This is a genomic window from Priestia sp. FSL W8-0524 (assembly GCF_038005965.1).
GTDB lineage: Bacteria > Bacillota > Bacilli > Bacillales > Bacillaceae_H > Priestia > Priestia zanthoxyli.
On sequence record NZ_JBBOUG010000003.1, the window covers coordinates 1 to 57,671 of the forward strand.

Genomic DNA, 57,671 nt, shown 5'->3' on the forward strand with positions numbered 1-57,671 from the left:
CAGAAGAACCTAGGTTAGTGGCCCCAACTTTTAATTCATCCATAATATAAGAAATTAAATTGTGTAAACTGTACTCTTCCTTATACGGATTGTTTTTATTGATGAATTTTAATACCTCTTTTAATTCCTTTAGCCGTCCCTGATCCAACTCTTCTTCTAAATGTCGAGTCATGTACTCATCTACAAAATCAGAATTCCTAATGCTCGCTTCAATTAAGAAAGATGCTGCTAATGCAGGAGAACAATCTAAAGCATAGGCTAAACGTTTTAGAACATCATATGTTTCTCCGTGTCCATCTTTTAAGCGAGTAGAAACACGTTCTTTTTCTATGTTTTTATATAACTGTCTAATTGGCTCTTTGGACATATCCCCCATATACACTGTACTTCCATAGCTAAATCCTCTTCTGAAATAATTTGATAAGTAGTCCATAACTTTTGAAGAAGCAAGACCTGAGATACAAATTGATTCAACTACATTTTTTACAGGGGTATTTGTAATATAGGATAATCGATAAATACATTCTTTAAGATCAATTGGAAGTGATGGCTTTACATCTCGTTTTTTGTCACTTCGAATTCTCCTCTTCTTCTCTTCTACTCTCACACAATCACTCCTAAAATCTAAATTTATCTCTAGGACAATGACTTTCTGTACATACCTAAAACATATATATGGCAGGGGAGGGAAGAGCATGTATAATTTTTTTAGATATTGGAAAAAACTTATAATAGTAGAACATGAGAGGAGTCTTTTGTATGAAAATGACGAAAGAAGAGGCGCAAGAAATCGCTAAAAAAATAAAGGAAAACTCTAATAAGTACGGATTACCTGTAAAGAAAAAGAAAAATGCTAGTTCAACCTAAAAAAGAATATATAAAATAAAGCCTTCTACCTAATAAAAAGAGAGAAGGCTTATATTTTTCTACTATACTTATGGAATAATATTTACTAAATTATGTAATGAAGGTAAAAGGAATTCATAATAAAGCTTCAAAAAGATATGTTTTACTCTAACAACTAAAGCCACTAGTACATCTAGTGGCTTAGGCTTTTAAAAATCACTAAATTCTTCAAGATCATCATCATCTAAAGATCCAGACACTTGTTCTAAATCTGCAATTTTTCCTTCTTTGATAGCGTGGTTTTCTGAAGACTTCTCTTTAATATCGTCTGATGCATTGGCAAAACCATTAGCTTGAGCTAATTTCTTTAACTCCCGCAGCTCGAAATTGATATGTTCGAGCAGTTCTTCTGTTCTATTCTCCTGTTCTACTTGATCGGTAGATGTACGATGGAGTTCACGAACAATTAAAGATGAAATATAGTCCCCTAATTTTCGAGACTTTGCATATTTTGCAAGCACGTCATAGACTTCATCACTTAACTGGTTGGTTTTTATCGTAAAGGCGTTCTGACGCTCTGACATGGTTATCACCTACGTTGTTAGGATTTAACGGCTTTCTTCTCGGCTTGTTTCTTTTGAAGATATCCAAGGCTTCGAATTTCTAGGCCAAATAAATTTAAGTGACGACTATCTTCTGGCACCTTATGATATTTCTCTGTACGTTCTTCACCGATTTTTTCATTCATGCTATTCATAATGGCTACTTCTAGTGTCGGAGCAACACCACCACTATATACATATTTACGAATTTTATTTGCTGGCGGTGGGGCTACATCGTTTAACTTCGCTAGTAAAATCTCTACATAGTCTTTTAAAGAAGATCTAATTTGAGCTGTTAAGTCGATGGATTCACCTGTGTTTTCATTTTTCAACTCGAATTTTTGTTTACTGTAATTATCTAAAATAAACTGATCAAAAGCACGTAAATCGGTAAACAGCTCTGGGAATTTCTCTTTTCGTAACTTATCGATATGAGCTAAATAGGGAATACCCTCGATGCTTTGGAATGATTCACGGCTGTTCGCAGCTTTTAATCCCTCTGGTAAAATAACGACATCAATTGATCCTCCACCGATATCAACCATTACGGTTTCGCATTCCACATATTCATTAGCATCTTCACGGTCTTGAAGCGTTAGGTCTTTCTTTAACGCAAAGCGTGCACTTTCTCCTTCTTTTAAGCATGCACTTTCTTCCACAGAAACTTTTATTTCTTTTTCAAACCCTGGTGTATGAATATGGAAAGCATGGTCCCCTAAGAAACGAGTTGCCATTGCTTTTTGTGCTTCACCAAATGTGCTTTCTTTTTTTAGTAACCAGATTGGTAACATCGTAGAGAAATAACCAATCTCAATGCTATTATCCTTTTGATCTTTCGCATGCAATGCATGATAGTATGCAATGGCAGCCAAAAATGTCACATAAGGAATATGGCTTGTAATTTTATTATGTAAACGATTAATGTGATTGTTCGCAAGTTGTTGGCTTGCGGCGATATCACCGACTAAGAAATAACGTTCTTTCTCTTCGTCACCGATTGTTGTAGACAGTAAGATACGCTTCTTAAATTCTTCTGGTGCCGTCACAGCATCTGTAAAGAATGAATCAGCAGCTTCTTTTTGGAGTTCTACAACGTTGGTTGGGAAGTCAAATAGGTACCCATCCATAATGTTCATATCCACGGAGTTTCCACAGTCTTTATTAAAACGTGAAATTTTCATCTCTATACACCTCATTTTTAAGTTAAACTTCTGTTGAACTTAGTATACAAGAAGAAGGGCAGAATTTCAACCCTTTAGTTCAACTTAGTTACCTTCAAAAACTTACATATATCAACAATTATTTTTATCTAGTTAAACTTATTTTGGTATTAGAAGAATAGGTGATTAGGGATTCTCTTTTAATCATAAATTACGCTTTTTTATTAAGGACAATTTATTACAAGTAATTTTGCGTAATGTACCTTATAGATAGTGAAATTAAATATTAATAGCCATAACTAGAACTAGAGGTGGCGCTAATTCCTAAAATGTTCAAATGTTTATTTGATTATTTTTAGAAATTAGACCTAAATTCATATTGGACAAACATATGCTGGGTAACAGAGGATAGTATACGGTTGATGCAAAGGGGGAAATGCATGACATATCTTAAAGTATTGAAAGTATTTTATGTGCTTTTGGCTGTAGTAGGAGCCATTCTAGCTATCGTTTCTTACTTTCAACATTCACTTTATTTAAAGTCATTTGGCCTTGTTTTGTTAGGGTCATCGCTCGTTTTTAATAGTTACACTACCCATTTAGAGTGGAAAGGAAGGGGACCCTTTCTTTACATGGCCATAGGTCTAATAGTGATCGCCATAGCTATAGGTGGTTTCACTAATGCATGGTAACTATTTTTGTTAATGAAGAAAAATCTATATAGTTAATATTATAGATTGGACATTTTAGCTTCTAGCATCTAAGAACAACCAAACTATCCTCATTTCTAATAAAGTTGTCTTTCTAGGATCAATTTTAGTTACCATAAAATGGATTATAGGAACGAAAAGAAGCTCAAGAACTAGTTTATTAGTCCTTGAGCTCCTTTTCTCCAGTGTTCTGGAATCGCTAAAGCAGAGGGCAACTTTGTGTGTAAATCGCCTTTTGCTGCATTTACCTGAGCTTGAGTAAGAAAAAGACTTCCTGTAAGATCAGCACCACTTAAGTCAGCATCCCTGAAGTCTGCTCCAATAAGATCCGTTAATCTAAGGTCAGCCTCTCTAAGATCAGCAGCTATAAATAATGCTCCCTTTAAATTAGCTCCTCTAAGATTAGCTCTTCTTAACTTAGCCCCAATATAATCACTACTACGCTTAAATTTCTTTCCTAACTTTTTACTAGATGTTTTGGGACGGACCAATTCACTTGTATGTAAAAGTAATTCTCTAACTTTCATTCGATGTTCGTGCACATCAACTTTTAAGATATTTTCTGGTGTTTGGTTAATCAAACGTTCCGTTTCTTCAAAGGAAACCTTTAAATCATTGTGAATGGGATTCGTAGCTTGGAATTCAAGTGCCTCGCTTAAATACCAAAGCATTTCATGCAATTGCTGAACAATTGGAAACACATTAAACATTTCTTTAGCCCTTGTTTTGTTATCTCTCAAATCATTTCCTTCATAAATCATTTGAGAAACCCTTTGGCCAGCACCAAAACATTCATATCCCACACAACCTTTGAATCCCGTAGTGATAAGGTTTTCGTGAATGGAACATGAATAGTTTGATTGTAAATGACGGCAAGGAGTTCCACCATCTTTGTCAAAGGCAAAGTCAGCAGATTTTGCGTAAGGTAAAGCTACGCAGCACACACCAAAACAATTTGAGCAGTCCGAACGTAAATTTTCTCGATCTTTATTATCTATCACTAGTTTATTAGGCAATACAATACATTCCCCTCCTGTAAATTTTCATAATTTTATAATAATAGGAATTAGAAGGGAAATAAAGGTTGTTACTGATTTAAATTTATTATTGCATAGGATATACAAAGCTAGTTTACATAACCATTATTCTAGGAAACAAAAAAGGTCTATATTACTTTTATTAAAAGCATAGACATTTAAAAATATCTATAATAATATAATGAACATGCAAAATGAAAGCGTTTTTAAATACTGATTAAAGATATACGAAAAAGATTTTATTAGCTTCAACTAGCAGGTGAATCTACAGTGGAGAAGATTGGAGAACGAATAATAATTACATTTTTTCAGCAGGAGTAAAGACTTTTCTTTTCATAACAGAAGTTACCTTTTTCCTTATTAGAGCAAATAATTTAATTAAGTATAGATTAGTATTAGATTATATGAATGTGTTCCATATTTATATAGACTATATAATTCTGTAATTTTATGTTTAATTAGTACAGTAATTAAAGCTGAAAATAAAGAAGGAAAATGGGTAGGTACGATTATTGAAAGGGAAGGAGAAGAAATTGAGAAACAACTTGGGAAAACTCTATCTATGATAACAACAAAAGAGATAATATGATTTTTAAAACATTGGGCTCAAAAAAATGGGAGAAATGAGATTCCTAGGAGGATAGGTTTTATTGGGTTTTTTCTGTTTATTAGTATGGGTAATTTTGTGATACGCTATGCAATCTTTATTATAAGCGAAATTTTATAAAATTCATCGTCTCAAGCAACATTTAGAGGAGAGATTAAAGTGCTCTTTAATAAAGAATTAAACCTAGTAATATATGAAGTTAAAAAGAATAGAAGAAACAGGTGGAACTGATGAACACAAGGCAAAAAGAAATTTTATATTTGTTGTTATCTGAACCTGATAAGTACTCATTAGTACAAGATTTTGCGGATAGATTAAATTGCTCTGAAAAAACGATTCGTAATGATTTGAAAATAATTGAAGATTATCTTGATGATTATTCAGATGCTCATCTAACTCGAAAACCGGGATTAGGTGTTTACTTAGATATAGAGGAACATGAAAAAGTGCGTTTATGTAATGAGCTCCATACAGTAAAGGAAGAGCCGAAGTATCAATCTGATGAAGAAAGAATTCTGCAAATTGCTTATGATTTATTAATGAATGTACAGCCAGTTACAGCAAAAGAATTTGCTGATCAATATTTTTTAAATCGATCTACAATAAAGAAAGACTTAAATAAAATTGAAAAATGGTTAAGGCGCTTTAGTTTAGCACTAGTTTCAAAACAAAGAATAGGTTTAATAATCGAAGGAACAGAAAAAAATAAAAGAAAAGCATTGACTAGAATATTAGATTTGATTAATAATCCTAGCATTACAAATCAATTTATTAAAAAGCAGTTTTTGTATCATGAGGTAGAATTTATAGCAAGTGAATTAAAAGTATTACAAAAGCGTCATTCTTTATATTTCACAGATGATACGCTCGAAAGTCTACTATTACATACACTGATGATGATTCGAAGGACAAAATTAAAGCAATCTATTTCTATTTCTAAAAGAGAAATAACTGTTCTCCAGAAGAAAAAAGAATACAAATGGACATATGAATTTCTTGAGAGATTGGAAAAATTTTTCGTTATACATTTCTCAGAAGAGGAAATAGTGTATTTAACATTGCATATATTAGGTGGCAAGGTTCGTTATCCAAAAAATGATGCATCATGGGATTTAGATATAATTAATGAAGAAAATTCAGTGCTTTTTAAAATTCTATCTCATTTAATTTATCGAGTATCAGAGCTAAATGCGTTAGACTTTAATAAAGATCAAATTTTGAAAAACGGCTTAAAAATACATTTATATACAACTTTAAATCGTATTAATTATGATCTTTCTGTCTCAAACCCAATGCTAAATGACATTAAAAAGATGTATCCCCACATGTTTGATATAGTAATTGATGTTCTAGGAGAAATTAATCAATTATTTGATCTTTTTATTCCAGAAGAAGAAGCAGCATACCTTACATTACATTTTCAAGCATCTATTGAACGTTTGGATAGTAATAGGCAAAAGCAAAAGAATGCAATCATAGTGTGTCATATGGGAATCGGAATGTCACAGTTATTACGGACAAAGATTGAACGGAAATTCCATCAAATTTATGTTATGGACTGTATTTCTAAAGATGATTTAGACGATTATTTAACAAAACATCAGGACGTAGAACTTGTTATTTCTACCACATCCATCTCGGGGGTGAAAATCCCTCACCTTATTGTATCGCCATTATTGGAATATACAGAAGAAAAAAAGCTAGAAGATTTCATCAAACAATTTGATGAACCAGTTCGTCAAGAAAAAACAGCGTTTTCTATGCTAGATTATACAACGCCTTTTTTAGTTTCGTTACATGACGATGTAGAACATCGTTATATGATAATTGAGAAGTTAGCCAAAGTCTTATATGAAAAAGGTTATGTGGAAAAAGAATATGCTGTTCATGCCATTATGAGAGAAAAAATGTCAGCAACAACCATTGGATCAGGTATTGCTATTCCTCATGCAAACTCTAAATTTATTAAACAGTCAGCAATTGCTATTGCTACATTAAAAGAGCCCCTTGATTGGGGAACTGAAAAGGTGACCCTTGTATTTATGTTGGCTGTGAAAAATGAGGAACAGAAAATGACAAAGCAACTATTTCAAGAATTATCTTTTATAAGTGAACAGCCATCCTTTATTCAAAAACTTACTACAGAAACAAATGTAATGAAGTTCTTATCTTATCTACATTATTAAAAGTAAGGCATAAATGCCTTGCTTTTTTTATTTGATAAAGTAAAAGATTAATTTTTCCGGAAGTTACGGTAAAAAACTAAACTTTTGGCCTTATGACATTGTTATATATTATTTGTAGGCGCTTACAAAAACTAAGGAGGACTAATAATGAAACTGTTAGCGATTACATCATGTCCAAATGGAATTGCTCATACTTATATGGCAGCAGAGAATTTACAAAAAGCAGCATATAGATTAGGGATTCAAATAAAAATTGAGACCCAAGGTGGAATAGGGGTAGAAAATGAACTTACTGAAGAGGATATTCGTGAAGCAGACGGTATTATTATCGCTGCAGATCGAGCAGTAAATAAAGATAGATTTATAGGAAAAAGACTTTTAGTTGTTGGGGTTCAAGATGGAATCCGTAAACCCGAGGAATTAATTCAGAAAGTAAGAAATGGTGATGTGCCTGTCTATCATTCAAAATCAAAAACTGTAGCAGAGAATAACCAGCAAAAGAAGCAAAATCCGATATATCGGCATTTAATGAATGGTGTATCTTTTATGGTTCCATTTATTGTGGTTGGGGGATTATTGATTGCGATTGCAGTGACACTTGGAGGAGAAAAAACACCCCAGGGTTTAGTTATTCCAGACTCGTCTTTTTGGAAAACAATCGAACAAATTGGTGGCGCTTCATTTACATTCATGGTTCCAATTTTAGCCGGATATATTGCATATAGTATAGCCGATAAACCTGGACTGGTTCCTGGTATGATTGGCGGATATATTGCAGCTACAGGAAGTTTTTATGGAAGTGAAAGTGGTGCAGGTTTCCTTGGTGGAATTATCGCTGGTTTCTTAGCTGGTTATGTAGCGCTAGGAATTAAAAAAATGAAGATTCCAAAAGTAATTCAACCGATTATGCCAATCATCATTATTCCCGTATTTGGTTCACTCATTGTGGGTCTGGCATTTGTGTTCATTATTGGTGCGCCTGTAGCACAAGTTTTTGATTCATTAACAGCTTGGTTAGCAGGTATGAAAGGGTCTAGTTCAATTCTTCTAGCATTGATCTTAGGTGCTATGGTTTCTTTTGACATGGGTGGTCCCGTTAATAAGGTTGCATTCTTATTTGGTTCCGCAATGATCGGTGAAGGAAATTATGAGATTATGGGTCCAATCGCTGCGGCAATCTGTATTCCACCAATCGGAATGGGACTTGCTACGTTCTTAAGAAAGGGAAAATTCCAAGTTTCAGAAAGAGAAATGGGTAAAGCAGCCTTTACAATGGGTCTATTTGGTATTACAGAAGGTGCAATCCCATTTGCAGCACAAGATCCAATTCGTGTTATTCCAAGTGTTATGGCTGGTTCTATGACAGGTGCTGTTATTGCAATGATTGGTCATGTAGGCGATAGAGTAGCACATGGTGGCCCAATTGTTGCTGTATTAGGAGCAGTAGATAATGTATTTATGTTCTTTGTTGCTGTAATTGGCGGTTCTATGATAACTGCCATTTTAGTAAATGTATTAAAAAAAGATATTTCAAAATTGGATATATCAAAAGTGGCAGAAATGAAGGAAGTCTCAGCAACAATAGAAGAGCCACACGTACAACAAGAAACTCAAAGAGAAAGCAAGCAAGTAGAGAATGTAGAAATTAAAAAACTCACGGACATTACAAGCTTAGAACTTATTGAAACTAATTTAACAGGAGAAACACGTGATGACATTATTGATGAAATGATAAAAAAGTTGTTTCATGTAGGAACTCTGCATTCTGAAGCAGAATTTAAGCAAGCTATTATGAATCGTGAGCAAAAGAGTACAACGGGTATTGGCATGAATATTGCTATTCCCCATGGGAAATCGAATTCTGTTAAGAAACCAAGTGTAGTATTTGGAATTAAACAATCTGGTGTGGATTGGAAAAGTCTTGATGGAACAGAAGCAAAATTAATATTTATGATTGCTGTACCCAAGGAAAGTGAAGGGAATGAACACTTGAAAATTCTTCAAATGCTTTCTCGAAAACTTATGGATGACAGGTATAGAGAGCAGTTATTAGCCGTTCAAACAAAAGAAGAAGCATACAAGCTATTAAACGAGATTGTATAGAATGGAGGATTACTAATCATGACTGAACCACTATTTTTTGCACCTATATTCAAAGAAAGAATTTGGGGAGGAAAGGAATTAGAGGATAAATTCGCATACAAAGTCCCTTATGATAGAACTGGTGAATGCTGGGCGATTTCAGCACATTTAAATGGGCCATCTATTGCTGAAAATGGTCCTTTCTCCGGGAAAAATTTAAATGAAATTTGGAGAGAAAATCCCGAAGTTTTTGATCACTATGGAGGAGATACCTTTCCACTTTTAACAAAAATTTTAGATGCTAATCAAGATCTTTCTGTACAGGTACATCCTGATAACCTCTATGCAAATCTATATGAAAACGGAGAGTTAGGTAAAACAGAGTGTTGGTATATCATCGATTGTAAGGAAGGTGCTGAGATGATATACGGTCACAATGCTAAAACAAAAGAAGAATTCATTAGAATGATTGAAAACGGGGATTGGGATAAGTTACTTCGTCGAGTAAAGGTGAAACCAGGTGATTTTTTCTATGTGCCCAGTGGCACTATTCATGCTCTATGCGAAGGAACAGTTGTACTTGAAACACAACAAAGTTCTGATACTACATACCGCGTTTATGATTATGAACGAAGAGATGAAAATGGAAGAAAACGCGAATTACATCTTGAAAAGGCAATAGATGTTACGACAGTTCCTCACATAGATGTAGATAATAAATTCCTAATATCAAAATATAAAGATATACTCATTACTACTTTTATAGAAAATCAATTTTTCTCTGTTCATAAATGGGAAATAGATGGAACAGCATCTCTAACAATGGACAAACCCTTTATGTTGTGTAGTGTAATAAATGGAAACGGAACTCTTAGAAGCGTAGAAGGAGACTATTCTTTTAATAAAGGTAGCCATTTTATTCTTCCTGCAAAGACAAAAAATTTTGAGATAAGTGGAATCTGTGAATTAATTATTTCGCATTTATAAACTAATAAGCTTGTTTATATTGCAAATTTAATAAAGTTACTAGCAATAACCGATTAATAGATTTAGAGGAAAAATTAATATTTAACTTATTCATAATCTAGCAACAGTAAAATTAGACAACCCTCTAGAGCTTTTCCTCTAGAGGGTTGTTATAATTTATATAATTTAACAGATTCTTTTAATTTTTTTCCGGTTTAAAAGCAGGAATTGTCATTTCTTCACAAATTAAAGACATACCGTTAACATGTTAACGGAAAAATTCGTAGTTTTTTATGCATGAGTTTAAAATACACAGTTTTATGGTAGATGATACGAAAATGAAAGATATTGTTCTACTATGTGGAGAGAGACATTGGTGGGTTGCATTCGACTATCGGAATACAAAAGATAACCCTCCTATAATTTATATGGATCTAGAATGGGGATCAGACACACTTATTTTTGAATTAGCTCCTGATTTCGAGACCTTCGTAAATGGCTTATTTATTTATGAAGATGAAGAATGACTACATTTATATATACAATAAAAAGGAACTGACATTCAATTGTCAGTTCCTTTTTATTATTACGTTCAACTTTAGTCCTTGGGACATCTTTAGATCTCTCGTCCATTTCATGAAAAATATAAGCGACTAGGCCAACCCCCAACATATAAAAAAAGAGTACATATTCTATGACCATCTAAAGATTACCTACTGCGGTATAGTTTCTTTTTTATTTCTAGGGGTAGACAGGCAACCTTGCTACTGGAGTTACATAGTATCTAAAGAATCAATACTTTACTGATTGATCATTAAATATTTCATTAGTTATATCGATTTAAACTGGATAATATATAATCATACTTAATCGAGTTAATGTGTTCCCTAGATTATGATAGGAATGAGGTCTGTCAGCCTTGAACCTAATAGCATTTCCACTCTTTACAGTATATTCATTGTTATTTACCCTTATAGTGACTTCTCCTTCAAAAACAGTTATGAATTCTTCAGTTCCTTCTCTATGTGAATCAGCGACCTGGGACCCACCTGCTTCTATCTCCGCAGAATAAACTTCAAAGCGTCTATCGTCTTCGAAGGGGAAATAAGGATAGAGTTGATATTTTCCGTTATCTTCAGATAATACTTGAATGTCATTTTTTGAAATGACTTTAGTATCTGGCTGAGGATTATTTATTAATGAAGTAAAAGAAATTTTTAATCCATTAGCTATTTTCCAAATAGTTGTAATTGTAGGACTTGATTCGCCTCTTTCGATTTGCCCTATCATTGTCTTGCTTACTCCAGTTAATTCTGCCACTCTTTCGAGACTTAATTTCTTGCTCTCTCTAAAACTTTTCAAGTTTTTGGCTATAACAAGATTTATTTCCTCCATAAATACACTCCTATAATTATATACTTTTTAACGTCTATATTGTACAATAAAAGGCACGACGTTATATTGTCCGTTTTGAACATTATAATACACATTGTAGAGGAGGTTCAATATGCCACTTTTGTCATTTTTGCTGTATATTTTTGTGACCAGTTTCACCCCTGGTCCTAATAATATTATGGCAATGTTATTTGCTAATGAATATGGTTTGAAAAAGACCATAAAATTTTGTTTAGGAGTAGGTACAGGTTTCCTTATAGTAATGTTGTTATGTAGTTATTTTAATATTTTACTCGAAAATTTCATTCCAAAAATTGAGTTTTTTATGGAGATTCTAGGTGCAATCTATATGATATATCTAGCTATAAAAATCTTTTTGAGTAAAAATGATAATGAAAATAACAATGAAGACAGGAATAACAGCTTCTTTATGGGAATGATTTTACAATTTATAAATCCAAAAGGTATTTTATATGGAATAACGGCTATAGCTACCTTTATACTTCCATATCATGATTCAAACTTCAGCATAATCCTGTATTCGATATTTCTAGCTTTGGTAGGATTTATAGGTACTTTCTGTTGGAGTTTATTTGGTTCAGTTTTCCAAAAAATCCTCTCAAAGTATAGAATCCAGTTTAATTTAATAATGGCTTTATTATTAGTGTACAGTGCAGTCTCCATTTTTATAAGGTAAGTTTCTTATTTAATTAGGAATATATCGTAGAACCGGAATAATTTTAACGTTGTAAACATTTGTGTCAAAGGAGAAGAAATATTTTTATTTTGCAAATAGTAATGTTTAATTGGTCGTTATAACGTATAATTTAGACCTCATATTGAATTTCAAAATGTAACTTGGCCGTTAATATGTAATTCAAGAAGGGGCGATTTTATGTATTTATTGATGTTCTTTTTTTACCTTTTTTAATCTTATAAAATCGAGTTGTTTTTTGTGAAACTTCAATACCTACCTAATTTACAAGGGGGCGGATCAAATGAAGAATATCCATTCTTCTTCTGAATTAAAATCACACAGTATTTATTGGGTTATTGTAGGAGTTACTTTTCTAACTTTATTAGTTGCTGCCGGCGTACGTTCAACTCCAGGAGTTTTAATTGTGCCTTTTGAACAATCATTTGGATGGTCCCGTGCTGAAGTTACATTTCCTATAGCAATTAATTTAGCATTATATGGGCTTTGTGGACCCTTTGCAGCAGCTTTTATGGAACGATATGGTGTAAAGCAGATAATATTAGTTGCTTTATCGTTGTTATTTGTAGGTACTAGTCTATCAGCGTGGATGCAAGAGATATGGCAAATGACATTGTTATGGGGATTAGTTGTAGGAGTGGGATCAGGGTTAACTTCTTCTGTATTGGGGGCTATAGTTGCAAATCGTTGGTTTAAAAAGAAACGGGGCTTAATTGTTGGTGTATTTACTGCCAGTGGAGCAACAGGACAACTTGTTTTTTTACCTATATTTGCAAAAATAATCTCGTCTTATGGTTGGCACATGGTGGTTTGGTCTACGTCATTAGCATCGTTGAGTGTGATAGTATTGGTAGGTTTATTTATGCGCAATAGACCTAGTGATGTAGGAGTTCTTCCCTATGGGGCTAAAGATAAATCTAGTGAAGTAGAAAATAATTCTAATATTAATCCTTTCCTTTCTGCGCTAAATGGATTGAAAATAGGAGTTCGTTCTAAAGATTTTTGGTTACTTGCAGGAAGTTTCTTTGTTTGTGGGTTATCTACAAACGGTCTTATTGGAACTCACCTTATCCCTGCTTGTATGGAGCATGGAATACCAGAAGTAACTGCAGCAAGTATGTTAGCTTTCATGGGGATTTTCGACATTTTAGGTACAACACTTTCAGGATGGCTTTCAGATCGCTGGAATACCCGTTGGCTATTATTTTGGTACTATAGCTTACGCGGAATTTCTCTTGTTTTTCTGCCTTTTGCTCTAGATTCTAATTTTTTGGGCATAAGCATTTTTGTAGTCTTTTATGGGCTCGATTGGGTGGCAACAGTACCTCCCACTGTTCGATTATGTAGCGATGTATTTGGAAAGCAGAGTGGAGTTATATTTGGGTGGATATGGGCTTCTCATCAACTTGGAGCTGCTACTGCTGCCTTTGGTGGTGGAATCTTGCATACATGGTTTGGAAACTATACTTTTATATTTATTTTTGCAGGTATCCTTTGTGCAACAGCATCTGGATGTGTACTTCAAATAAATCGAGAGAAGAAACCAATGACTCAATCTATGTAATTTATGCTAATAAAATATCAAGAAGACTTTTTTATTTGAAATTAAAAATGGGTTTTAAAATAAGAAAAAAGAAGCTTTTTTACGTTTAACTGAAGAACTTAAATCTGTATCTTGATAAAATATACTATATAAATAGAAAAAACACGTCAAAAAGAAGCCTTTGCAGTTCCTGCAAAGGCTTTAATACTATGCTTAAACATGAAGCTCAGTTAGGGAATTTCTACATGGCATTCTGAATTAGACTAGTCAAAAAATTTAATTAATTGTCCTTCATACATCAATTTTGTCCAATGAAGAAATAGAGCTAATTTCCGAAAAAATTTTTCCTAAATTGGCAATGCTCCCGTTAACGTATAAACAGCGAGGTATATAAATAGAATTGGCCAAGCATATTTTATATATGTTTTTTGAAAGTCTATAAAGTTGGTTTCAGTAGAAGCAACTAACATATATAGAGCTGGAATAACCGGTGAAATTAAACGAAATGCCTGTCCCACCATAGAAGCTACCGCAGCTTCACCAGCAGAAATCCCATATTGACCCATAACATCTGATATAACGCCGGCAATTCCAAAGTAGAAGGCATCTTGAGGTAAAAATGTAATTGCAGGTGCTGCAATTAACGCGTAAATTGGTGCCATATTTGATCCTAATGATTCTGGAATAATAGCTGTAATAGATGTTGCTAAAGCAGTTGACATCCCACTACCTGTTAAAACACCAGAAAAAACGCCAGCAGCCAAGGTTGCCAAAGCTGGTGCTAAAGCATCTGCTGCTAAAGCATCGAGTCGTTCGTTGATAAGACTCGATGACTTATAGTTTACCGTAAGTGCAATTGCTGCACCTATACTAAACAAAACACCACCATGTGCAACATCCATCACGAGCATAACTAAAATAACAAGCGTTAAAATCAAATTAAAAGCATATAATTTGGGTCTCTTTAATTCAGGATCTTTTAGACGAATAGCGTTTAACATACTTTCCATTTGCTCTGGCGAAATGTCTTTAGCAGTTTTAGGATCAAAATTTAAGCGCTTTCTTTTACTTGTCTACCATAAGAGAAGCGCACCATCTTTCACAGAGTTTTTTATATAGAAACTCTTTTTAAATCAGGTTTAAGAAAGCTATCAAATAATCTTTAAAACGCTTTCAATTATTTGTTCGTATTTTGGAAAATAAGAGATCCTAATTAAGTTCTGTATAGTTCCCTGTTGGATTAAATCTTATTTTGTTAAAATAATTCCAATTAACGTAGGTTGCATCACGACTTCTACAAAGTCTTTTTAGCCCCGTCTATCCTGATTTTAATGAATGTGTTCTATTAAAAGTTTATAACTTTTTTGTTAGTTAATGAGCGTCGACGCTCAAGTTCAACATCCATTTCTGCACGCTTAGCATCGAGGTTATAAAACCACATCGTTATTCCGATAAGTAAACAAATAGCCAGGGGTACCCATATAAAAACCAGTTCAATATAGGTTAAAGTTGTTGAACTTTGTATAGCATTTGGGACATAACCACCCATTTTTAGAATAACTCCTACGAACGCACTCCCCAATCCGAGGCTTACTTTTACAAAAAATCCTTGGAAAGCAGCAATCATACCCGCAATACTTCTATGATTCTTGTATTCTGAATAATCAATAATATCTGGTTGGATTGCAAATGTGGTACCAAAGATGCCATAAATTCCGAGCCCAGTTATCGCCAGTCCTGCTATGAGTAAAATAGGAGAAGACTTCCCGAAATATATTAATAAATCCCCAACAATATAAATGGACGTACTGAAGAGCAGTACATTTTTCTTCGTCATCTTTTTTTGAAGCCAAGGTAAAATAATTAACATCGGTAGTCCTGAAAGAATTCCGAATAGACCAACAAAAGTTAACCAATCCTTGTGGCCAAGATTATAAGTAAAATAGTATATTACGGTTGTATTTCTTATAACAAAAAGAGCGAAATAGAGAAAGTTTAAAATGAAAAAAATAAATGCTTGGTCTGTCAGCCCTTTAAAATCTTGTTTAAAAGAGGATTTTCCAGGTTGAGTTGACGGTGGAATAACCTCTTTCGTACTCATAAAGGTGATTACAAATATTAATACCGAGGCAATGCCATAAATGCTCATTGTAATTAAAAAACCTTTTTGTGTATCTCCATGTCCAAAGAAATCTACTAGAGGTGTTGTAACAGACATTACTAAAGCAGTTCCAATCAACGCACAAATCATTCTAGTAGATACTAAGCAATTACGTTCATGGTTATCTGAAGTTAACCTTGGTACAATTGTATTCAACGGTATATTTACTACCGTATAAGCAATGTTTAATAAGCAATACGTGACATAAGCCCAAATGATTTTTCCCATCATATTGAAATCAGGAACAATAAAGGTCAGTACAGTAAATATAGCAAAAGGAATAGCTCCTATCAGGAAATAGGGTCTTCCTTGACCCCATTTCGTATGTGTCCTATCAACCAATAACCCCATACCAGTATCTGCAAAAGCATCAATTATTTTTGTTACCAACATTAAAGTACCGGCAACTGCTGCTGTTATTCCAAAAACATCGGTATAAAAGAACAAAAGGTAAGATGCCATTGTGCTAAATACCAAATTACACCCTAAATCGCCAACACCATATCCAATTCTCTTTTTCCATTTATCCATGTGTATTACCCCACAATTTTAAATTGTTTTTTGTAGTATACAATCTGCATTATTTTCGAGCGAAATACTTGTTAGCGTTTTCATATCATCTTTTAAGTTGTTGTATATAGATTTGTAAACCTTGTAATAGTCATTATACTTCTCATGACTCTGCTTATTTGGCATGATTTTTTCATCTAATACTTGCCATTGTTTCACATCTTCATAAGATAACAGCCCTGTTCCTATTCCAGCTAGCATGACATCTCCCATATTTGCTTCTACATCATGTATTGGACAAACAATCGGATAGCCCGTGACATCAGCAAAGATTTGTCTCCACAATTTTGATTTTGTTACTCCCCCGGCAAGCAGGATAGACTTACCCAGATTTTCCCCAGTCGCTTCCATTGCATCTCGCAAAGAAAATGCGACCGCTTCCAAAAATGCTCGGTAAATATGAGCTTTTGTATGGGCTAATGAAAGTCCAACAATCGTTCCTTTTGCATCCGAATCCCACACAGGACTTCTTTCTCCCATAAAGTAAGGAAGTACAATTAGACCTTCACTACCAACAGGAATGGTTTCTGCTTGTTCATTTAACACATCATAGGCATTCTTTCCACCGGATTTTTCCACTTCAATTTCAAATTGGCACATTGTTTGACGAAACCATTTTACAATCGCCCCTGCTGTAGCACCACCAGCAAAATAATAAGAAAGCTTTTTTGCATCGTATAGATATGGCCAAACAATCAGATCTTTTCCTTTCACCGGTTTTTCTGAAACCAACGCTGCACACATTGAAGTTCCAATCGCTGCTGCATAAACACCTGGTTCAAATACGCCAAGTCCAATGTTTGCAGCACCGCAATCAATACCACTTGCTATCACTGGCATTCCTTCGGAAAGCCCTAATTCAACTGCGGCTTCTTTCGTTAATCTACCGACAATGTCTGTTGATTCTACAATCTTCTCTGGCATCATTGACAGAGGAATACCCATCTCTTCCATCATTTCTTTAGACCAGCTTCTATTGTTCATATCAAAAATACCGCCGATATTTCCTGCAGAAGAATAATCAATCGCAATTTCTCCTGTTAGTTTATAAATAACGTAATCATTTGGGGGCAAAAATAGCTTTGTCTTTTTCCAGTTTTCTGGTTCATGGTTTTTCATCCATAAGATTTTGGTATAACCATAATAGGGGTCAGCGCCATTGTGAGTAATTTCTAAAAGTCTTTTTTCTCCAATGTTATCTAAAACCCATTTTGTTTCTTCTTCTGCTCTACGATCCATCCAAATCATACAAGGTCTCACCGGTTCCATATTTTCATCTAATGGAATACCAGAACCACCATACAAACCACTGATAGCAATTCCTTGTATTTTCCCCGCAGCAATTCCTGATTTCTGCACTGTATTTTTAATAGAAGTTTTGGCGGCATGAAGCCATACCTCAGGCCATTGCTCAGCCCATAATGGTTTTGGGGTCAATACATCATATTCCTGTAAATCTTGAGCAATTAGATTACCTTCCGTGTCCATTAAAACTGTCTTGGTACCGGATGTTCCGATATCTGTACCGAGTAAATAATGCATATATAGTCCTCCAATCTTGAAAACTAAAATCTGTTAATCTATTAAATACAAGTAAAGGCGCCATCTACTACAAAGTCTGCTCCTGTGGTGAAGCTACTAGTATCTCCAGCAAGATAGACACATATAGATTGAAGTTCTTCTGGTCTTCCCATTCTTTTAAGAGGTGCCATTTGATTCCATTGCTCGATTAAGGGCTGCAAACTTGGAGAATTTAATGTAAGCTCCGTACCCATATAGCCTGGACTAATACAATTCACACGTACATTTCGTGTAGCCCATTCTACTGCCAGAGATTTTGTCAACTGAATTACTCCTGCTTTAGAGGCGTTATAGGAACACTGCGGCTGAGGCACGTTTACAATATGGCCTGACATAGAAGCCGTATTAATGATAGAACCGCCACCTTGCTTTAACATTACTTTTCCAGCTGCTTGAGCTGTTAAAAACACACCAGTTAAATTAATATCAATGACCTTTTTCCATTGATCAAAAGTCATTTCTTCTGCAGGTACATTCATACAGATTCCAGCATTACAGAAGGCAACGTCTATACGACCAAAAACGTTAAGTATTTTTTCAATCATGCTATCTACATCTTCCGGTTTTGTGACATCGGCTTCAATAGCAATCGTTTCAACCTCATGATGTTCTTTTAACTCAGCTGCGGTTTTTTGAGCTGCTTCAAAATCTAGATCCACAATCGCTACATCGGCTCCTGCTTCAGCGAAAGCGATTGCAGCACTCTTTCCAATACCCCTTGCTCCACCTGTGACAAAAATTTTCTTTTCATCCAATCTCATTTTTTCAATGATTCCCATATTCAATTTCCTCTCTTTCAAGAAAGTAGTTTTATAAAATATATTTATAAAATTAATTTATATAATATAACCTTTTTATGTATGAGTCAATATAAAGAAATAGAAAAAGGTGAACTTACCCTTCATTCACCTTGCGAATGTTGTTATTAGTTCAGGTGGTGTGATATATTTTATTTAAATTTAAATAAACTAGTTTTATAAAATATTTACACATAATGAGGTTGTTTGCATGGATAATAATATTACATTTAAAGATATAAAAAAAAGTAACTACTCGTCGATCTACCACCTTATTTATCAAAACGAGAGACTTTCAAAACAAGAGATTGCAAATCAACTTAGTTTGAGTCTGCCAACTGTAACCCAGAATTTAGTTCGTTTAGAAGAGAAAAAATTAATTGAAAAGAGTGGTCAATTTGAATCCTCTGTAGGTAGACGTGCAACTGCCTATGCTATATGCCCACAGGCTCATATTAGTATCGGTGTTGAAATTCTAAAAAAGACAGTTTTCATTTTAGCAATTGATTTGCTTGGTATTGCATTTGCAAAGAGAGAACTATCAATTGAATATTTAAATACAGATCGTTACTTCAAAGAAGTAAGCAATGCTGTAGATGATTTTGTCTCATCTCTTAATGTAAAAAAGGAACAAGTCCTTGGCATTGGTTTTGCAGTACAAGCTTTAACATCAACTGATGGGAAGAGTATTACATATGGAAAAATATTAAACTGTACAGGTTTAGATATTGAGGTATTTTCACAGCACCTAGATTATCCTTGTGTATTTTTCCATGATGCAAAGTGTGCAGCTACTACAGAGTTGTGGATTAGAAATGATATCGGAGACATTATTTATTTGTCAATCGGTACCCATCTTGGGGGGGCTCTTATTATAAATAATCAAATTTATATGGGAAGAGAAGGGCATAGTGGTACGGTAGAACATATGACGGTCGACCCTCATGGAGACCCGTGTTACTGTGGGAAAAAAGGATGTATGGAAACATTTTGTTCTATTAGTGCCCTGTTAGAAGAAGATGAATCATTAGAAGTTTTCTTTAAAGAATTACGATCTGGTAACACTTCCTATCAAGAGAGGTGGACCTCATTTTTAGATGACTTAGCATTTTCAATCAATAATATTAATCTTGTTATTAACAGAGAATTTATTTTAGGTGGACATATATCTCCTTACTTAAAAGAAAAAGACATTGAATTTCTTCATAAAAAAGTTTATGATAAAACCCCATTTCCAAATAATGATTCATTTATCCATATTAGCCGTTCACCTGAAAATGGCGTTCCTATAGGTGCTGCTATACCATTCGTTCAAAATTTTTTAAATACAATTTAATTATGTAGATAAATTATAAGTTAATATTATATTTTTCTTTACTTCTTATAATTTTAGTGACTCAACTCTACATGAATACTAAAGCTTATAATAAAATGCTCTTAACCCAAAAAAAAGAATCCTTTGCTGTTAGAGGCAAGGGATTTTCGTATTCAACGGAATAATGTAGAAAAACTGTGTATTTGTCTACTTAACATAATCACTTAGAGTTTTTTTCTATAGCGATGAGAGTCAGTAATGCTATAGAGATAATAAGAAGAGATTATACATACCTAGGATGAGCTTCACAAAAAATAGTGAAAAAACTATTTTAAATTGGAAATAATACTATTAAATTGCAATCGCTCTCAACTTATTATAGATTAGAGATATCGAAACGTTTCGCCTGGAGGTTTTTACATGGCTACGATGAAGGACATATCTAAAAAAGCTAATGTTTCACTTTCTACTGTGTCGGCTGTAATTAATCAATCAGCATACGTCAGTCCGGGACTTACCAATAGAGTGATGCAGGCAATTGAAGAATTAAATTATAAACCAAATGCAGTAGCGCGAAGCTTGAAAAAAAAGAGAACCAACACGGTTGGTGTTATAGTTTCAAATCTTTCAAATCCCTTTTATCCCCCATTGATCGAAGGTATCGAAGATGTATCGTTTAATAATAATTTCAATGTAATTCTGTGTAATGTATCAAATGGAAATAAAAAGATTTTGACTTATTTAGAACTAATGCTGGAAAAGCAGGTTGACGGTCTCTTATTAGCCAATATTGCTAATTCAGAGGATTTAAATGAAGTTGAAAAAACAGGATTAAAATATGTCTTAATCAACAGAAAACCTCCATTTTATGATAAAAATTTTGTTGGAGTTAATAATCCACTCTCTTCTGAACTAGCAGTTAATCATTTAGTAAGACAAGGTTACAAAAGAATTGCTTTTTTCGGAGGTGATCTGGATATCAATACTGCCAGAGAAAGAAAAGCAGGATTTATAAGCTGCATGACTCAAACTGGATTAGATATTGATCCAATGCTTATCTATGATGGAGAATATTCTTTAGAATCAGGATATACCAATGTGAAAAAGATGATTGAGCAAGTGGAAGTATTACCAGAGGCCATTTGTACTGCAAGTGACATAATAGCTTTCGGAGTGATAAAGGGGCTAAGAGATTCTGGTATTTGTGTTCCGGAGGACATTTCGGTTATTGGAAACGATAACAATTCCTTTTCTGAAAATTTTCTTGTTCCTTTATCTAGTATTGACCATTCTACATATGACATGGGTAAACTATCCATGGAGTTTCTATTAGAAATGATCAAAGAAAAAGATGAAACTCGGGCTAGACAAATCATACTTACCCCATCTTTAGTAGTTCGCGAAAGCTGTGGATATAAAAGAAATAAGATTGATAATCTTTATTAAATCAATCTTAGGGCAACAATTTAAGAAAGTTAAAGGGATTAAATTAATTTAATGCCCCAGATACTATGAAGTAAAAAACACAATCTTGATTTAAAAGCTAAAAATCGGTTTCCAAAAACTTATTCACATATTTGATGACGCGCCTCTATAACGTTTGTTATAGAGGCACGTCTTTAATGCGTCTTAATATTTAACAGCTTGCTTATTAGTTTTTTCATTGTAAAAAAGTGTCGTAGAACCGAACCACAGAATATCAATCAATACCAACGTACGTATTCATCTTTTTATGATTATTAAATCGCTTGATGGTCCTGGTTCTTTTAATATTTTGTAGGTGTGATGACAAAGAAGTTCATACTAATTTTCTTGTTTTTATAGACTCTAAGATCCTAAATTTTTTCTAGGAAAACTTTGTATATTTTATAAGCAATAGTACGTAATATACGTAACTAAACTAGTAAACAAATAGAGAGTATCATCGCACACACCTGCTTATTATTTCAATAGTAGAGGATAAATAACTAATAATATTCTGAAAATTCTTTAGAAACCCCTTGATTTTGTAAGCGTTAACAAATTATAATAAGTACCAGCGAAACGTTTCGCTGTTTTATGCATCGAATTTTAATTATAACTTTTTGATTCTTATTAAAATAGCTATTTAATAAAGAAAACTTCGTATTTTTTAATGATTTATATAGTTTTCGCATTATGTTTTCATCGAAACGTTTCGCTAAAATACCAGTAATGTTAATCAAACGGAGGGATTATTTTGGAAAAATTAATTATTACCGTTGCTCCAACTGGGGCTCAGACAACTCGCAAACATACTCCTTATGTACCTTTTACTCCAAAGGAAATTGCCGATTCTGTTTATGAAGCGTGGCAAGCAGGGGCGTCTATAGCCCATATTCACGTAAGAGATGAAGACGGAAATAATTCTCTTGATTTAGGTACCTATGTAGAAGTCGTTAATCGCATAAAGGATAAATGCGATATTATTATTAACTTAACGACAGCTGGTGGAGTGGCTATGAACGATGAAGATCGTCTTCGAGTATGTGAATTAGGATCTGAGTTGGCAACTTTTGATGCTGGTTCAATGAATTTTGGTAGTGATGTATTTCTTAATTCACCTAATTTTCTGGAGCGCTTGGCAAAAAAAATGAAGGAGTATGAGATAAAGCCTGAGATTGAAATATTCGATGTCGGTATGATTGATAATACCTTGCGAATTGCTAAAAAGGGCTTCATCGACTCCCCATTTCATTTTCAGTTTGTTTTAGGTATAAGGGGAGGGATGCCAGCTACACCCAAGAATTTATTATTTTTAGCTGAAAGTATTCCTGCCGGTTCAACTTGGTCGGCAATTGGAGCAAGTAAAGATCAATTATCTATCAACACAATGAGTATTATAATGGGGGGACATGTTCGCGTAGGAATGGAGGACAGTGTCTATTATCGACAGGGTGAATTGGCGAAAACCAACGCTCAATTTGTAGAAAGAATTGTAGGTTTATCTCAAACTTTAGGAAGAGATGTCGCTACTCCGAACCAAGCTAGAGAAATTTTAGGTTTGGATAATTCAAAGCGCTTGAAGGGATTAAGTAGCATTGGTAAATAATCTAGGAAATCTTGGCTGCTCTTTGCTTTTCCAAGCATCAATCCGGTCAGATTCTTTTAATTCTCCTTAAAATGAGTAAAAGGAGAGAATGAGCACCTCTGAATAAAGTAATATTGTAGATTGAATAATTTCGACCCATCGTGTGGGATCGAAGAAGACACAAAAAAGGCATTAAAAGAGAGTATTATAATTATTCTGAAACTTAAAATTTTAATAGCCTTTTTATTTATTTATCAATTTTAGTAGAAGAAAATGCACTTAATAAACTTGAGTTCATTCAATAAATTAATCATTCTCCAGGGAGGAATACATATGAGAATTGCAATAATGGGTTCAGGTTCCTTAGGAACTATAATAGGAGCCTTAATTACTGCAGGAGGACAAAAAGTAGATTTAATCGATATCAATAAGGAACATGTATCCGCGCTCAATCATTCCGGTGCAAAGATTACTGGCTTTATGGATCTTTGCGTTCCTGTAAAGGCCATGTTACCCCATGAAATTACTGGTCAATATGATTTAGTTTTTTTATTAACTAAACAGGTTTACAATCAGGCTTCTTTAGAACAATTGCTTCCGCATCTTCACTCTACTAGTATCGTCTGTACGTTGCAAAATGGTATACCTGAGGACTTCGTTGCTTCTTATATTGGACATGAAAGAACCATTGGTGGTGTTGTAGGATTTGGTGCTACCTGGCTTGGTCCAGGTGTATCCGAACTTGCAACAGAAACTCGAATTTTAAAAAAATATGCGTTTGATATTGGTGAATTAGATGGATCAATAACTCCTCGACTCAAGGAAGTAAAAAGAATTTTAGATTTAGTTGGTCATTGTGATATCTCTTCTAACATCATGGGAATAAAATGGGCAAAATTATTAATGAATGCAACATTTAGTGGCATGTCAGCTGCATTAGGCTGTTGTTTTGGGAAGGTTTTAGCCAGTGATCCAGCAATGGTTAGCTTAGCCTACATTGCAGACGAAACTATAAAGGTTGCCCATGCTTATGGAATTAAATTAGAGAGGATTCAAGGAAAAGATATGGAGGTTCTTGAACTTCAAGATGAAAATGATATATCTAATAAAATGGATTTTTATCAAGAGGTTTGGGGACCACATAGTAATACAAAAGCGAGCATGTTACAAGACTTGGAAAAGAAAAGAAAAACTGAAATTGACTTTATCAACGGTTTTATTTGTAGAAAGGGGAGGGCGGCAGGAATAAAAACTCCTTATAATGATTTAGTTGTCAAATTAGTGAAGGAAGCTGAAAAAAAAGGTAGTTCTCCAAGATTTACAGATAATATAAAGCACTTTAATCCCAATTTATTAAGTATGCGTAAAATGAGCTTCAGAGAATAGCGTGCTATATAGTCTGAAGTAAAGCCTCCACGGATTTACAGAATAGGGAAGAGGAGCAACCAATAAATAGATTGTGTATTCTATGGGACTTTAAATAATAGATGTTAGATCACTTATAGGCTTCTGAAAATTTCGTAAACGGTCCTTTTTTCATGCGTTTTATATTGTAAAAACTAACTATTTATTAAAAATAAGGAGGATTGTATGGATCTTATTGTTATTCTTTTATCTTTAGGACTGCTTATGTTTATTGCTTATCGAGGGTTTTCAGTAATTCTTTTTGCGCCGCTTTGTGCGTTGTTTGCAGTCTTGTTGACTGAGCCATCATACGTACTCCCTTTCTTTTCTAATATTTTCATGGAAAAGATGGTTGGTTTTGTTAAGTTATATTTTCCGGTGTTCCTTTTAGGAGCTATATTTGGAAAAATAGTTGAAATGTCTGGAGTGGCAAAATCTATTGCTCAAACTATAATCAGTTGGGTGGGACCTAAACGAGCAATTTTAGCTACTGTACTACTAAGTGCAATACTGACTTATAGTGGTGTAAGTTTGTTTGTTGTTGCCTTTGCTGTTTACCCGTTTGCTTCCAACATATTTCGTGAATCAAATATTCCCAAACGCCTGCTCCCCGCAACTATTATTTTAGGGGGCGCAACATTTACGATGGATGCCTTACCTGGAACGCCACAAATACAAAATGTAATTCCTACTACCTTTTTTAAGACAGATATTTACGCTGCTCCAATGCTAGGGATAATTGGTGGGGTTATTGTTTTTTCTGTTGGAATGATTTATTTAGAATCACGTTCTCGAAAGGCTCGCAAAGCTGGAGAAGGATATTCAGGTTTTGAAGGTAATGAAGTAGAAATGGCAGCCACTATCCAGGCTGAAGAGGAGAATTATTCAATAAACCTCAAGACTTCAAACAGCCGTTCTCGTGAACTTCTTGCATTTGTCCCACTAATTCTTGTTGGGGTCACTAATAAATTTTTCACTACGATTATTCCTAAGTGGTATCCAAACGGATTTGATTTCTCTTCCATCGGCCTAGATTCTTTTGGGAAGGTCGAACTTTCCCAGGTTACTGGAATTTGGTCAGTAGAACTTGCCTTATTATTTGGAATAATTTCTACGATATTATATAACTGGAGAGAAGTACAATCCAAATTTAAAGAAGGGATAAGTATTAGCATTGGTGGAGCTTTACTAGCAACCATGAATACAGCCTCCGAATATGGATTTGGCGGTATTATTGCTGCACTTCCTGGCTTTAGCGTTGTTCGAGATGGTGTTTCGCATATATTCACGAATCCACTTGTCAACGGAGCCGTAACAACTAATGTTTTGGCGGGAATTACCGGATCAGCTTCCGGAGGAATGGGGATTGCACTAAGCGTGATGGGTGAAAAGTATATGGAGGCGGCAGCCCAATATAACATTCCTCCAGAAGTCATGCACCGAGTAATTGCAATGGCTTCCGGAGGTATGGATTCACTCCCCCATAACGGAGCAGTCATTACGATCCTTACCGTTTGTGGATTGACACATGTTCAATCGTATCGTGATATTTTTGCTATCACTATTTTGAAAACATTAACTGTTCTCATAGTCATTGGAATTTATAGTTTAACTGGAATCGTTTAATATTTCATTTATTAATACTTTAAAATAGGATAAATAGGAATTTTATTTTGTGTTAAGAGGGTTAAGGGTACTTAAGTGCGGAAAACAGCTAGATTTTTGAAGGGCTGAAATTTGCATCGAATGAGCAGTTATAAGTTATACGCAAAACAAAAGTTAATTTCGTCAGAGAACGTTTCACTGCATGTCAAAATCGTCGATTAATTAGGTTTTTATTTATAAATGATTGTGACAATACCTGAGCTGCATTCCCAAATTCTTCTCATGCTCATGTGAGTGGAACATCTATTTGGGGTAACTTAACAGGATAGGAAAATGAAGGTGTGTTCGGTGCATTAACTAGTTGGGAAACATCCGGTAATCCATTCGAGACTGAACAATTAGATTTGTTCATCTTTGAAGAAGCAGAACCAGTTGAGTTTCCACCTATAAAACAAGAGGGAGCCACAAGATCACTTTTTTTAGTAGGAGCATAGGTTAACCCTCTTGTTTCTGTTGTATAATGTTAATAATTGCAATTACTAAACGACTAAATAAAGCTTTTATATTAAGGCTAATAAGGCTGTAATACCATTTCCATCCTTTTTGCCACTTAATTAGTTTCGTATATTTTTCTGCCCATAACTCAACTAAAAATAGTGAACTGATGGTAAGTACAATCTTATATACAATTTTAAAGGGTTTGTCATTTTTTGTTAAATGATAAAGCCCATATTTGTCGTCAGGTAGAGTAAATGATAAAACATTTATTATTTATGAAATACTTCTCTATTTACTCAATACAAAATGGATTATAAGATTTTAGTAGTGATTGTTCTTAATCAATATACTTTCGATTTCATTAGTATCTTTTGAAATTATTACCTTATCATCAAAATCACTTAACATTTCTAATATTTCCGGCTTACTTTTATTTTCAAAATATGAATTCCACTCAAACATCTTTTTAAATATAAAAAAAGAGGTTTTATAGTTCGCCTTTTCAATACCAACCTTTTGTAAAAAGAATCTTTTTACTATCCGAATATTCCGTTTTGAATAACTTGTATCTAGAAAAATAATCAAATCTGCATTCTTAAAACTTTGAAAAACCCACTTATGATGAACCCCTTCTACAATCCAAGACTCGGAACTGATTATAGTGTTTAAATATTGATCTCTTTCCTCTTCACTTCTCCTAATATCTCCTGTTTTAGCTCTTTTCCAAACAACATTGTCTAGCTCATAAGATGGGATATTTAGTTGTGAAGACAATTTTTTTGCTAATGTTGTCTTTCCACTTCCGACGGAACCTATAATATGTATTTTATGAGGAGATTTAATTTTCAAAGATATCACCACTTAACAAATAGTTATAAAATAGCACTTCTTCATACAGCCGTTATATCCTTTTTCAACACCTAAATTATAGTAGATAATATTGTTTATTAGTTAACATAAAACGTATTACCAGAAGCAAAAAAGCACAAACCTGTAAAAGGTTTGCGCTTTCTTGTTTGTATTTTTAAAATATTTCAAAAATATTTTAAAAAACCTTTATAGTGCTTGATTTTTGACAGTAAGAAATCTCAATATAAATTTCTTATCAGACTAATTTTACAATCGTTCTTCCTCTTACATGCCCTTTTAAAATGTTAGGAAGAACAGTAGGAAGCTGATTTAAATTAATTTCTTGTGAGATAAAATCTTCAAAATTAGATGGCTTAAAATCTGTTGCTATGCGTTTCCATGTTCTTAAACGTTTTTCCATTGGACAGTATACAGAGTCAATTCCAAGTAAATTGACGCCTCTTAAAATGAATGGAAAAACAGTAGAGGCCAGTTTTGTCCCAGCTGTTAACCCACTAACAGCAACTGAACCTCCATATTGAATCTGGCTTAAAACAGAGGAAAGAGGATCTCCACCAACAGGGTCAACGGCTGCAGCCCATTTTTGTGTCCCTAAAGCTTTAACTTTTCCTCCATACGTCATATCCCTTGAAATAATGGTATGAGCTCCGAGTTTTCGTAAATACTCATACTCCGATTCTTTCCCTGTGCTAGCTTCTACCTTATAACCCAGAGAGTTTAAAAATGAGACCGCAAAACTGCCAACGCCACCGGTTGCACCTGTCACAAGAACTTTGCCTTTTTCTGGCGATACTCCATTCTCCTCTAGACGTTGTATAGATAAAGCTGCCGTAAAGCCTGCTGTTCCTACTACAATGGCTTCTTTAAGGGTCAAATTTTCAGGTAAAGGTACAATCCAATCACCTGGAATACTGGCATATTCGCTGTATCCACCAAAATGGGAAACACCTATATCGTAACTTGTTGCAATGACTTCATCTCCTTCATGAAAGCGAGGGTCATTAGAAGAAACGACTACACCTGCTAAATCTACCCCTGGTATAAATGGATAATTTCTTATGATTTTACCATCAGGAGTACCTGCTAGCCCATCTTTATAGTTAATTCCCGAATAATGTACCTTGATTAAGACATCACTCTTAGGCAAAAATTCTAGAGAAATATTTTTTACATTCATTGAAAATTCATCATTAACTTTGTCTACCACTAGCGCTTTGAATTGATCTTTCATTTTGTAATTCCTCCTTTGTGAAACTACTACTAGTATACATTATTATTCTGACCGGTCAAAATTTTTTGACCGGTCAGAATAATTTTTGTTCAAATTTTATAAAATGTTGTATACTAATTTGTACGTTTAGTTTGCTGGAGGTTTATTATGAAGAAAAAAGCAGAAGAGAGAAAGAATCAAATATTAAGAGCAGCTTTCCAAGCTATGTCAGTACAAGGTTATAATTCGGTTACCTTACAGAGTATTGCTGATCATGCAGAAGTTAGTAAAGGAGTCGTCCATTATTATTTTGAGAATAAGGAAGATACCTTATCTCAACTCCTTGAGTGGCTTACAGATAAAATCTATAACTATGAGCTTGCATCAGTGAATTCAGAGTCTACTCCCTTGGGTAAATTAAAAGCTTATGTAAACTCAGTATTTGTCGCCCCTGAGAAAAATGCAAAATTTTATAGAGTTTATTTAGATTTCTTGTCTCAGGCAGGCCAAAATGAAACATATAGAAAAATTAATCATCGTTTTTATCAAAACTGTTGGAACATTACATCTGACATTATTATTTCTGGTCAGAAAACAGGAGTGTTTGAACAGAATATTAATGTAGAAAAGACTTCAAAAACCATGCGCGCTATTATAGATGGATTGCTCATTCAATGGCTAATGAACGAAGATATAAATTCCCATCAATATTACAAAGAGACTTGCTATCAAAGCTTTTTAGACTTGCTAAAAGTTAATTAGATGCTCTTTTTTGACTTTTTAATCTGTCTAAACTGTCTACCTTCTATACTTTAAATGATAAACAAGAAGAACAAAGTCTAAAATTAAACGAAGCTTTGTTCTTTTTTATAATATGTAATTTCCATAAAAATTAGATAACGCAGGATTTGTATCAGAACAAGCATATGTGTTATAAGCTATTAGTAGAAACAATCCAATAATCAAAGTTAGGCATATCGTATGCAAAGCGAGTTACCATAATGTTTTTTATCGGAAATAAAAAATCCTGAAAAGCTCTATTATGAGAACTTTTCAGGATCCTCTACATAAAAATCTACATAACCGCAACTTGAGCAAACATAAGGTACTAACTCACTATAATTACTGTTGTTATTCAATAATCTGCTAGGCGCTTTGTTTATTCCCACTGTTCCAGGGGATGATTGAATACGTGCTTTAGTTAAAGTTGAATCACATTTAGAACAATTTTTACTATACATGTTTATCCTCCACTTAATTCCAATATATAGTCACTTTAACATTTTATATTGCTGTAAATAAAGGATTTTAACTGTGTATATCGTATACAAAGCTAGTTTACATAAACACTCTTTCCGGAAGACACGACAAAAAGAACCCCTTATGTCACAAGGGGTTTAAGAACGGATGATTACTTCCTTTATGCAGCTTTTTATACATCCTTGATATGACGGAGTTCTCTCCAGGTGTGGGTAAAGAAAAAATGTATAAAAAGCGCACCTTTTATACATATGCTCCAACTTATTTAAAATGGTCTTTTTTACAAAATTATGTTATAATTTTCTTAATGATATTTCTACCTTATGAAAAGTAACAAAATAAAAAGCCTCCTCTATCGACGACCAGAGGTGGCTTTTTATTTTGTTAACGATAATATTTACTGAATTTTCTTTTTACAGATTCAGCTATAGATATAATTAGTAGGGAGATAAGTGATGAGATAAAAGCAGTAAAGCTAATTGTCCCTACTCTCATACCGATCCATCCTCCGATAAGGAAACTTACGATAACAACACCCACACTAACTACTCCTACAATTAGAGGTGCTATATATTTAATAGTAGTTTTTTTTCTACTGAGTGCATATGAGAGTACAATTAAACTAGCAATCATAATTATAGAAACTATGTATAAGTCACCCATTATTAACAGCCTTTAAATTTAAGATATCCATACTAGTATATTCTCCTAATGAAGTATCAAATAACGCCTTGCTCAATCATAGCATCAGCCACTTTTATAAATCCGGCAATGTTTGCACCTACGACAAGATTACCAGGAGCGTTGTATTCTTGAGCAGCTTTCTTGCTATTTTGGTATATGCTTTTCATAATCGCATGTAATCTGCTATCGACTTCTTCAAAAGTCCAAGAGAGCCTAGTACTATTTTGAGCCATTTCTAACGCTGATACAGAAACACCACCAGCATTTGCTGCTTTAGCAGGGGCAAATAAAATATTATTCTCTAAGAAAATCTCGACAGCCTCTAATGTAGAGGGCATATTGGCACCTTCACCAATTGCTTTTACTCCATTAGAAACTAATAATTCTGCAGAGTTTTGATCGATTTCATTTTGAGTAGCACATGGTAAAGCAATATCACATGGAACTGTCCAAATTCCATTACAACTTTCCACGTAAATCGCTTCAGGATGATCAGTTACATAAGTACTTATACGTTTTTTTTCTATTTCCTTAATGCGTTTAACTGTCTCTAAGTCAAGACCATTTTTGTCATAGATATAACCATTAGAATCGCTGCACGCAACCACTTTAGCTCCTAGCTGAATCGCTTTTTCAATTGCATAGATTGAGACATTTCCTGACCCTGACACAACAACTGTACTGCCTTCAAAGCTAAGATTATTATCTTTTAACATTTCTTCAACAAAGTAAACTGTTCCGTACCCGGTTGCTTCTTTACGAGCTAAGCTTCCACCATAACTAAGACCTTTACCTGTTAAAACGCCTGCTTCAAAGCTGCCACACATTTTTTTATATTGTCCAAACAAAAAGCCAATTTCTTTACTTCCTACACCAATGTCACCTGCAGGAACATCTGTATCAGGTCCGATATATTTGCTAAGTTCTAGCATAAAGCTTTGACAAAAACGCATTATTTCTCCATCTGATTTACCTTTAGGATCAAAATCAGCGCCGCCTTTACCGCCGCCAATTGGTTGACCAGTTAAAGAGTTTTTAAAAATTTGCTCAAATCCTAAAAATTTAATAATACTTGCGTTGACAGATGGATGAAATCTTAATCCACCCTTATATGGGCCAATTGCGCTGCTATATTGGACGCGAAATCCGCGATTTACTCTAATATTTCCCTGATCATCGACCCACGGTACACGAAAAGAGATGACTCTCTCTGGTTCAACAATTCTCTCCAGAATAGCTTGGTTAATATACTGAGGATTTTTAATGAGAACAGGTATTAAAGAATCGAATACTTCTTTGACCGCCTGATGAAACTCACTTTCATTCGGATTTCGTTTTTTAACTATTTCAAATACTTGATTAACATAATCCTGCACACTTTCTGTATACGTCGATTGATTTTTTTCAATTGTTATCATACTTATCCGTCTCCTATTTATTGATTTATAATGAAAATTTAAAAAATTCTTCGTAATTTTTTTAGGTTGTTATTATAAAATATTTTATAATTGAAATAATGATCGAATCAATATAAAGAAACGATAATATTAATGCGTTTTACGCATTAATTAATAAGGAGGATACAAAATGGACTTTAGACAAATCCGTTATTTTATGGAGGTTGCTACTCGCGAACACGTAACTGAAGCTGCCCATTCTTTACATGTAGCACAGTCCTCGGTAAGTCGACAAATAGTAAATTTAGAAAATGAATTAGAAGTTGATTTGTTTATCAGAGAAGGAAGAAGAGTACATTTAACCCCAATTGGAAAAATATTTTTTGAACGAATGAAACATGCCATGAATGTGATAGATGATGCGAGACGTGAAGTTAAGGAATATTTAGATCCTGAAAAAGGAACAATACGCATTACTTTTCCGATAAGTTTAGCAGCGTATACATTACCAACTGTAATCTATGCATTTAGATTGCGCTATCCGGAAGCAAAATTTCAGTTAAAACAAGCGCTTTACCACGAATTAATTGAAGGTGTAATTAAAGGAGATTTTAATCTTGGTCTAATAGGTCCACTTCCTTTCAAAGAAAAAAAACTTCAACAAAAAATATTATTTACGGAAAATATTGTGGCTCTTTTGCCAATTCACCACCGCCTTGCAAAAGAATCCTCCGTAAAACTTCAAGAACTAGTAGACGAACCGTTTGTTTTATTACCTGAGGGTTTTGTCTTTCGAGATATTGTTGTGAATGCTTGTCAGAATCTTGGCTTCACACCAAATGTTGCCTTTGAGGGGGATGATATCGATGCGTTGAAAGGGTTAGTTTCTGCTGGTTTAGGTGTAACACTCATGCCAGAAGTCACGTTAGTCGATAGCTTGCCACGCTCAACAGTGAAAATACCATTGGTTGAACCAAGCGTAACAAGGACTGTAGGAGTTATTACCCCAAAGGAACGAGCACTACTTCCAACCGAAAAGTTATTTTATGATTTCCTTCAGGAATTTTTCACTAGATTAGATGATTTTAAGAATTAATTTATACTCAAGAAAAATCACGTGATTAGTAAAGAAAAGTAGTATATTACATTTTTAGTTACCATAATCACTTTTTCTGGAATCCAAACAAAAAAGAATTTCTTGAAAACAAGAGATTTAAGAAAGGTTACGATTACGAATTATGCAGCTTTTATACATATGCTTATTCTTATAATAAATCGCTTTCATGAAGAAAATATGTTGTAATTAATTTGCTAACACACACACATTTCATATCTAGTTTTATAAAAAGCTGCCTCTCCTAACGCTCCAAGGCAGCTTTTTATTTTGTTAATAATACTAAATATTTTAGCATCTTGTAATAGATCTAAATGAAAAGTCCGCAAAAGTATACGTTTACGGACTTTTGTTTTGAATATAAAAGCCATCATTCTTTGCGTTCGTTTAAGTACTAAAATAAATTACGAACGTATTCTAAAACACACATACTTTTACGAACGTTTTTGATGAAATCAGTTAGAAGAAAAAACGCAAAGAAGCCTATGTACTTATCAAGATTATATAGGCTTCTAGTAATTAGCATTAATGATATGTATAGTACTAATATTATTATCTCAGTAAATGCTTCATCTTTTCTTCTGTTTCTTTTCCTTGGCGAGGTTGATAAATGGTTACTTTTAATTCAGGTGCATCATATACTTGGAGTGTGATATGGTCCATAATCATTTCTCCTCACTCAAAAATATGAAAATGTGCCAGTTATATATGAACATATGGGCGGTATTTATTGGTTGCAAACGATAGAGATAATTAAAGAAACTAAAAATGCTTACTTAGATATCTCTGCATTCTATACAACGTATGCATTGTCTTTGGCTATACAAGAAATACCTCAGAGAACGTTATTTAGTTCAGATTTCCCATATGGAGATCCATATTTAAATCTGCAAGCTGTGAAGCGTCATACATCGAATCAAGAGGTTGCAGACAGAGTATTAGGTGGGGATATCTCGACTCTGTTAAATATATAAATCCAGCATCTTCTCTTCGCTATTGTTGGGTTTAGGATAACTAGCAGTAAATTTTGAAATTATTTTCTGTCTTAAAATAAAAAGGCAGCCACATAGAGGGCTGCCTTTTAAACAAAATTGAACAACTAGAATTACGTTTTATCATCATATATGACGAATTCCATACGAAATATAGCATATTCTATAGTCCTTCAGCTTCTTAATTCCTCTCTCGAAGATAACTTTAAAGATTCACACTATAAAATCTACTTAACTAATTTCGTTTATTACTAACAAGAGCAACATGTGGAGTTTTACCTTTTGATTTCCTAGATGAAAGATAAACGCCAGCAAAGATAATAAGCAGTCCAACGATTACGTTTGGAGTAATTGTCTCTCCCAGTAGTACATAACCCCATACCATGGCCGAGGCAGGGATTAGGTAAGTAACCGTTGCTGCTAATTCAGGGCCACCATTTTTATTGATATAAAAATAAATCAACTGACCAAACCCTGAGCCAAAACAGCCGAGACCGACAATTGCCAAAATCGGGAGTGGATGAATTAACAAATCTGGTTTGAATGGTTCAGTAATCAACATCCCAACTAAACCGATGATAGCACCTATTAGTAAGGTGAAGCTTGTTATAGTTAGTACCCCCACCTCAGACAGAAACCGTTTTGTTAACTGCCCCGCAAGTCCATAGCAGATACAAGCAACAAGCATTGTTCCAATTCCAACAAACTCTTTTCCGAAAATCTGACCAAATTGAAAATTCATAAGGACAAGTATCCCGAAAAAACCGATAAGAATACCGATCCACTGACGTCCGGTAAGTCGATAAGAAAAAAGAATAAATCCGATAAGACCTGTCCAGATTGGAGTGGTCGCATTCAGAATAGAGGCAGTTGTACTGTTTATCACAGTTTCGCTTAAAGAAATTAAACCCCACGCTAAACCACAGTTAAATATACCAACAACAATCAACGCCTTCCAGGGTAGTTTCCCTTTAACTTCTCTGCGCCTCCACCATAGAAACGGGAGCAAGATGATTGCACCTGCTAGACAACGGAAAAATACAATTCCCCATATACCAGCTGATGGAAGCAGCCACTTCATAAATACAAAAGATAAACCCCAAATGAAACTAAGCCCAATTAAGGCTCCATACAATCGAAACATAATATACCTCCTTACCTCACCAATTATGGAAAGTTTTGTGAGTATTTCATTCCAAAATTTTGTTTTATAGAACATTTCCCAATAATTTTTTAATTTCTATTATCTCGATAACTTTCTCCATGTATAAATTACTTTATTATCTTGTGTCATAATAAAACACCCTTTCGATATAATGTGTTTGAAGTGTTATCAATAACCTCAGAAGCTAGTATAACTCGAATGTCTGTTCTGTGGAATGCTTTTGGAATGTAAGAGCAAGATTACGAAAACGAAAATCATCGTTATGTGATAAAACTAAATGGTGAGTGGTTTATGTGAGGAGGAATAAATGTGGAAATAACAACAAAGGAGAATGTAGATATACAATGGGATGCACCTTACTTTAAAGGAAATAAAGCAAATAAGATTTACTGTTTTCCATGGTGTACGAGTCATTCTAAAGAAAAAACTATATTGGGATTCAACACAAGAAAAGACGCTGAAGACGAAGGATATAAACCCTGCGAAAACTGCTGCTCAATTGTTCCAGAGGGCTCTTGGATTGATTCAGAAGATTATTTAATAATTAAATTGCCTGTAGAATTCGATATTAAAGCAAATCTGGGATATTTATTACGTGAGAAAAATGAATGCATGTTTGAAATTGAAGGTGAAACCATTACACGTGTAATTGCTATTGGAGACAATCGATCTTTAGTACAAACATACGCAAATGATAAGCAACAATTAGTGGTTCATTTTTTAGGTGACACGAGGCCTAAAACAAAACTGAAACGTGCAGAAGTAGTGAGGTATATTCGAGAATGGTTTGACCTTGACAATGATTTAACGTCATTCTATGAAATGGCTGAAAAAGATCCATTACTTATGAAACCTGTACAAGATTTTTATGGGTTGCGTAATGTGGGTATTCCTGATCTATTCGAAGCATTATGTTGGGGTGTCTTAGGTCAACAGATTAATTTATCATATGCTTATACATTAAAAAGACGTTTCGTTGAAAAGTTTGGACAATCAGTGGAATGGAACTCAAAAAAATATTGGATTTTTCCCACTTATGAAGAAGTGGCTAAACTAACAATAGAGGATTTAGCCGATATCAAAATGACTGTTAAAAAATGTGAATATATTATTGGTATTGCTCGTTTAATGGCTAACGGCGAGTTATCAAAAGAAAACTTAATGAAAACGAAAGATTTCAAACGTGTCGAAAAAAGCCTAATTAAAATACGTGGTATAGGACCTTGGACAGCAAATTATGTATTGATGCGCTGTCTACGCTTTCCGAATGCATTTCCTATTGATGATGTAGGACTTATTAATTCCATTAAAACCTTAGCTAACATGGATAGAAAGCCTACGAAGGAAGAAATCATGGAATATTCTATCCCTTGGAAAGATTGGGAGTCGTATGCAACTTTTTATTTGTGGCGTGTACTATATTAATTGCTTTTCTGGTAAAAACCCATTAGAAATTCTACTAGATTTTTAGTTTTTATCAATTAAGACTTATCTACTATATTTAACCATTCAGTAAGCATTGTATTAAATATGTGAGGACTTTCAATTTGTAAATTGCGACCTGCTCCATTTAATGCTATGTAGGAGGTAGACATCTTATATTTTTCCATTAAAGAGAAAGCATCTTTATAACCTATGACACTGTCTTGTTTTCCTACCAAAAACATGGAGGGCTTTTCAAATGTTGGTTCCACAAACCAATTAGAAAAAGAGTAACGTTTACTGATTTTTTTAAATATATCTTTATCTTCTTTTAGATTGCCTATTAATACCTCGGTAATTCCACGTTTATATGTTTGGTCATTAAAAAGAAAAAATTCTGATTCAAACATTATTCTTTCTTCATTTTTTAATGTTTTCCATAAGTCCTGATTTTTTATATGTATTGAACTAGGAGGCAAGAGCCTCTTTGATAATTCTGGGTAAATGACTGGACAGATAAAAAGCATACCGAGAATAGATTGAGGGATCTTTGAAAGAACTCCTCGGGAAAGGTAGCCACCATATGATTCTCCTACTAATAAAAATGGTTGATCACCAATTAATTTTTCTATAAACTTCATCAACGCCTGCAAAATAGCATCAGCACTATAATTTTAACTATAACCTTTGCTTTCACCCATTCCAGGTAAATCAAGATATATACGTTGGTAAGAATGAGTGTTATTGCTAAAGTATGGTTCCATACAACCTTTCATTACATTCATATCGACTCCAAAACCATGGATCATAAGGGTAGGGATACCTTCCCCAACTACTTCATAGTGTAATTCCATACCTTCAAAATTGATGTGCATTTCACCATCTCCTCATTTTTTCTGTAGCTATAAATACGATGTACTTATTAGCAAATAAAAAGGGCCACTTTTAGTAAATATAATCTTTTATATTTTACGTGTAGGAATATTAAACCCCCATGCCTGTACTCTTTCAAATTCTAAGTCACAATACCCTATTATCACATCACTGGAAACACCCGTTTGTTTACGAAAAAAACCCGGCAATAATATGATGGTTTGATGAAGTCGATGGTTCGTTACTCTGTAATTTCCACCATCATCTTTTACATAAGTTATTCTAAACAAAAATTAACCTTCTTTAAAATGATGTAAACGCTAGAATATAATTGACAGTTTTTGCTCAATGTAATTTTACACTTTTGCTTCAATAAGCTAGAACTCTAGTAAAATAATAGAAGGTGTTATTTTACTGGGGGGACAGCGTCTTGGAGGAGAAGTTAATGCTTTATTTAAATATTCAACAATTACATCAACGGAAGTTTAAAGTATCTCAAATTGCACAGGAGCTCAAAGTATCAAGACCAACCGTTTATAAATATTTAAAAATGACATTTGAAGAGACAAAAGCATACATGGAACAGCTTCAAGGCAAAGGTAAGAAATTGGATCCCTACAGGGATTGGATTATCGCTTGGCTTGAAGAATACCCTCATCTCAGTGCAGCGCAAATCCACGATTGGCTCTTAGAGCGTTATCCCGATTTAGTTGTTGGCGAGAGTACAGTAAGAGCATATGTGAAAGAGATGCGGGAGATTTATCAGATTGAGAAAAAAGTAATAATTCGGCAGTATGAAGCAATCCCTGAACAACCTATGGGTAAGCAAATCCAGGTGGATTGGGGAGAAACGAAACAGAAGACAACTGAAAAGAATGAAATTAAACTATATTTCATCGCTTTTGTCTTAGCTCACTCTCGATACAAATACATGGAGTGGCAGGACCGGCCTTTTACGACAAATGATGCCATACGATGTCATGAAAATGCATTTCAATTTTACGGAGGACGCACAGAAGAAATTGTGTATGATCAGGATCGTTTAATTACAGTAAGCGAAAATTCAGGTCAGCTACTTTTAACTTCTGAGTTTCAAAGCTATGTAAATGAACGTAAGTTTAAAGTTCATTTATGTCGTAAGGCAGACCCAGAATCAAAAGGAATGATTGAGAACGTTGTAAAGTACATAAAGGGAAATTTCGCAGACAGCCGAGTATTTAGCAATATTGAAGATTGGAATAACCGTGCGTTACAGTGGCTACATCGCACTGGAAATCAACATGTTCATCAGACAACGAAAAAAAGACCAGCTGAAGTGTTCCCCGTCGAAAAGCAACACTTACAGCCCGTCTCTTCACCACTCTCATACGAAAGCGTCATTACCCCAAGTATAACAAGGAATATTAGTAAGGACAATACAATACGGTTTAAATCAAACCGTTATTCCGTTCCTCTCGGAACGTATAGTGTAGCCTCTGATAATGAGGTTTTTATTGAAGTCACTTCGAGCCAACCGCCAACGCTGATTATCCGTAAACAGTTAGAGGGAGAAGTAATTGCTGAACATAGCATTAGTAATGAAAAGGGAAAGCTTATTCAACATCTACATCATATCCGGGATCGTTCAAAAGGTATTGAAGAATTTAAGCAACAACTGGTTTCACATTTTGAAGATCAGGAACGTGCAACTTCTTATTTAAATGAAATTTGTTTAAGATACCCACGGTATCGGCGTGATCAGCTCATAATTATTCAAAACGTCATTGAGAAATATCCAATGTGGATTGAAGCCACTTTGACTAAATGCATGATAGATAAACTTTACAGCGCCAATGACTTTCGGGATATAGCAAACCATCAAAATGCATTACAAACTGAATGTACCCAAAAGGTGAAGCCTCCCTTTATAAAACATTCAGGTAAAGACAACATCATAGTGACAACTCGCTCCCTTACTACTTACACAAGTATTTTAGGGGGTGAACCACAGTGAATAAGACTGTAAATGACTTGCAGGAGCACTTTCGCCAATTAAGGTTATCGGAAACAGCTGAGGAGCTACCAAAGCTCCTACGTGAGGCTGAAAAATCTTCTTGGACGTATTTAGAATTTCTTGAATCTATCACACGTTATGAACTGAGAAAACGTGAAGTAAAGAGTTTAGAAAGAAGAATGAAGTGGGCGCACTTCCCTTACGTGAAGTCATTAAGTGAATTTAATTTAGAAGAGCAAACAGCTTTAACGGGGCGCCAATTGACCCAGCTCGCAGAGCTAAACTGGCTTGAGCAGCAGTATAATTTAATTTTATTGGGACCGCCAGGCGTTGGTAAAACATTTTTAGCAATCGGTTTGGGAATTGAGTCTATTCACAGAGGTTTCAACGTCTATTTCGTAACTATGGGTGAGCTTATTCATCTTTTAAAAACGGAAGAATTTCTAAATAAATCAAAAGTGCAGCTAAAGCGATTAAGAGGCGCCGATCTGGTCATTATTGATGATTTAATGTATATGGCAATGGATCAGCGAGAAGCAAATTTGTTTTTTCATTTAATTAATCATTTGTATGAACGAAGTTCCATCATTCTTACATCCAATAAAAGCCCTGAACAGTGGGGTGAATTAATGGGAGATCAGGGAATTACCACTGCGATTTTAGATCGTTTACTTCATCGTGTAGAAGTCATTCATATGGATGGAGATAGCTATCGAATGAAACATCGAAAAAGTGTATTTTCAGCTGAAGTGTAAAAAGTAAATAAGCAAAAAGTGTAAAATTCTACGGCTCTTTCTCACTTTTGGTGAAGGCACTTTAAAGATGGTATAGTGAAATAAAAAGGAGCGAATCGCCACATGCCTTTTTCCTCTTTTACTAATATAGAATGTTTACTCGTTATACAAGAAGATCAATCTTATATATATCTAGTAAAATCTAAACATTCTTCTTGTAGATGCCCGTCTTGTCATACTCCGTCTAACCGCATACACAGCCAATATGTTCGATCCCTTCAGGATGTACCTGCATATGGTAAATCAACGTATATACGACTACAAACACGTAAATTTTTTTGCGATGACCGTAGTTGTCTACAAGCTATTTTTACAGAAAGATTTACGTGGTTAGGAACCTATCAACGCAAAACCAAGCGTTTACACGAGATGCTGAAGTCAATTGCACTATCTACGAGCTGCAAAGTAGCATCTCGGCTGTCTAAATATCTAGGTATTGTAACCAGTCACCACACACTTTTACGCTTGCTTCATAAATTGAAATTGCCTTCTTATGAACCTCCGGTTCATATTGGGATTGATGACTTTGCATTCAAGAAACGTTGTCGTTACGGTACGATTATTATCAATCAAGAAACCAGAAGACCCATTGCTATTTTAAATGGTAGAGATAAAGGAACAGTCGTAAAATGGCTCGAACAGCACCCTACTATTCAAACAGTTACTCGGGACGGTTCCTCAACATACGCTAAAGCTATTTCTCAAGCACTTCCTCATGCTTATCAGATCACGGATCGTTGGCATATACTGAAAGGTTTATTTACAGCAATTAAAGAGACCTTACAACACTCTTTTCCATCTATATGGAGAAAAACAGAATATAAAAACCCTACACCAGACCCACTACTTATTCGCAAAACAGATATTCAACGTAACCTGCATGCAGAAAAGGTTTGGCAGCGTAGCTTAAAAGTAAAGGAGTGGAAAGCTAAAGGGAAATCCATTGCTTGGATTTCTCGTCATCTAAATATTTCTCGCCCTACGGTCTATCAAGATTTAAGACGTAAGAAGAAAGAGCCTATTAATCGTGTTAAGCTCTTAGATCCATACCTGCCTCAATTACGTCAGTGGAATTTGTATGGATGGACCACAAGCCGTATGGAGGTAGAACTTAGAAAGGTAGGCTATACAGGATGTCGATCTACCTTAAATGCAGCCGTGTCAAGAATTCGCCAGGAACAAAGAGCTAGTGCCACAACGTATACCATATCTAGAGATTGCTTACTATGGAAAATATGGAGTGAAAAGAATAGTGACTGGCTGAATACATTACCTTCGGCATGTTTAAAAGAGTTTCCACTTATACCGCAATTAGTTGAAGTGACATGCAGCTTTAAAAATATTATCAGGAAACGCAACAATCAAGGCTTATCTGGATGGATTGAAAGATGTAAACTTTATTCATTTCCGGCTCTCAACACGTTTACAACCTATATTGAAAAGGACTTACAAGGAGTAATGGCTGCCTGTGTTGATCCTCTAAGTAATGGGTTATCTGAAGGGCATATAAACCGTGTGAAGACGTTAAAACGTATGATGTATGGTCGGGCAAGTGATGAATTGTTGAAAAAAAGAGTGCTCATACCATTATTGTAGGTAGAGTTGTTTTTCTAAAAAAACAATACATATCTTTGACATATGGCGACGTTTGCCTTCACCAAAAGTGAGAAAGAGCCAATTCTACTTGACGTCTACAAATGATCTTTTGTTTTCGATATCTTGCTATTACATCCAAAAATCCTTATATTTATCTCTTCTTAGCGTTATACTGTGTAACGAGGTGATGATATGAAAGAACATATTCATTCTAATCAAGAAGAGATGTCTACAGACCTTATAGATAATATGAAAAAAACCATAGAAAACGACGGTATTACCAATGAACAGTGGCAAGCCATTATGTTAAATGACATGTCTTATGATAAGAAGTTTTATTATGGAGTTAAAACAACTAAGATTTTTTGTCGCCCATCTTGTAAATCACGTCCACCTAGAATGGAAAATGTAAAGATTTTTCTAGATCCTAAGCAAGCTTTGGATGAAGATTTTCGCCCATGTAAACGATGCAAACCTATTAACAAACAATTACCTGCTGAAGAGTGGGTAGAGCAAGTTACAGGTTATATAGATACACATTTTAAGGAACATTTAACATTACAGAAATTAGCTAATTTATGTCACGGTAGCCCATTTCATCTCCAGCGTACATTTAAGCGAGTAACTGGGAAAACTCCGACTGAATATATACAACAGACAAGAATAAAAAAAGCAACCGAATATTTGGTGGCTTGCGATAAACAAGTAGGAGAGATTGCTGAAGCAGTTGGAATTCCTAATATGACATATTTTGTTACACTTTTTAAACAAAAAACAGGCTATACTCCAACTGAGTATCGCCAGGCCTATAAAAACAATCATTTAATGGAGGGAATAGAACATCGAGAAAACAAATAATCAATCAGTATATTGGACACATTTCACTCACGAAGATTGGAAAATGTATATTGCAACTACGGAAAAAGGACTATGCTATGTTGGTTCTCAAAATCAATCATTTGATGAACTATCTCAATGGGTCAAAAAATATCTTCCGTATCATAATTTAGTCCAAGATAATGAAAAGTTGCAATCTTATGCTACTGAATTAATCGAATATCTACAAGGAGGACGTCAAGTCTTTAGTTTACCTGTCGATTTACATGGAACATCATTTCAATTAGCAGTGTGGGATGCACTATCTAAAATTCCATATGGAAAAACGTACTCCTATTCAGATATTGCGAAATATCTTGAGAAACCTGATGCAGTACGTGCAGTTGGAACAGCCATCGGCGCGAACCCAGCTTTAATTACAGTTCCATGTCATCGGGTTATCGGTAAAAATGGAGCCTTGACGGGTTATCGTGGTGGACTGGATATGAAAAAAACGTTGTTAACGTTAGAAAAAGTAAAATTCAACTAAGAAGGGAGAATGATAGATGTCTAAGTCAATTGAAGAACGCATTGCATCCCTAAATTGGGCTGCAATGCATCAATCACTAGACGGGGTTAGGTATGTTAAACTATCCACTTTATTAGATAAAAATGAGTGTGAAGAAATTATTAAAATGTATGACCAATCTCCATATTTTCGAAGTACCATTAACATGGAAAGATATCGTTTCGGAAGTGGCGAGTATAAATATTTCCAAGCACCTCTTCCACCTGTCTTACAAGAGTTGCGGACACATTTCTATCCTCAACTTGCGACAGCAGCTAATTGTTGGTTAAATCAGTTAGGTAAGGATACCATATATCCGGCGGATCACAAAGAATTTCTTAAACAGTGTCATCAAAAAGAACAAGTTCGTTCGACCCCACTCATTTTGAAATATGAGGAAGGTGGATACAACTGCTTGCATCAAGATTTGTACGGAGAAATTCACTTTCCATTTCAAGTGTTATTTGCATTAAATCAACGAGAAAAAGATTATACAGGTGGAGAATCTGTATTGGTTGAACAAAGACCCCGTGCACAAAGTAGGGGACATGTGATTACACTCGAACAGGGAGAAGCATTAATTTTTCCAACTAATCATCGCCCGGTGTTAGGCACGCGTGGTTATTATAAAACGACACTTCGTCATGGTGTAAGTACGATTACATCTGGAACAAGATATGGTCTAGGTATTATCTTTCATGATGCAAAATAACAGCAAGAAATGAAGAAAGACAATGAAGTTCATCTTTGTTTTAGGTAGAACAGTCTATATAATAAAGAACAAACGTTCTTTATTGAGGAGTACTTTCAATGAACTATGAGCAGCTACCAAACAGAGTCATTATTTGCATAGACATGAAAAGCTTTTTCGGTGCGAGACGTTAATCTCAAAAGTTAGGCTAATAACCTAACGGGGAGGGATTGATCTCAATGGAATCTGAATTTAGATTACAAGAGATACAACTTTTTCAGTGACAGAAGGAATGATTGAGTAACGCCTTGAACATCTTAACCCAATGTAGTAAGGGTTCTTTTTTTGATGAGTTCGAAAAAAGACATTATGGTAATTAAAATTGTGCATCATTCATTTACCTTTTAAGCTTTTTACTTAGTTTATTAAGCTACTTATAGTCATCTTTTTTATTGTTCTCCTGTATATTGAGGATAGATAGCAACAATAAATTCCCTAGCTTCTAACTTCATTTGTTCACCATATAATTAAAAGTTAATGAATTGTTATATAATAGGACTTGAACATCATATCTGTATACATTAAGATAGTTGATTAAAGTGCTATATAGGATAGAATAGGTGGAATTCATATGACAACCAATCCAAAAAACGAACTTTTAAATAATTGGATATCCATTACTAATATTCAACTAAGTATTACCAATGAACTTGAAAGGACTTTACAAAAAAATTATGATCTATCATTGAAAGAATTTTACGTTCTTTACTTTTTATCTCAAAGCAGTGATAAAAAATTAAGACTACAGCAATTACAAGAGATGGTTGGATTAAGCCAAAGTGCTATGTCACGATTAGTAGGTAGACTTGAGGCTAAGAGTTGTGGAGTCTTGCAAAGACATATATGTGAGGATGACAGGAGAGGTATCTATACTAGTCTGACTGAAAAAGGTTCAGAAAAACTACAGGGATGCTTAGATACTGTTTATACCATTCTTCAATCTGCGTTTTCAAAGGAAAATATTCATCATGCGTTACAAGCGTTATTACACGAATCATGATGTAATGCATGTGTTTTTTACAAATTAGTTTATCTTAACTGATAAATAAAAATGACCTGGTAAAATTTACTAGGTCATTTTTATTTATCACTTGGTCTATGTGTACTTTTATAGTGTGAACATAAACCATAAACATATAAATTGACAAGAAATAAAGAATAATATAAATTATATGCATGTGCATGCATATAATTTTGATAAAGGAGATTTTATTATGGATCACTTATTTAGCCCTTATAAGATAAAAGGATTGGATTTAAAAAACCGTATTACGATGCCCCCAATGTGCCAATATTCTGTTGAAAAAAAGGATGGAATTGCTACTGACTGGCATTACTTACACTATGTAAATCGTGCAATCGGTGGGACTAGTTTTATTATAATTGAAATGACAGATGTGGAACCTGATGGCCGTATTACAGATTATGATTTAGGATTATGGTCAGACGACCAAATTCCTGCTTTAGCACGAATTGTAGAAGCTTGTCATCGTTACGGAGCTAAAGTGGGCATCCAAATTGCTCACGCTGGTCGTAAAGCTGAAGATGCAGAGGTACCAGTTGCTCCTTCGGCTATTCCATTTGATAAAAAATCAAAAACACCTAGAGCTCTTTCAACAGATGAAGTGAAAGAAATGGTAGAGAAGTTCCGTAGAGCTGTACAGCGTGCTGTGAAAGCTGGTGTAGATGCTATTGAAATTCATGGTGCTCATGGATATTTAATTCATCAATTCCACTCTCCTTTAACAAATAAACGAGAAGATGAGTATGGAAAAGATCTGACTAAATTTGGCCGACAAATTATTGAAGCAGCAAAAGCTGAAATACCGGAAGATATGCCATTAATCATGCGGATATCTGCTAAAGAGTATGTAGAAGGCGGATATGGCATTAATGAAAGTATCGAGTTTGCAAAAGACTATCAAGAAGCTGGCGTAGATATGTTTCATATCTCTTCAGGAGGTGAAGGTCCTATCGGTGCTGGTGGGAGACCCGGCACGCATGCAGGCTACCAAGTACCATTAGCTCAAGAGATTAGGAAAGCTCTCAATGTTCCAGTCATCGCTGTTGGAAGATTAGATGATCCTGCGCTTGCAAATGCTGTTATCGGTAATGAGGATGCAGACCTTGTAGCTGTTGGAAGAGGCATGTTACGAAACCCTCATTGGGCATTAGAAGCTGCATCTACATTGAAAAGAGAAACGACTGTCCCAAAACAGTATGCAGATGGTTTTAGAAGATAAGTTCAAGTAACAAAATATAAAAACTAAGTGTTTTTAGATAGTAAACAAATTTCTTGAAAGCAAAAAACATTAGATATTCATTATCTAATGTTTTTTGCTTTGTTGTTATTTTCAGCTTTTTCTTCTAAAAACTGTTTAAATTGTTCTTTGCTCACATTTGAATTCATTGCTTCTCTAACTAGCTTCATCCATTCTTCAGGAAGATTTTTCTCAGAATCCTTCATCATCATTACCTCCCATACTTGTTCGCCTACCCTTAATTTGTAACTTAAAACGTTCTAATACAAGTATATATCTAAATATATTTCCTTAAGGATTATAAGTTAATATTTATAGGTGGATAAGATTTCTGGATCTTTGTTTACAAATGCCCGTTTATCTCTTACTTTTATGATAATTGACCTTCTTGCACTGCAATCTCTTCTAGTGCTTGAGTTATTTCTTCACTTTCAGGTTCTTCAAGTAATAATAACCATCACACTAATTGGTTATTGTTATCGATTATAGTTAGAGATGCACCATATCTACTTTAAGAGCGTATTTCAACTTGAAAATTTTCTACTGCAGTATCTAACTCAATAATCAATTTAGATAAGTGGTCCGTATGACGTGTTAGCTCATTTGAAGATGCGGATTGCTCTTCAGCTATTGATGCTATTTCTTGAGCAGATGCCGTAGTTTGTTGGGACACAGCACTTATTTCTTGAATCATCTGAATGACGATCTCTTTTTGTTGATTTATACTGTTAATGGATTCAGTTTCTCTAACAATAGAATCTACTGCCTTAGTTAAAGATTCAGTAATAAACGTCATAGATTCACTCACTGTTTTTACTGCCTGGCTTTGTTCAAAGTTAGTCTGAGTTGTTTCTGTCATCATATTAACAAGTGTGCTATTTTCTTTAAGTATACTATTTATAACTTCGTTAATGTCTTTAGTAGCTTGTTTAGAATCTTCAGCTAAACGTCTAACCTCTTGAGCTACTACGGCAAATCCTCTGCCATGCTCACCTGCTCTGGCAGCTTCTATGGAAGCATTTAAAGCTAATAAATTAGTTTGTTCGGCTATTTCAGAAATGCGATCAGTCACATTTGCAATAGTCTTTGATTTGTTATTTAAATTTGAAACCATTAGTGTAATATCTTTAAAATTCGAGTCTAATTTTTTATAAGAGGTTTTTAATCCCTCAACTTGTTCCTCACCTACTCGCACTTGAGTGGAAGCCTCTTTCATTTCTTTTTCAACCATATTAGATTGCTCTAATAATAAATCAATTTCAATACTTAACTTTTTAATAGTATGTAAACCATTTTCAATTTGATTTGATTGAGCTGATGCTCCCATTGCGATTTCCTCTATGGATTGGGAAACTTCAGCAATTGCGACGTTATTTTCTGAAGCAATTGTGCTAACGCCATTAGTGGTTGTTTCGACAGAGACAACATTGTTCTTCACTTTAGAAATTAATTGTCTCATGCCAGCAAGCATTTCGTTATAACTCTTCGCTAGATCTCCCAACTCGTCTCTTGATGAAATACTTAGTTCAGTAGTTAGATCTCCACTTGATGTCTTTTTTAAGACTTCTTGAATATTAAGTATAATCCTTTTTAGCATTCCAGAAAGGTAATAGGCACACAACGCCCCAATTATTAAACCGATAACTATTGAAATAATTCCAGTTTGTTTAATATCATTCATCTTAGAAGAAAAGATTTCTTTGGGTGTTAAAGAAATTACTTTCCAATTTAAATGAGGTATTGTTGTCACTTGTCCAGTATAACCCTTCTTATTTAATTCCACATCAAGAGAATGCACAGAATCATTCTTATAAATCTTTGATACCCAATCATATTGTGAATTAAAGTTTTCTCTGTGTGATATTAAATCACTAACGCCCTCTACAGTACCACTTTTTTCAGGGTTCATATTTTTCCCGTCAGAATTTTTTATAAAAGCACTAACCACAAATCCTTGTGAGTCTAAGATGACAAGATTATTTTCAGTATATTTTTCTATTTTGCTTCTAGAAACTCCAATTGTAGTTAAGTCTATGTCATAACCTAAGGCTCCTACCATTTTTCCACTTACGATGACCGGAGAAACGACGGAGGTCATAATTTTTCCGGAAATTTTATCTTTGTATACATCCATCCATGTTACTTTAGGTGCCTTTGTTAAAGTTTTATATGTTCTTGTTTCATGTACGTCATGCTTAAAATCAGCATAAGGAGAAATATGGAGTTTTCCTGTTTTCCCATCCATGTAATAGGCCGAAATAATTGTAGAATCATTTTTCTTAACGGCTTGCAATAGACTGTCGACGTTAGAAACAGAACCTTTTTTGTTCATTTCATTAGATACGACACCTGCCAACTGTTTTAATGAATTTTCATAGCCTTTTAAATTTAAACTTACTTGTTCAGACGCACTTTTGGCAGTAACCTCGTTTGAACTTAAATTATCTTTTTTCAAAATGTCACTTATACTTACCTGCATAAAGATAACGGTTCCTATAAGTGCTACAAAGGTGGTTGTACAAATAAATAAAATCCATTTGGTTCGAATAGATAGCCTTCTATCATCTTTTTTTCTGAATGAAAATTTTTCTCTCATATAGATACCTTCTCTTTTTGAATTTAAATTTACTTTTTACAAATAAAAATTGAACTAAATTACTATCGGGTTCTTTCTTTCTTTCTTAACAACGTTTCAATAAATTTTATTTTTCAGTTTATTTACACAAGCTGCCATTTGTTTCAAAGTAAATCTAACTGTACAGTTGGTAGAAGAGTATGAAAGTCTTTACGAAAAGGTGCAAGATATGAAAGGAAGCACAAGTTATTTTGAAATTTAAAGGGGTAATCACAAATAAATACTTATTTAGTCTTATGTCACCTTATTTTGTAATCAAAGAGTGAAAAAAGATTAAATTTAAACTAATGACGGTTTTTATAGATTTGAATTCATAGTATGAGAGACAAACCATGAAAAATTAAGTATTATTGAATACATTTTCCAATACAGGGAAAAAGATTAAAGTGATCATTCAAAGGAGGTTTTCATTTTGGCAGAAAATAAAGACGTTAATGCTTCAAACGAGGATGATATAAAACGTGAAACGCTGACTACACGTCAGGGACATCCTGTAAGAGACAACCAAAATATTCGTACAATTGGTAATCGTGGGCCAGCTACACTTGAAAATTATCACTTTATCGAAAAGATTTCTCATTTTGACCGCGAAGAAGTTCCAGAACGAGTCGTCCACGCACGAGGATCTGGAGCCTTTGGCTACTTTGAAACATATGGAAAAGTGGGGGACGAACCAGTAGAGAAATATACTCGGGCAAAGGTATTTTCAGGTGCGGGCAAGAAAACACCATTGATGGTTCGTTTCTCCACAGTTGCCGGAGCAAAAGATTCTCCAGAAACAGCTCGAGATCCACGCGGATTTGCTGTGAAAATGTACACGGAAGAGGGGAATTGGGATTTAGTTGGGAATAACCTAAAGATTTTCTTTATCCGTGATGCAATGAAGTTTCCTGATATGATTCATGCGTTTAAAGCAGACCCAGCTTCGAACGTACCAAACCCTCAGAGAATGTTTGACTTTGTTTCCCGTACACCTGAGGCTACCCACATGATTACATTTTTATTCTCTCCATGGGGGATTCCAGCGACGTATCGTCACATGCAGGGGTCTGGTGTAAATACCTACAAATGGGTGAATGATAAGGGAGAGGCTGTACTAGTAAAGTATCATTGGGAACCTAAGCAGGGAATTCGGAACTTAACACAAGAAGAGGCAAATACGATACAAGCCAAAAACGTGGGACATGCAACGCAGGATTTATACGAAGCAATTGAGGGTGGAGATTATCCAGAATGGGAGCTCTTCGTACAAATTATGGAGGATGGTTATCATCCAGAGCTTGATTTTGATCCCTTAGATGATACGAAACTTTGGCCGGAAGATAAGTTTCCATGGTTGGCAGTGGGCCGTATGGTTCTAGATCGTAATCCAAAGGATTTCCATGCAGAAATCGAGCAAGCCGCCTTCGGTACAGGAGTTCTTGTGGATGGAATGGACTTCTCAGACGATAAAATGCTACAAGGACGTACCTTTTCTTATTCAGATACACAGCGCTACCGTGTAGGTGCCAACTATCTAAAATTACCTGTGAATGCACCGAAAGTGCCTATTCATACGAATCAGCAGCGCGGTCAAATGGATATTCGTGACCCAAAGGAATCTGGGGATAATCCACATATTAATTATGAGCCTTCAATGCTTGGTGGCTTTCAGGAAGAAAATAAGAAAGACCGTGTTCCACATCAACCAACGTATAATGCAGCCGCAATGAGTGCACCAATTGACCGTCCTAACGATTATGGGCAGGCAGGTCACACATACCGTAGTTTTGAAGATTGGGAGCGCGATGAATTGATTAAAAATCTATCGGATGCACTTGCTATTTGTGATAAACGAATCCAAGAAACGATGATTTCTCATTTTACACAAGCTGATGAAGAATATGGTCGACGTGTGAAGGAAGGTATTGAAAAGAAACTACACGAAATGCAGGATATGAAAAATACAAGTGAGGTACCTGGTCGTAAAGCAGGTAAATCAAAATATGGACAAGGTACATTAGCTGCAAATGAAGCAACAGAAGATGCTGTAAAGAAAAGTCACGAAGTCGATCCTTATTAAGTGAATTGCTCCATTTTAAAAATAGGGAACCGACGTATGGGTATAGTATAATCTTAAGGGAATACCTTGCCTAAAACCTCATGATTTAAAAGATACCTCTCCTAATTGACAGGAGAGGTATCTTTTAAATCATTCTTTAGTTATTTGTCCAGACATCTTGAGCAATTTGAATTACGTGATTAATTTTATTCCATTGCTCTTCTTCTGTTAATTCGTTTCCTTCTTCTGTACTCGCAAAGCCACATTGAGGACTCAATGACAAGTTTTCTAGAGGAATATATTCACTTGCTTCTTGGATTCTTCGCTTAATGACTTTAGCATCTTCTAATGTAGGGAATTTAGATGTTACCAATCCTAATACAACGGTTTGATTGTTACGTGTAAAACTTTTTAATGGTTCAAAATCTCCTGAACGGTTATCATCATATTCAAGGAAAAGTCCATCTACATGTAAGTTAGCAAAGATAGCATCAGATATAGTATCGTAGCCACCACTTGTGATATACGTAGATCTAAAGTTTCCACGACAAATATGCATCGTAATGAGCATATCTTCAGGCTTTTTAGAAATAGCATCATTTAAGCAACTTACTCGATTATCGATAATGTCTTTTACATCCATACCAAGCTTCTCAACAACCGCATTGATGCGTTCTTCAGAAACGAAATCAATCCAGGACGTATCATCTAGTTGTAGATAACGGCAGCCTGCGTCGTAAAAGGCTTGAATAGCTTTTTGATAAGCAGCCACAGTATCATGATAAAATTGATCTCTGTTTCCCTTATAATATGTATCTTCTTGAATCCGAGTAAATAACATGTTTGGGCTTGGAATTGAGAATTTAGCGACTTGGCTTCCATCACCATGTCGTTCAACAGCTTCTTTTAAAAACGTGAAGTGTTCCACCATATAATGATGATCGAAGTCCACTTTACCTACTACCTTAATTGCGTTATTTTTGGTTTTTGCACCTTTGAATTGGCTGATATATTCTGTTTCAAACTGCTCCACACCTTCTAAGCCTGATAAGAAGTCCAAATGCCACCAAGAACGTCTAAATTCACCGTCCGTGATCGATTTAAGACCCAATTCAATTTGCTTCTGAACAAGCTTTTCAATTTCTTTGTCCTCTACAGATTTTAAATCAGCTTTATTAATTGTACCATTCGCATACGCTTTTCTTGCTTCTTTGAGGGGAGTTGGTCGTAAAAAACTACCTACGTGATCAGCTTTAAATGGAGCCTTCACTAATGTCTTAGTCATGGTTTTGTTTCCTTCTTTCTTTTCAAAATAAAAAACCTCTTCTTACAAATAAGAAGAGGTTAATAATCGTTATGGATTCTCTTCTTATCTTCAAGCAAATTGCTACTGGAATTGGCACAGTACTTTAACAGTCTGTTGCCGAGGCTTCCTAGGGCCAGTCCCTCCACCTCTCGAGATAAGAATATTCAATTTATTTAGCTAAAAAAAGGTTACACTTGTTTTCTTAGGTTGTCAACAAAAATTCGAAAAATCAGAAATAATACACCTCTTACCTCATTACTTCCTCATTACCTACTGTAGTAAGGATTCTTTTTTATTTTTTGAGTGGACAGGCAAGCTTACTGCAGTAGCTACATAGTATCTAAAGAATTATTACTGCGTTACCTAATCAGTAGCTAGTTCAGTATCGTTACCGCGTTAATACAAGCTTTATACGCCTAGTGAAGCCCTTCGTGGAACCTGTAAGGGAGCTGAACCGAAGAGGCGAAGGGGGCGACCGGATGTGTTGAGCTGAAATAACTGAGACATGAAAGGCGGAAAAATAAAAAGAATGAAAGTAGGTACCAACATGAGAAAAACACATGATATTGGTTTTCGAAACTTCCTCCATAAACCATCCTTTAAGCCCTCCACAAAGCCTCGTCCATTCAAGGCATATTCCTTTTTCCCATTTAGTCCACTGGCCATGCTTGACCCCACTATTCTAACCATAGGAGGCATTGTCTTAGGAATTGCTATTATTGAACGAATATTAGAACGATGGGGTGTCATCGATCTCTCTGACCAGTTTGCGAAAGTGATGCGGTTTATCTTACCTGTCACCTTTTATGGAGCCTTATTTTACTTCTTTGCAACATTTATGTTTTGAGGAGGGGTTTAGATGTTTGAGAAACTAAAATTGCGTGGAAAGCTTATTAAAGCGTTTCGTACAGCAGAAATTTATCGGGTCATAAAGCATGGGGATCGTACCTCCTATCAATTTCCTAAAATTCATCAGATCGATCACCATAATAACTATACTCGGTATGCCTTTTCTTTACTTAATGGCATTGATCCTGAACTCTTAACGAAAAAAAGATGGGCATTATGACAAGTATTAGGCAGTAATATTGAAGTGAATGGAAGCTTAAAAAACTTTAGTATTACCGTTCATCACAAAGACTTACCTACCATGCTTAAATATGATTATGAAACAATCCATCCTCACATTGAGAAGATGGAGCTGCCTGTCTGTATTGGTAAAGAAATCTATGGAAACTTCATTTCGTGGGACTTTGCGGATCTAGAAACCTTGCTAATATCGGGTGAAATTGGAGCCGGAAAAAGCAGTCTCATGCGTGTGATCCTCACAACATGGATAAAATATGCCTCTTCTGAAGACTTGCGTTTAGTGTTGGTGGATCTTAAACGAGCCGATTTGGGGCTGTTTCATGGGATTGAGCATATAGATGCGCTTTGTTTTGAGGCAAAGGATATGAGAAAACCTTTTGCTTTATTACGAGCTGAAATGTATCGAAGAGGCGATTTATTGTTAGAGCATGGCGTGACACATATAAGCAGGCTACCTTTTAAGCTGCCTCGTATCGTTGTGGTAATTGATGAAATGTCCATCGTGAAGAGAGAAACGGAGCTTGTAGAGATGATTCAACAGTTTGCGAGTCAAGGTCGTGCGTTAGGTGTTCATACGATTATTGCCATGCAGCGTCCAGATGCCGATTTGTTGAATTCAGCACTAAAAGCAAACTTACGAGTTCGGATCTCTGGAAGGCAAGCCGATGCCACGAATGCAAAGGTGGCAGGTGTACTTGGGGCAGAAGAAATCGATGCCGCAGCCAGGGGGCGTATGAAGATTAAAATTGATGAGGTCAAAGAGTTTCAAGCCTATTTCTTAGATGAAGGAGCTTGTAAGGAAATACTTTCACCTTATAAAACGCTCGTGAAAGATCCTGAATCAGAACTAGAAGTGGTATCACAGTCCATCTTCGGGTTATTAGAGAAGGAGGAGCAACGATGAGTTTCCGGTTATCTCAGCGTGATAAAGACATCATAGCGTTTATTAATCAATTTAGAGCCGTAGATCGAGACTCTTTAGTTGACCTATTCTTTAAACAGCTTAAATCGCCTATAAATGCATGCAATAGTGTGATGGTACGTTTTTTATATCGATTAGAACTAATTGAACGTACACAGCAGTATTCTCCGACTGTCTACTTACCTGTGGATGCCAAGATCAAAAAGAACTCTCAAAAAATATTACACTTCCTTTCTATCTTGGATGTCTATAAACAAATGTGCACGTATAGCACACCTAAACAGATCATTGTGGAAGATAAGCCTACCGGACGAAAAGGAAGCATTGAACCGGATCTGTTTTACATTTTTAAAGGATCTCCCTTTTGGATTGAGATCCAGAGAAATCAGTATTCCGAACAGAAAATGCAAGCGAAGGTTAACCTCTATGAAGAGTTTTTCTTTTCGGATGAGTGGAGATCTTTGCATTGGCAGCCAGAAGATCGACCAGCCCTCTTTCCTTCCGTCATTTTAATTACACCTGTTCGGTATGCTATTAATTCTGAACATATCCGTATTATACAAGTAGCAAGTATCCATGAATTGATGGAGAAATATAAGAGTGTGGGTAAACAACAGAGAGATGGAAAGCCACGGGCCTCAGCTTCTTCCGGTGGGATTAAAATTAATCTCCCATAATGACGGTCAACATAAAAAAGCCGCCTCAATAAGCCAGATAGCTTTTTATATGGAATGCTAATTATAAAGTACCAAAATATAACCGCAAGTAAACAATAGCACATTTTGCCATAAGGACTAATTGCTAGGTAAACTGTCAGATGTATAAAAGTTAGCCTTTTTATACATCTTTCCTTTACGCACACCTGTAGAGATCACCGTTATATAAAGGTTGTATAAAGAGATGCATATCCGATTAAAGGCACCCACGAGAGAACCCTTTTCCTGTAAGGGTTCTCTTGCTTTCTTGGTTCCTTGAAGAGGTATTATGTTAACTTGTTTTGTATATGGTATGCATCAATTACAACCATTTTATAAGGGAAATAGTAATTGCATAATATAGTCATAAAATAGCCCTACAAATACAATGCAGCCTAACGTTAAAAAAGCACTCCAAAGGAATATAAAATACTTTTTCTTTACTATGTAGCAATACAGGCTTAAAAACGAAAAGATAATAAATAAAAAGTCTAAACTTACAAATAGCCATCCACCTAAGCTATGATTAGACATAAAAAACTGAGCTTTTATCAAGATACTAAAGGTTAAGATCATAACTAAAATAAAAGCTGCTACAAAAAAGTTAAAAACTTTTAAACGAATATTGTTGATAGATAGCTTCTTCTGTAACTGTTTATCTGATTTTATTAGATAATCTAGGCTAATACCGTATGCTTCGCTCAACTGGACAAGGTTGATTATATCTGGAACTGACTTATTGTTTTCCCATTTTGAAATAGCTTGTGCAGTTACATGTAGTTTTTCTGCTAATTGTTGTTGAGAGTAATTATGTTCTTTTCGAAGTTCTTTTAATTTATCTCCTAAATTCATTTGTCTCTCCTCCTTCATTCCCAATATAGACGAAGTTAGGAAGACAATCACCATAATATTAGTTGTTTTTAGTAAACTCCTATATAAACCAGTGGTTGAGTTAGACTTTCAGGCTACTAAGAGTACCTGGAATCCTGATTATGTTAACTAAACATGTATATGATACACAAATTAAAAATAGAAAAAGCTACTGAAGTTTATTCTTTTATACAAAAAATAAACTTAAAAATGAAGGACCTTTATCTTCAGCATAGAATATTTTTATACATTCAAAAGAAAAAGGAGTTGTTTTTGTGCATCAACAAATGGAAATCAGAAAAGAAATAAAACTTTTGAAAGCTGAAATTGATTTGTGTAATCAGATTAGAAAGTCGTTGATGGAAAAAAGTCACAGATACTTATCTTCTAAACAAGAGTATACAGAATATGAAATTTTAAAAATCGCTTTAAATAGATTGATGAATGAAGTGAATTTTAGGTATTAAAAGACTAAAAAAACACCTGAAAACATAAAGGATATAGATGTTATTTGAAATGTTACATAATAATTTATCTAAAATAGAAAAAGAGAAGATCACGAATGTGTCCTTCTCTTTTATTTTATAGGTTCCTGTAATATGTTATATGTAAACTGGCTCTGAATATGACATAAATTAAATTTAAATTAGACATCTTCTTCATTTGTAAAGGCAAGCCATTCTTGCTGGCTTGCCTTATTTTGTGCTACTCATAGTTCATTTTATAATTTTTCTACTGCATATAATAACAATTCTTCAATATTTCTTTTACCTAGCTCTTTCGCTTTTTGTTGCAATTCTTCTTTCAAATCGCTTGATAGCTTTACACGTACCACTTCCAAATCGCTATCAATATAAATGCCACGGCTACGTTTATTAATCTTTCCTGAGACAAGAACCGACTCTAATAATTCAATGATTTCTTGAGCTGATTCTGTGAACAGTACAGGTTTGATTTCAACTATAAATTGTTCTTTCTCTTCTTGTGGCGTAATTCTCATGTTAGTTGGACTTAGGTACTGATAAAATAAATCCATAAGCTTATAAAGTTGTGATTTTGCATAAGCTGTTTGCTTAAAAGCAAATGTTGCATAGCCTTCTTTCGTAATCGGTTTTTTTGATTCAATTTTATAGGCTGTTTCATAGCCTCGACCAAGTAATTCTTCTACTGTTATCTCTTCATGTTGCTCTGTAACAGCCATAATTGGATCTTCTACCGAGATGATACGTGCAAACTGTTCTTTTTCTTCACTTTTCTTCACGAAAAGCTGAAATAGGGCAATATTTTGTTCAGCATGATAGAAATGACGCTTACTCGGTTTACGCCCAACTTCATGTGTGCGCTTAAACTCTTCTAAATCTTCCTCATTGATAAAATAACAATTGATTCCTCGGTATTCTTCTTGGAACGCCGGTAACAGTTCTTGCTTAATATACTTATTGACCGTTGTAACCGAGATATTAAGTTGCTGCGCGACTTCTTTTGTCGTAAGTCCTGGCTTTTTTAGCTCTTCTTGTA

The 57,671-nt window shown here is 34.7% G+C and carries 48 protein-coding genes, 2 pseudogenes and 1 riboswitch (1 of these 51 running past the window's edge); of the genes and pseudogenes, 28 read left to right on the forward strand and 22 right to left on the reverse strand.

Features of this window, described 5'->3' with window-relative positions; genetic code table 11:
* From NST66_RS27815 to NST66_RS27830, 4 genes are all read right to left on the reverse strand, one after another.
* Window positions 1–607: hypothetical protein (locus tag NST66_RS27815; protein WP_340843816.1), on the reverse strand; the 607-nt coding region annotated here is incomplete at its 3' end.
* Window positions 608–1,055: 448 nt separating this feature from the next.
* The gene (locus NST66_RS27820) at window positions 1,056–1,430 is read right to left on the reverse strand and encodes a hypothetical protein (protein WP_340843817.1); all 375 of its coding nucleotides are present in this window, start codon (window positions 1,428–1,430) and stop codon (window positions 1,056–1,058) included.
* Window positions 1,431–1,447: 17 nt separating this feature from the next.
* Window positions 1,448–2,629 carry an Alp7A family actin-like protein gene (locus NST66_RS27825; RefSeq protein ID WP_182031632.1) on the reverse strand — a complete coding sequence of 394 codons (1,182 nt, stop codon included), beginning with the start codon at window positions 2,627–2,629 and terminating at the stop codon, window positions 1,448–1,450.
* Window positions 2,630–3,470: 841 nt separating this feature from the next.
* Entirely contained in the window at window positions 3,471–4,334 is an 864-nt protein-coding gene (locus tag NST66_RS27830) for a pentapeptide repeat-containing protein (RefSeq protein WP_182031630.1), read from the reverse strand.
* An 858-nt stretch (window positions 4,335–5,192) separates the two neighbouring features.
* Here NST66_RS27830 and NST66_RS27835 point away from each other — a divergent pair.
* The 3 genes from NST66_RS27835 to manA all read left to right on the forward strand — a co-directional run bounded on the left by NST66_RS27835 (window position 5,193) and on the right by manA (window position 10,217).
* A complete protein-coding gene (locus tag NST66_RS27835) occupies window positions 5,193–7,148 on the forward strand; it encodes a BglG family transcription antiterminator (RefSeq protein ID WP_340843818.1) in 1,956 nt (651 codons plus the stop codon).
* A 147-nt stretch (window positions 7,149–7,295) separates the two neighbouring features.
* Entirely contained in the window at window positions 7,296–9,251 is a 1,956-nt protein-coding gene (locus tag NST66_RS27840; RefSeq protein WP_340843819.1) for a PTS fructose transporter subunit IIABC, read from the forward strand.
* Between the two features lie 18 nt (window positions 9,252–9,269).
* Window positions 9,270–10,217 carry a mannose-6-phosphate isomerase, class I gene (gene manA, locus NST66_RS27845; RefSeq protein ID WP_340843820.1) on the forward strand — a complete coding sequence of 316 codons (948 nt, stop codon included), beginning with the start codon at window positions 9,270–9,272 and terminating at the stop codon, window positions 10,215–10,217.
* 819 nt (window positions 10,218–11,036) lie between these two features.
* Here manA and NST66_RS27850 read toward each other — a convergent pair.
* Entirely contained in the window at window positions 11,037–11,591 is a 555-nt protein-coding gene (locus NST66_RS27850; RefSeq protein ID WP_275037680.1) for a helix-turn-helix domain-containing protein, read from the reverse strand.
* A gap of 112 nt (window positions 11,592–11,703) precedes the next feature.
* Here NST66_RS27850 and NST66_RS27855 point away from each other — a divergent pair, with 112 nt between their 5' ends.
* Both NST66_RS27855 and NST66_RS27860 read left to right on the forward strand, forming a co-directional pair.
* Complete coding sequence (locus NST66_RS27855) at window positions 11,704–12,288, forward strand: LysE family transporter (protein ID WP_340843821.1); 585 nt, start codon at window positions 11,704–11,706, stop codon at window positions 12,286–12,288.
* 301 nt (window positions 12,289–12,589) lie between these two features.
* Window positions 12,590–13,870, forward strand: a complete 1,281-nt coding sequence (locus NST66_RS27860; RefSeq protein ID WP_275037682.1) for an MFS transporter — start codon at window positions 12,590–12,592, stop codon at window positions 13,868–13,870.
* A 326-nt stretch (window positions 13,871–14,196) separates the two neighbouring features.
* Here the strand turns inward: NST66_RS27860 and NST66_RS27865 are convergent, their stop codons facing one another.
* The 4 genes from NST66_RS27865 to NST66_RS27880 all read right to left on the reverse strand — a co-directional run bounded on the left by NST66_RS27865 (window position 14,197) and on the right by NST66_RS27880 (window position 18,940).
* The gene (locus tag NST66_RS27865; protein ID WP_340843822.1) at window positions 14,197–14,859 is read right to left on the reverse strand and encodes a hypothetical protein; all 663 of its coding nucleotides are present in this window, start codon (window positions 14,857–14,859) and stop codon (window positions 14,197–14,199) included.
* 335 nt (window positions 14,860–15,194) lie between these two features.
* Window positions 15,195–16,541 (reverse strand): MFS transporter, encoded by a 1,347-nt coding sequence (locus NST66_RS27870; protein WP_275037684.1) that lies wholly within the window; start codon window positions 16,539–16,541, stop codon window positions 15,195–15,197.
* Between the two features lie 18 nt (window positions 16,542–16,559).
* Entirely contained in the window at window positions 16,560–18,122 is a 1,563-nt protein-coding gene (locus NST66_RS27875) for an FGGY-family carbohydrate kinase (protein ID WP_340843823.1), read from the reverse strand.
* Between the two features lie 41 nt (window positions 18,123–18,163).
* Entirely contained in the window at window positions 18,164–18,940 is a 777-nt protein-coding gene (locus tag NST66_RS27880; RefSeq protein ID WP_340843824.1) for an SDR family oxidoreductase, read from the reverse strand.
* A 229-nt stretch (window positions 18,941–19,169) separates the two neighbouring features.
* On the opposite strand from NST66_RS27880, the gene NST66_RS27885 reads away from it, so the two are divergent.
* From NST66_RS27885 to NST66_RS27905, 5 genes are all read left to right on the forward strand, one after another.
* The gene (locus NST66_RS27885; RefSeq protein WP_340843825.1) at window positions 19,170–20,294 is read left to right on the forward strand and encodes an ROK family transcriptional regulator; all 1,125 of its coding nucleotides are present in this window, start codon (window positions 19,170–19,172) and stop codon (window positions 20,292–20,294) included.
* A gap of 399 nt (window positions 20,295–20,693) precedes the next feature.
* A complete protein-coding gene (locus tag NST66_RS27890) occupies window positions 20,694–21,719 on the forward strand; it encodes a LacI family DNA-binding transcriptional regulator (protein ID WP_340843826.1) in 1,026 nt (341 codons plus the stop codon).
* A gap of 772 nt (window positions 21,720–22,491) precedes the next feature.
* Window positions 22,492–23,343 (forward strand): BKACE family enzyme, encoded by an 852-nt coding sequence (locus NST66_RS27895; RefSeq protein WP_340843827.1) that lies wholly within the window; start codon window positions 22,492–22,494, stop codon window positions 23,341–23,343.
* Between the two features lie 312 nt (window positions 23,344–23,655).
* Window positions 23,656–24,708 carry a ketopantoate reductase family protein gene (locus NST66_RS27900; RefSeq protein ID WP_275037689.1) on the forward strand — a complete coding sequence of 351 codons (1,053 nt, stop codon included), beginning with the start codon at window positions 23,656–23,658 and terminating at the stop codon, window positions 24,706–24,708.
* A 204-nt stretch (window positions 24,709–24,912) separates the two neighbouring features.
* Entirely contained in the window at window positions 24,913–26,352 is a 1,440-nt protein-coding gene (locus NST66_RS27905) for a GntP family permease (RefSeq protein ID WP_275037690.1), read from the forward strand.
* A gap of 474 nt (window positions 26,353–26,826) precedes the next feature.
* Here the strand turns inward: NST66_RS27905 and NST66_RS27910 are convergent, their stop codons facing one another.
* The 3 genes from NST66_RS27910 to NST66_RS27920 all read right to left on the reverse strand — a co-directional run bounded on the left by NST66_RS27910 (window position 26,827) and on the right by NST66_RS27920 (window position 28,930).
* Window positions 26,827–27,102 (reverse strand): CBO0543 family protein, encoded by a 276-nt coding sequence (locus NST66_RS27910; RefSeq protein WP_338131422.1) that lies wholly within the window; start codon window positions 27,100–27,102, stop codon window positions 26,827–26,829.
* Between the two features lie 48 nt (window positions 27,103–27,150).
* The gene (locus tag NST66_RS27915) at window positions 27,151–27,678 is read right to left on the reverse strand and encodes an AAA family ATPase (RefSeq protein ID WP_275037691.1); all 528 of its coding nucleotides are present in this window, start codon (window positions 27,676–27,678) and stop codon (window positions 27,151–27,153) included.
* 256 nt (window positions 27,679–27,934) lie between these two features.
* A complete protein-coding gene (locus tag NST66_RS27920) occupies window positions 27,935–28,930 on the reverse strand; it encodes an NADPH:quinone oxidoreductase family protein (protein WP_340843828.1) in 996 nt (331 codons plus the stop codon).
* Window positions 28,931–29,077: 147 nt separating this feature from the next.
* Between NST66_RS27920 and NST66_RS27925 the strand changes: the two genes are divergently transcribed.
* Window positions 29,078–29,671, forward strand: a complete 594-nt coding sequence (locus NST66_RS27925) for a TetR/AcrR family transcriptional regulator (RefSeq protein ID WP_340843829.1) — start codon at window positions 29,078–29,080, stop codon at window positions 29,669–29,671.
* Between the two features lie 882 nt (window positions 29,672–30,553).
* On the opposite strand, the gene NST66_RS27930 is transcribed toward NST66_RS27925, so the two are convergent.
* A complete protein-coding gene (locus tag NST66_RS27930) occupies window positions 30,554–30,832 on the reverse strand; it encodes a YesK family protein (protein WP_081085184.1) in 279 nt (92 codons plus the stop codon).
* A 56-nt stretch (window positions 30,833–30,888) separates the two neighbouring features.
* Window positions 30,889–32,271: an NADP-specific glutamate dehydrogenase gene (gdhA, locus tag NST66_RS27935; protein ID WP_047933711.1), complete on the reverse strand. Its 1,383-nt coding sequence runs from the start codon at window positions 32,269–32,271 to the stop codon at window positions 30,889–30,891.
* Between the two features lie 169 nt (window positions 32,272–32,440).
* Here gdhA and NST66_RS27940 point away from each other — a divergent pair, with 169 nt between their 5' ends.
* The gene (locus tag NST66_RS27940) at window positions 32,441–33,346 is read left to right on the forward strand and encodes a LysR family transcriptional regulator (protein WP_047933710.1); all 906 of its coding nucleotides are present in this window, start codon (window positions 32,441–32,443) and stop codon (window positions 33,344–33,346) included.
* A 710-nt stretch (window positions 33,347–34,056) separates the two neighbouring features.
* Window positions 34,057–34,338, forward strand: a pseudogene (locus tag NST66_RS27945) (amidohydrolase family protein); the annotation flags it as partial.
* A 253-nt stretch (window positions 34,339–34,591) separates the two neighbouring features.
* On the opposite strand, the gene NST66_RS27950 reads toward NST66_RS27945, so the two are convergent.
* Window positions 34,592–35,500 carry a DMT family transporter gene (locus tag NST66_RS27950; protein ID WP_340843830.1) on the reverse strand — a complete coding sequence of 303 codons (909 nt, stop codon included), beginning with the start codon at window positions 35,498–35,500 and terminating at the stop codon, window positions 34,592–34,594.
* A gap of 330 nt (window positions 35,501–35,830) precedes the next feature.
* On the opposite strand from NST66_RS27950, the gene NST66_RS27955 reads away from it, so the two are divergent.
* The gene (locus NST66_RS27955; protein ID WP_340843832.1) at window positions 35,831–36,946 is read left to right on the forward strand and encodes a DNA glycosylase; all 1,116 of its coding nucleotides are present in this window, start codon (window positions 35,831–35,833) and stop codon (window positions 36,944–36,946) included.
* Between the two features lie 56 nt (window positions 36,947–37,002).
* Here the strand turns inward: NST66_RS27955 and NST66_RS27960 are convergent, their stop codons facing one another.
* Together NST66_RS27960 and NST66_RS27965 are read right to left on the reverse strand one after the other, a co-directional pair.
* Window positions 37,003–37,584, reverse strand: a complete 582-nt coding sequence (locus tag NST66_RS27960; protein ID WP_340843833.1) for an alpha/beta hydrolase — start codon at window positions 37,582–37,584, stop codon at window positions 37,003–37,005.
* 33 nt (window positions 37,585–37,617) lie between these two features.
* Window positions 37,618–37,818, reverse strand: a complete 201-nt coding sequence (locus tag NST66_RS27965; protein ID WP_340843834.1) for an alpha/beta fold hydrolase — start codon at window positions 37,816–37,818, stop codon at window positions 37,618–37,620.
* A 443-nt stretch (window positions 37,819–38,261) separates the two neighbouring features.
* Here NST66_RS27965 and istA point away from each other — a divergent pair, with 443 nt between their 5' ends.
* The 8 genes from istA to NST66_RS28005 all read left to right on the forward strand — a co-directional run bounded on the left by istA (window position 38,262) and on the right by NST66_RS28005 (window position 46,577).
* Window positions 38,262–39,809: an IS21 family transposase gene (istA, locus tag NST66_RS27970; protein ID WP_340843759.1), complete on the forward strand. Its 1,548-nt coding sequence runs from the start codon at window positions 38,262–38,264 to the stop codon at window positions 39,807–39,809.
* Complete coding sequence (gene istB, locus NST66_RS27975) at window positions 39,806–40,564, forward strand: IS21-like element helper ATPase IstB (protein WP_060746201.1); 759 nt, start codon at window positions 39,806–39,808, stop codon at window positions 40,562–40,564. The genes istA and istB overlap by 4 nt, the downstream gene beginning before the upstream one ends.
* Window positions 40,565–40,666: 102 nt before the next feature.
* Complete coding sequence (locus NST66_RS27980; protein WP_205664144.1) at window positions 40,667–42,199, forward strand: ISL3 family transposase; 1,533 nt, start codon at window positions 40,667–40,669, stop codon at window positions 42,197–42,199.
* Between the two features lie 261 nt (window positions 42,200–42,460).
* Window positions 42,461–43,057, forward strand: coding sequence for a bifunctional transcriptional activator/DNA repair enzyme AdaA (locus NST66_RS27985; protein WP_445326397.1), 597 nt, complete (start codon window positions 42,461–42,463; stop codon window positions 43,055–43,057).
* Window positions 43,041–43,565, forward strand: a complete 525-nt coding sequence (locus NST66_RS27990) for a methylated-DNA--[protein]-cysteine S-methyltransferase (RefSeq protein ID WP_340843862.1) — start codon at window positions 43,041–43,043, stop codon at window positions 43,563–43,565. The genes NST66_RS27985 and NST66_RS27990 overlap by 17 nt, the downstream gene beginning before the upstream one ends.
* A gap of 16 nt (window positions 43,566–43,581) precedes the next feature.
* Window positions 43,582–44,295: a 2OG-Fe(II) oxygenase gene (locus NST66_RS27995; protein ID WP_340843835.1), complete on the forward strand. Its 714-nt coding sequence runs from the start codon at window positions 43,582–43,584 to the stop codon at window positions 44,293–44,295.
* 610 nt (window positions 44,296–44,905) lie between these two features.
* A complete protein-coding gene (locus NST66_RS28000; RefSeq protein WP_340843836.1) occupies window positions 44,906–45,334 on the forward strand; it encodes a MarR family winged helix-turn-helix transcriptional regulator in 429 nt (142 codons plus the stop codon).
* 214 nt (window positions 45,335–45,548) lie between these two features.
* Entirely contained in the window at window positions 45,549–46,577 is a 1,029-nt protein-coding gene (locus tag NST66_RS28005; RefSeq protein WP_340843837.1) for an NADH:flavin oxidoreductase/NADH oxidase, read from the forward strand.
* An 80-nt stretch (window positions 46,578–46,657) separates the two neighbouring features.
* On the opposite strand, the pseudogene NST66_RS28010 reads toward NST66_RS28005, so the two are convergent.
* Both NST66_RS28010 and NST66_RS28015 read right to left on the reverse strand, forming a co-directional pair.
* Window positions 46,658–46,789, reverse strand: a pseudogene (locus tag NST66_RS28010) (anti-repressor SinI family protein); the annotation flags it as partial.
* Between the two features lie 317 nt (window positions 46,790–47,106).
* The gene (locus NST66_RS28015; RefSeq protein ID WP_340843838.1) at window positions 47,107–49,191 is read right to left on the reverse strand and encodes a methyl-accepting chemotaxis protein; all 2,085 of its coding nucleotides are present in this window, start codon (window positions 49,189–49,191) and stop codon (window positions 47,107–47,109) included.
* A gap of 451 nt (window positions 49,192–49,642) precedes the next feature.
* On the opposite strand from NST66_RS28015, the gene NST66_RS28020 reads away from it, so the two are divergent.
* On the forward strand, window positions 49,643–51,292 hold the full coding sequence (locus tag NST66_RS28020) for a catalase (protein WP_034655801.1): 1,650 nt from the start codon (window positions 49,643–49,645) through the stop codon (window positions 51,290–51,292).
* 136 nt (window positions 51,293–51,428) lie between these two features.
* Here NST66_RS28020 and NST66_RS28025 read toward each other — a convergent pair whose 3' ends face one another.
* Window positions 51,429–52,556, reverse strand: a complete 1,128-nt coding sequence (locus tag NST66_RS28025; protein WP_060746202.1) for a 5-methyltetrahydropteroyltriglutamate--homocysteine S-methyltransferase — start codon at window positions 52,554–52,556, stop codon at window positions 51,429–51,431.
* Window positions 52,557–52,637: 81 nt separating this feature from the next.
* A riboswitch (SAM riboswitch) is annotated at window positions 52,638–52,738 on the reverse strand.
* Between the two features lie 386 nt (window positions 52,739–53,124).
* Between NST66_RS28025 and NST66_RS28030 the strand changes: the two genes are divergently transcribed.
* From NST66_RS28030 to NST66_RS28045, 4 genes are read left to right on the forward strand one after another with little or no spacing between them, the layout of a single operon-like run.
* Entirely contained in the window at window positions 53,125–53,424 is a 300-nt protein-coding gene (locus tag NST66_RS28030) for a hypothetical protein (RefSeq protein WP_340843839.1), read from the forward strand.
* Between the two features lie 12 nt (window positions 53,425–53,436).
* The gene (locus NST66_RS28035; RefSeq protein WP_275037724.1) at window positions 53,437–53,646 is read left to right on the forward strand and encodes a hypothetical protein; all 210 of its coding nucleotides are present in this window, start codon (window positions 53,437–53,439) and stop codon (window positions 53,644–53,646) included.
* 24 nt (window positions 53,647–53,670) lie between these two features.
* Complete coding sequence (locus NST66_RS28040; protein WP_340843840.1) at window positions 53,671–54,570, forward strand: FtsK/SpoIIIE domain-containing protein; 900 nt, start codon at window positions 53,671–53,673, stop codon at window positions 54,568–54,570.
* Window positions 54,567–55,265: a hypothetical protein gene (locus NST66_RS28045; protein WP_340843841.1), complete on the forward strand. Its 699-nt coding sequence runs from the start codon at window positions 54,567–54,569 to the stop codon at window positions 55,263–55,265. Before NST66_RS28040 ends, NST66_RS28045 begins: the two co-directional genes overlap by 4 nt.
* 351 nt (window positions 55,266–55,616) lie before the next feature.
* On the opposite strand, the gene NST66_RS28050 is transcribed toward NST66_RS28045, so the two are convergent.
* Window positions 55,617–56,135: a helix-turn-helix domain-containing protein gene (locus NST66_RS28050; protein WP_182031665.1), complete on the reverse strand. Its 519-nt coding sequence runs from the start codon at window positions 56,133–56,135 to the stop codon at window positions 55,617–55,619.
* 293 nt (window positions 56,136–56,428) lie between these two features.
* On the opposite strand from NST66_RS28050, the gene NST66_RS28055 reads away from it, so the two are divergent.
* The gene (locus NST66_RS28055) at window positions 56,429–56,620 is read left to right on the forward strand and encodes a hypothetical protein (RefSeq protein ID WP_182031663.1); all 192 of its coding nucleotides are present in this window, start codon (window positions 56,429–56,431) and stop codon (window positions 56,618–56,620) included.
* Window positions 56,621–56,874: 254 nt separating this feature from the next.
* Here the strand turns inward: NST66_RS28055 and NST66_RS28060 are convergent, their stop codons facing one another.
* Window positions 56,875–57,671: the 3' portion of a helix-turn-helix domain-containing protein gene (locus tag NST66_RS28060; RefSeq protein WP_340843842.1), read on the reverse strand. Its footprint extends 175 nt past the window's final position; 797 of the gene's 972 nt are visible here — the last part of the coding sequence; its start codon lies off the right edge, out of view; its stop codon occupies window positions 56,875–56,877.

Excerpts from the sequence above, each read along its gene's own strand:
- NST66_RS28015 (WP_340843838.1), bottom strand. The coding sequence starts at position 49,191 with ATGAGAGAAAAATTTTCATTCAGAAAAAAAGATGATAGAAGGCTATCT.
- NST66_RS27860 (WP_275037682.1), top strand. The coding sequence starts at position 12,590 with ATGAAGAATATCCATTCTTCTTCTGAATTAAAATCACACAGTATTTAT.
- NST66_RS28030 (WP_340843839.1), top strand. The coding sequence starts at position 53,125 with ATGAGAAAAACACATGATATTGGTTTTCGAAACTTCCTCCATAAACCA.
- gdhA (WP_047933711.1), bottom strand. The coding sequence starts at position 32,271 with ATGATAACAATTGAAAAAAATCAATCGACGTATACAGAAAGTGTGCAG.
- NST66_RS27900 (WP_275037689.1), top strand. The coding sequence starts at position 23,656 with ATGAGAATTGCAATAATGGGTTCAGGTTCCTTAGGAACTATAATAGGA.
- NST66_RS27825 (WP_182031632.1), bottom strand. The coding sequence starts at position 2,629 with ATGAAAATTTCACGTTTTAATAAAGACTGTGGAAACTCCGTGGATATG.
- NST66_RS27875 (WP_340843823.1), bottom strand. The coding sequence starts at position 18,122 with ATGCATTATTTACTCGGTACAGATATCGGAACATCCGGTACCAAGACA.
- NST66_RS27840 (WP_340843819.1), top strand. The coding sequence starts at position 7,296 with ATGAAACTGTTAGCGATTACATCATGTCCAAATGGAATTGCTCATACT.
- NST66_RS27865 (WP_340843822.1), bottom strand. The coding sequence starts at position 14,859 with ATGGAAAGTATGTTAAACGCTATTCGTCTAAAAGATCCTGAATTAAAG.
- NST66_RS27850 (WP_275037680.1), bottom strand. The coding sequence starts at position 11,591 with ATGGAGGAAATAAATCTTGTTATAGCCAAAAACTTGAAAAGTTTTAGA.
- NST66_RS27980 (WP_205664144.1), top strand. The coding sequence starts at position 40,667 with ATGCCTTTTTCCTCTTTTACTAATATAGAATGTTTACTCGTTATACAA.
- manA (WP_340843820.1), top strand. The coding sequence starts at position 9,270 with ATGACTGAACCACTATTTTTTGCACCTATATTCAAAGAAAGAATTTGG.
- NST66_RS27870 (WP_275037684.1), bottom strand. The coding sequence starts at position 16,541 with ATGGATAAATGGAAAAAGAGAATTGGATATGGTGTTGGCGATTTAGGG.
- NST66_RS27890 (WP_340843826.1), top strand. The coding sequence starts at position 20,694 with ATGGCTACGATGAAGGACATATCTAAAAAAGCTAATGTTTCACTTTCT.
- NST66_RS27960 (WP_340843833.1), bottom strand. The coding sequence starts at position 37,584 with ATGAAGTTTATAGAAAAATTAATTGGTGATCAACCATTTTTATTAGTA.
- NST66_RS28025 (WP_060746202.1), bottom strand. The coding sequence starts at position 52,556 with ATGACTAAGACATTAGTGAAGGCTCCATTTAAAGCTGATCACGTAGGT.
- NST66_RS27835 (WP_340843818.1), top strand. The coding sequence starts at position 5,193 with ATGAACACAAGGCAAAAAGAAATTTTATATTTGTTGTTATCTGAACCT.
- NST66_RS27855 (WP_340843821.1), top strand. The coding sequence starts at position 11,704 with ATGCCACTTTTGTCATTTTTGCTGTATATTTTTGTGACCAGTTTCACC.
- NST66_RS27925 (WP_340843829.1), top strand. The coding sequence starts at position 29,078 with ATGAAGAAAAAAGCAGAAGAGAGAAAGAATCAAATATTAAGAGCAGCT.
- NST66_RS27940 (WP_047933710.1), top strand. The coding sequence starts at position 32,441 with ATGGACTTTAGACAAATCCGTTATTTTATGGAGGTTGCTACTCGCGAA.
- NST66_RS27950 (WP_340843830.1), bottom strand. The coding sequence starts at position 35,500 with ATGTTTCGATTGTATGGAGCCTTAATTGGGCTTAGTTTCATTTGGGGT.
- NST66_RS28035 (WP_275037724.1), top strand. The coding sequence starts at position 53,437 with ATGTTTGAGAAACTAAAATTGCGTGGAAAGCTTATTAAAGCGTTTCGT.
- NST66_RS28005 (WP_340843837.1), top strand. The coding sequence starts at position 45,549 with ATGGATCACTTATTTAGCCCTTATAAGATAAAAGGATTGGATTTAAAA.
- NST66_RS27995 (WP_340843835.1), top strand. The coding sequence starts at position 43,582 with ATGTCTAAGTCAATTGAAGAACGCATTGCATCCCTAAATTGGGCTGCA.
- NST66_RS27965 (WP_340843834.1), bottom strand. The coding sequence starts at position 37,818 with ATGCACATCAATTTTGAAGGTATGGAATTACACTATGAAGTAGTTGGG.
- NST66_RS27905 (WP_275037690.1), top strand. The coding sequence starts at position 24,913 with ATGGATCTTATTGTTATTCTTTTATCTTTAGGACTGCTTATGTTTATT.
- NST66_RS27880 (WP_340843824.1), bottom strand. The coding sequence starts at position 18,940 with ATGGGAATCATTGAAAAAATGAGATTGGATGAAAAGAAAATTTTTGTC.
- NST66_RS27885 (WP_340843825.1), top strand. The coding sequence starts at position 19,170 with ATGGATAATAATATTACATTTAAAGATATAAAAAAAAGTAACTACTCG.
- NST66_RS28000 (WP_340843836.1), top strand. The coding sequence starts at position 44,906 with ATGACAACCAATCCAAAAAACGAACTTTTAAATAATTGGATATCCATT.
- NST66_RS27920 (WP_340843828.1), bottom strand. The coding sequence starts at position 28,930 with ATGAAAGATCAATTCAAAGCGCTAGTGGTAGACAAAGTTAATGATGAA.
- istA (WP_340843759.1), top strand. The coding sequence starts at position 38,262 with ATGCTTTATTTAAATATTCAACAATTACATCAACGGAAGTTTAAAGTA.
- NST66_RS27930 (WP_081085184.1), bottom strand. The coding sequence starts at position 30,832 with ATGGGTGACTTATACATAGTTTCTATAATTATGATTGCTAGTTTAATT.
- NST66_RS28045 (WP_340843841.1), top strand. The coding sequence starts at position 54,567 with ATGAGTTTCCGGTTATCTCAGCGTGATAAAGACATCATAGCGTTTATT.
- NST66_RS28050 (WP_182031665.1), bottom strand. The coding sequence starts at position 56,135 with ATGAATTTAGGAGATAAATTAAAAGAACTTCGAAAAGAACATAATTAC.
- NST66_RS27820 (WP_340843817.1), bottom strand. The coding sequence starts at position 1,430 with ATGTCAGAGCGTCAGAACGCCTTTACGATAAAAACCAACCAGTTAAGT.